The 55836-nt window shown below is 62.9% G+C and carries 57 protein-coding genes (1 of these 57 only partly in view); 39 read left to right on the plus strand and 18 right to left on the minus strand.

Going from position 1 to position 55836, the window contains the following annotated elements:
• Positions 1–994: porin (locus C9427_RS26390; protein WP_245437182.1), on the plus strand; the 994-nt coding region annotated here is incomplete at its 5' end.
• 241 nt (positions 995–1235) lie between these two features.
• Positions 1236–2309, plus strand: coding sequence for a tyrosine-type recombinase/integrase (locus tag C9427_RS26395; protein WP_107652005.1), 1074 nt, complete (start codon positions 1236–1238; stop codon positions 2307–2309).
• Positions 2310–2371: 62 nt separating this feature from the next.
• Here the strand turns inward: C9427_RS26395 and C9427_RS26400 are convergent, their stop codons facing one another.
• Together C9427_RS26400 and C9427_RS26405 are read right to left on the minus strand one after the other, a co-directional pair.
• Positions 2372–3256 carry an alpha/beta fold hydrolase gene (locus C9427_RS26400; protein WP_107652006.1) on the minus strand — a complete coding sequence of 295 codons (885 nt, stop codon included), beginning with the start codon at positions 3254–3256 and terminating at the stop codon, positions 2372–2374.
• 219 nt (positions 3257–3475) lie between these two features.
• Positions 3476–5506, minus strand: a complete 2031-nt coding sequence (locus C9427_RS26405) for a lytic transglycosylase domain-containing protein (protein WP_107652163.1) — start codon at positions 5504–5506, stop codon at positions 3476–3478.
• A gap of 298 nt (positions 5507–5804) precedes the next feature.
• On the opposite strand from C9427_RS26405, the gene dapA reads away from it, so the two are divergent.
• The 3 genes from dapA to C9427_RS26420 are packed head-to-tail and all read left to right on the plus strand — an operon-like array spanning position 5805 to position 7940.
• Complete coding sequence (gene dapA, locus C9427_RS26410) at positions 5805–6686, plus strand: 4-hydroxy-tetrahydrodipicolinate synthase (protein ID WP_107652007.1); 882 nt, start codon at positions 5805–5807, stop codon at positions 6684–6686.
• A 25-nt stretch (positions 6687–6711) separates the two neighbouring features.
• A complete protein-coding gene (smpB, locus tag C9427_RS26415; protein WP_006202221.1) occupies positions 6712–7191 on the plus strand; it encodes an SsrA-binding protein SmpB in 480 nt (159 codons plus the stop codon).
• A 2-nt stretch (positions 7192–7193) separates the two neighbouring features.
• Positions 7194–7940, plus strand: coding sequence for a glycoside hydrolase family 25 protein (locus tag C9427_RS26420; RefSeq protein ID WP_107652008.1), 747 nt, complete (start codon positions 7194–7196; stop codon positions 7938–7940).
• Between the two features lie 67 nt (positions 7941–8007).
• Here the strand turns inward: C9427_RS26420 and C9427_RS26425 are convergent, their stop codons facing one another.
• Positions 8008–8370, minus strand: coding sequence for a winged helix-turn-helix transcriptional regulator (locus tag C9427_RS26425; RefSeq protein WP_107652009.1), 363 nt, complete (start codon positions 8368–8370; stop codon positions 8008–8010).
• Positions 8371–8480: 110 nt separating this feature from the next.
• Between C9427_RS26425 and C9427_RS26430 the strand changes: the two genes are divergently transcribed.
• A complete protein-coding gene (locus C9427_RS26430) occupies positions 8481–9494 on the plus strand; it encodes a zinc-binding alcohol dehydrogenase family protein (protein WP_107652010.1) in 1014 nt (337 codons plus the stop codon).
• Positions 9495–9506: 12 nt separating this feature from the next.
• Here the strand turns inward: C9427_RS26430 and C9427_RS26435 are convergent, their stop codons facing one another.
• Both C9427_RS26435 and C9427_RS26440 read right to left on the minus strand, forming a co-directional pair.
• Positions 9507–10190, minus strand: coding sequence for a uracil-DNA glycosylase (locus C9427_RS26435; RefSeq protein ID WP_167434491.1), 684 nt, complete (start codon positions 10188–10190; stop codon positions 9507–9509).
• Positions 10187–10768: a LabA-like NYN domain-containing protein gene (locus C9427_RS26440; protein WP_006331197.1), complete on the minus strand. Its 582-nt coding sequence runs from the start codon at positions 10766–10768 to the stop codon at positions 10187–10189. The genes C9427_RS26435 and C9427_RS26440 overlap by 4 nt, the downstream gene beginning before the upstream one ends.
• A gap of 316 nt (positions 10769–11084) precedes the next feature.
• Here C9427_RS26440 and rpoZ point away from each other — a divergent pair, with 316 nt between their 5' ends.
• The 10 genes from rpoZ (at position 11085) to C9427_RS26490 (ending at position 19570) form a co-directional block, all read left to right on the plus strand.
• On the plus strand, positions 11085–11486 hold the full coding sequence (gene rpoZ, locus C9427_RS26445) for a DNA-directed RNA polymerase subunit omega (protein WP_107652012.1): 402 nt from the start codon (positions 11085–11087) through the stop codon (positions 11484–11486).
• Between the two features lie 111 nt (positions 11487–11597).
• Entirely contained in the window at positions 11598–13826 is a 2229-nt protein-coding gene (locus tag C9427_RS26450; protein ID WP_107652013.1) for a RelA/SpoT family protein, read from the plus strand.
• An 87-nt stretch (positions 13827–13913) separates the two neighbouring features.
• Entirely contained in the window at positions 13914–14492 is a 579-nt protein-coding gene (gene pyrE / locus C9427_RS26455; RefSeq protein WP_107652164.1) for an orotate phosphoribosyltransferase, read from the plus strand.
• An 81-nt stretch (positions 14493–14573) separates the two neighbouring features.
• Positions 14574–14954: a VOC family protein gene (locus C9427_RS26460; RefSeq protein WP_107652165.1), complete on the plus strand. Its 381-nt coding sequence runs from the start codon at positions 14574–14576 to the stop codon at positions 14952–14954.
• A gap of 261 nt (positions 14955–15215) precedes the next feature.
• On the plus strand, positions 15216–15788 hold the full coding sequence (locus C9427_RS26465; RefSeq protein ID WP_107652014.1) for a DUF2062 domain-containing protein: 573 nt from the start codon (positions 15216–15218) through the stop codon (positions 15786–15788).
• Positions 15785–16198: a holo-ACP synthase gene (acpS, locus tag C9427_RS26470; protein WP_107652015.1), complete on the plus strand. Its 414-nt coding sequence runs from the start codon at positions 15785–15787 to the stop codon at positions 16196–16198. The genes C9427_RS26465 and acpS overlap by 4 nt, the downstream gene beginning before the upstream one ends.
• A 77-nt stretch (positions 16199–16275) precedes the next feature.
• The gene (lepB, locus tag C9427_RS26475) at positions 16276–17025 is read left to right on the plus strand and encodes a signal peptidase I (RefSeq protein WP_107652016.1); all 750 of its coding nucleotides are present in this window, start codon (positions 16276–16278) and stop codon (positions 17023–17025) included.
• Positions 17025–17741 carry a ribonuclease III gene (gene rnc / locus C9427_RS26480; protein WP_107652017.1) on the plus strand — a complete coding sequence of 239 codons (717 nt, stop codon included), beginning with the start codon at positions 17025–17027 and terminating at the stop codon, positions 17739–17741. Before lepB ends, rnc begins: the two co-directional genes overlap by 1 nt.
• On the plus strand, positions 17738–18670 hold the full coding sequence (gene era, locus C9427_RS26485) for a GTPase Era (RefSeq protein WP_107652018.1): 933 nt from the start codon (positions 17738–17740) through the stop codon (positions 18668–18670). The genes rnc and era overlap by 4 nt, the downstream gene beginning before the upstream one ends.
• 6 nt (positions 18671–18676) lie before the next feature.
• The gene (locus tag C9427_RS26490; protein WP_107652019.1) at positions 18677–19570 is read left to right on the plus strand and encodes an aminoglycoside phosphotransferase family protein; all 894 of its coding nucleotides are present in this window, start codon (positions 18677–18679) and stop codon (positions 19568–19570) included.
• A gap of 17 nt (positions 19571–19587) precedes the next feature.
• On the opposite strand, the gene C9427_RS26495 is transcribed toward C9427_RS26490, so the two are convergent.
• Both C9427_RS26495 and C9427_RS26500 read right to left on the minus strand, forming a co-directional pair.
• Complete coding sequence (locus tag C9427_RS26495; protein ID WP_107652020.1) at positions 19588–21093, minus strand: winged helix-turn-helix domain-containing tetratricopeptide repeat protein; 1506 nt, start codon at positions 21091–21093, stop codon at positions 19588–19590.
• Positions 21094–21231: 138 nt separating this feature from the next.
• Positions 21232–22035, minus strand: a complete 804-nt coding sequence (locus C9427_RS26500) for a CPBP family intramembrane glutamic endopeptidase (RefSeq protein ID WP_107652021.1) — start codon at positions 22033–22035, stop codon at positions 21232–21234.
• 349 nt (positions 22036–22384) lie between these two features.
• Here C9427_RS26500 and C9427_RS26505 point away from each other — a divergent pair, with 349 nt between their 5' ends.
• The 10 genes from C9427_RS26505 (at position 22385) to C9427_RS26550 (ending at position 33419) form a co-directional block, all read left to right on the plus strand.
• Entirely contained in the window at positions 22385–23092 is a 708-nt protein-coding gene (locus C9427_RS26505) for an antitoxin Xre/MbcA/ParS-like domain-containing protein (protein WP_107652022.1), read from the plus strand.
• Between the two features lie 350 nt (positions 23093–23442).
• Complete coding sequence (locus tag C9427_RS26510; protein WP_107652023.1) at positions 23443–24612, plus strand: porin; 1170 nt, start codon at positions 23443–23445, stop codon at positions 24610–24612.
• Positions 24613–24745: 133 nt separating this feature from the next.
• Entirely contained in the window at positions 24746–25522 is a 777-nt protein-coding gene (recO, locus tag C9427_RS26515; RefSeq protein WP_107652024.1) for a DNA repair protein RecO, read from the plus strand.
• Positions 25519–26037: a PaaI family thioesterase gene (locus tag C9427_RS26520; protein WP_107652025.1), complete on the plus strand. Its 519-nt coding sequence runs from the start codon at positions 25519–25521 to the stop codon at positions 26035–26037. Before recO ends, C9427_RS26520 begins: the two co-directional genes overlap by 4 nt.
• A gap of 67 nt (positions 26038–26104) precedes the next feature.
• Positions 26105–28846: a DUF2339 domain-containing protein gene (locus C9427_RS26525; protein WP_107652026.1), complete on the plus strand. Its 2742-nt coding sequence runs from the start codon at positions 26105–26107 to the stop codon at positions 28844–28846.
• Positions 28847–29092: 246 nt separating this feature from the next.
• Positions 29093–29611 carry an RNA polymerase sigma factor gene (locus tag C9427_RS26530; RefSeq protein WP_097576597.1) on the plus strand — a complete coding sequence of 173 codons (519 nt, stop codon included), beginning with the start codon at positions 29093–29095 and terminating at the stop codon, positions 29609–29611.
• Entirely contained in the window at positions 29608–30399 is a 792-nt protein-coding gene (locus C9427_RS26535) for an anti-sigma factor family protein (RefSeq protein ID WP_107652027.1), read from the plus strand. The genes C9427_RS26530 and C9427_RS26535 overlap by 4 nt, the downstream gene beginning before the upstream one ends.
• 159 nt (positions 30400–30558) lie before the next feature.
• Complete coding sequence (locus tag C9427_RS26540) at positions 30559–31656, plus strand: peptidase C39 family protein (protein ID WP_107652028.1); 1098 nt, start codon at positions 30559–30561, stop codon at positions 31654–31656.
• 5 nt (positions 31657–31661) lie between these two features.
• Positions 31662–33125 (plus strand): RimK family protein, encoded by a 1464-nt coding sequence (locus tag C9427_RS26545; protein ID WP_107652029.1) that lies wholly within the window; start codon positions 31662–31664, stop codon positions 33123–33125.
• Positions 33126–33146: 21 nt separating this feature from the next.
• A complete protein-coding gene (locus C9427_RS26550) occupies positions 33147–33419 on the plus strand; it encodes a DUF3303 domain-containing protein (protein WP_107652030.1) in 273 nt (90 codons plus the stop codon).
• Between the two features lie 14 nt (positions 33420–33433).
• Here the strand turns inward: C9427_RS26550 and C9427_RS26555 are convergent, their stop codons facing one another.
• Positions 33434–34381, minus strand: a complete 948-nt coding sequence (locus C9427_RS26555) for a LysR substrate-binding domain-containing protein (RefSeq protein WP_107652031.1) — start codon at positions 34379–34381, stop codon at positions 33434–33436.
• Between the two features lie 113 nt (positions 34382–34494).
• Here C9427_RS26555 and C9427_RS26560 point away from each other — a divergent pair, with 113 nt between their 5' ends.
• Positions 34495–35385, plus strand: a complete 891-nt coding sequence (locus C9427_RS26560; RefSeq protein WP_107652032.1) for a fatty acid desaturase family protein — start codon at positions 34495–34497, stop codon at positions 35383–35385.
• Positions 35386–35426: 41 nt separating this feature from the next.
• Here the strand turns inward: C9427_RS26560 and C9427_RS26565 are convergent, their stop codons facing one another.
• The 3 genes from C9427_RS26565 to ygfZ form a co-directional block, all read right to left on the minus strand.
• Positions 35427–37562: a putative bifunctional diguanylate cyclase/phosphodiesterase gene (locus C9427_RS26565; RefSeq protein WP_107652033.1), complete on the minus strand. Its 2136-nt coding sequence runs from the start codon at positions 37560–37562 to the stop codon at positions 35427–35429.
• Between the two features lie 66 nt (positions 37563–37628).
• Positions 37629–38267: an HD domain-containing protein gene (locus C9427_RS26570; protein WP_107652034.1), complete on the minus strand. Its 639-nt coding sequence runs from the start codon at positions 38265–38267 to the stop codon at positions 37629–37631.
• On the minus strand, positions 38267–39145 hold the full coding sequence (gene ygfZ / locus C9427_RS26575) for a CAF17-like 4Fe-4S cluster assembly/insertion protein YgfZ (RefSeq protein WP_107652035.1): 879 nt from the start codon (positions 39143–39145) through the stop codon (positions 38267–38269). Before ygfZ ends, C9427_RS26570 begins: the two co-directional genes overlap by 1 nt.
• An 82-nt stretch (positions 39146–39227) precedes the next feature.
• Between ygfZ and C9427_RS26580 the strand changes: the two genes are divergently transcribed.
• Positions 39228–40559, plus strand: coding sequence for a dihydroorotase (locus C9427_RS26580; protein WP_107652036.1), 1332 nt, complete (start codon positions 39228–39230; stop codon positions 40557–40559).
• Between the two features lie 10 nt (positions 40560–40569).
• Here the strand turns inward: C9427_RS26580 and C9427_RS26585 are convergent, their stop codons facing one another.
• From C9427_RS26585 to C9427_RS26600, 4 genes are all read right to left on the minus strand, one after another.
• Positions 40570–41373, minus strand: a complete 804-nt coding sequence (locus C9427_RS26585) for a hypothetical protein (RefSeq protein ID WP_167434492.1) — start codon at positions 41371–41373, stop codon at positions 40570–40572.
• A 42-nt stretch (positions 41374–41415) separates the two neighbouring features.
• Complete coding sequence (locus C9427_RS26590) at positions 41416–41673, minus strand: hypothetical protein (protein ID WP_107652038.1); 258 nt, start codon at positions 41671–41673, stop codon at positions 41416–41418.
• A gap of 363 nt (positions 41674–42036) precedes the next feature.
• Positions 42037–42414 carry a TIGR02301 family protein gene (locus C9427_RS26595; RefSeq protein ID WP_107652039.1) on the minus strand — a complete coding sequence of 126 codons (378 nt, stop codon included), beginning with the start codon at positions 42412–42414 and terminating at the stop codon, positions 42037–42039.
• Positions 42415–42464: 50 nt separating this feature from the next.
• Positions 42465–42881 carry an NUDIX hydrolase gene (locus tag C9427_RS26600; protein WP_107652040.1) on the minus strand — a complete coding sequence of 139 codons (417 nt, stop codon included), beginning with the start codon at positions 42879–42881 and terminating at the stop codon, positions 42465–42467.
• Positions 42882–42998: 117 nt separating this feature from the next.
• On the opposite strand from C9427_RS26600, the gene C9427_RS26605 reads away from it, so the two are divergent.
• On the plus strand, positions 42999–43760 hold the full coding sequence (locus C9427_RS26605) for an SOS response-associated peptidase (protein ID WP_107652041.1): 762 nt from the start codon (positions 42999–43001) through the stop codon (positions 43758–43760).
• Positions 43761–43825: 65 nt separating this feature from the next.
• Here C9427_RS26605 and C9427_RS26610 read toward each other — a convergent pair whose 3' ends face one another.
• Positions 43826–43981, minus strand: coding sequence for a hypothetical protein (locus C9427_RS26610; RefSeq protein WP_107652166.1), 156 nt, complete (start codon positions 43979–43981; stop codon positions 43826–43828).
• Between the two features lie 392 nt (positions 43982–44373).
• On the opposite strand from C9427_RS26610, the gene cysS reads away from it, so the two are divergent.
• The 7 genes from cysS (at position 44374) to rarD (ending at position 50743) form a co-directional block, all read left to right on the plus strand.
• Complete coding sequence (gene cysS, locus C9427_RS26615; RefSeq protein ID WP_107652042.1) at positions 44374–45810, plus strand: cysteine--tRNA ligase; 1437 nt, start codon at positions 44374–44376, stop codon at positions 45808–45810.
• Complete coding sequence (locus C9427_RS26620) at positions 45807–46193, plus strand: VOC family protein (RefSeq protein ID WP_107652043.1); 387 nt, start codon at positions 45807–45809, stop codon at positions 46191–46193. Before cysS ends, C9427_RS26620 begins: the two co-directional genes overlap by 4 nt.
• A gap of 6 nt (positions 46194–46199) precedes the next feature.
• The gene (locus C9427_RS26625; protein ID WP_097577034.1) at positions 46200–46691 is read left to right on the plus strand and encodes a GFA family protein; all 492 of its coding nucleotides are present in this window, start codon (positions 46200–46202) and stop codon (positions 46689–46691) included.
• A complete protein-coding gene (locus tag C9427_RS26630) occupies positions 46688–47164 on the plus strand; it encodes a GFA family protein (RefSeq protein ID WP_107652044.1) in 477 nt (158 codons plus the stop codon). Before C9427_RS26625 ends, C9427_RS26630 begins: the two co-directional genes overlap by 4 nt.
• Positions 47161–48132: a prolyl aminopeptidase gene (gene pip, locus C9427_RS26635; RefSeq protein ID WP_107652045.1), complete on the plus strand. Its 972-nt coding sequence runs from the start codon at positions 47161–47163 to the stop codon at positions 48130–48132. The genes C9427_RS26630 and pip overlap by 4 nt, the downstream gene beginning before the upstream one ends.
• On the plus strand, positions 48129–49751 hold the full coding sequence (cimA, locus tag C9427_RS26640; RefSeq protein WP_208636423.1) for a citramalate synthase: 1623 nt from the start codon (positions 48129–48131) through the stop codon (positions 49749–49751). Before pip ends, cimA begins: the two co-directional genes overlap by 4 nt.
• 83 nt (positions 49752–49834) lie before the next feature.
• A complete protein-coding gene (gene rarD, locus C9427_RS26645; protein ID WP_107652047.1) occupies positions 49835–50743 on the plus strand; it encodes an EamA family transporter RarD in 909 nt (302 codons plus the stop codon).
• Between the two features lie 10 nt (positions 50744–50753).
• Here rarD and C9427_RS26650 read toward each other — a convergent pair whose 3' ends face one another.
• Together C9427_RS26650 and C9427_RS26655 are read right to left on the minus strand one after the other, a co-directional pair.
• Entirely contained in the window at positions 50754–51755 is a 1002-nt protein-coding gene (locus C9427_RS26650) for a transporter (RefSeq protein WP_107652048.1), read from the minus strand.
• Positions 51756–51944: 189 nt separating this feature from the next.
• On the minus strand, positions 51945–52556 hold the full coding sequence (locus C9427_RS26655) for an LOG family protein (RefSeq protein ID WP_107652049.1): 612 nt from the start codon (positions 52554–52556) through the stop codon (positions 51945–51947).
• 132 nt (positions 52557–52688) lie between these two features.
• Here C9427_RS26655 and C9427_RS26660 point away from each other — a divergent pair, with 132 nt between their 5' ends.
• From C9427_RS26660 to C9427_RS26670, 3 genes are all read left to right on the plus strand, one after another.
• Positions 52689–54185, plus strand: a complete 1497-nt coding sequence (locus C9427_RS26660; protein ID WP_107652050.1) for a LysM peptidoglycan-binding domain-containing protein — start codon at positions 52689–52691, stop codon at positions 54183–54185.
• A 64-nt stretch (positions 54186–54249) separates the two neighbouring features.
• Entirely contained in the window at positions 54250–54582 is a 333-nt protein-coding gene (locus C9427_RS26665; RefSeq protein ID WP_107652051.1) for an ArsR/SmtB family transcription factor, read from the plus strand.
• A 15-nt stretch (positions 54583–54597) separates the two neighbouring features.
• A protein-coding gene (locus C9427_RS26670) for an ABCB family ABC transporter ATP-binding protein/permease (protein WP_107652052.1) crosses the window boundary here: on the plus strand, positions 54598–55836 show its 5' portion. Its footprint extends 651 nt past the window's final position; 1239 of the gene's 1890 nt are visible here — the first part of the coding sequence; the start codon lies at positions 54598–54600; its stop codon lies beyond the right edge, outside the window.

Below are 55836 nucleotides of genomic sequence, written 5' to 3' on the forward strand. Positions count from 1 at the left end.
CGGCGACGTGGGTTCGTTCGACGGTGCGACGTCCGCCGATGTTGAGGACGGCGGCAGCAACGACACCTACTTCAAGCATGCCCGCCTCTCGCTGAAGACCTGGACCGGCCAGGAAACCGAGCTCGGCACCTTGAAGACCTACACCGAGACCCGCTTCAACTTCCAGAACAACAACCGTGATGCGGGCTTCTACGGTGATGTCAATCCTGCCGGCAACGGCACCGTTTCGCTGAACTTCGCCTGGATCCAGCTCGGTGGTCTCCGCGTTGGTAAGGACGAATCGGCCTTCGATACGTTCATCGGCTACGCCGGCAACGTCATCAACGATACGCTGGTTCCTTACGGTGGTTTCGACACCAACGTCGTCCAGTACTACTTCGACGCCGGCAACGGCTTCTCGGCTGTTGTCTCTCTCGAAGAAGGCTCGGGCGGCGGCGTGGTAGATCCTATCACCGGCGCAGGCGTCTACGGCGTCGGCACGATCGACAGCTACGTTCCGCATATCGTCGGCGGCGTGAAGTGGACGCAGGGTTGGGGCGCCATCACCGGTGTCATCGCCTATGACAGCAACTATGAAGAAGTGTCCGGCAAGGTTCGTTTGGACGTGACTGTCAACGATGCAATTTCGCTGTTCATCATGGGCGGCTACGGCACCGATGACAACCTGACGGACCCGACCTATGCGTTCCCGGCCGGCGGTCGCGGCTTCTACAAGCCGTGGGATGGCAACTGGGCGTTTTGGGGTGGTGGCACCTACAAGTTCAACGAGAAGACCTCGTTCAACACCCAGATCTCTTATGACGAAGGTGAAAACCTCGGCATCGCGGCGAACATCGCCTACGATGTTGTCCCCGGCCTCACGATCACGGCCGAAGTCGACTACGTCAATGCAGGCAGCATCGACAGTACCGATGGCCTGAACCACAACTGGACCGGTATTACTGATGGCGACGACGCCATCGGCGGCATGCTCCGCTTCCAGCGCTCGTTCTAAGGGCTGGCTTTAATACAGGTGAATACCAGCCCGGGCGCTTCAACGCCCGGGCTGTTTTTGTCTCGTGACTGGACCAAGGCAAACAGAAGGAACAGGGGGTAACGGTGGCTGAATAGGTCCGTGGGATGATTTCGTGGGATCCGTCGATGGGCGGATGAAATCACGACTGCGTGATCAAAACTCTTGAAAGGGCGCTTCCAAGCGGATAGGTGTGAATCCCATCCACTCGGGGGTGTGGCGAATGATGACGACCGAAGCGATTCAAGAGGAAGAACCCTCTGATCATTTTTCGATGTTTTCTTCTCAAATCTCCAAGATAAAATACAGTTACAACAAGATACGGGAAGTAAAGTCGTACAGGGTCGGAGAGCTGTTTTCAGCATACCGGGACATACTTTGGGATGACGGGCGGCATAAATACAATGTCAGCTCGTTTATCGGCGAAATCGATGAGATTCTCCTCGGGGAGCGTTTCAGCGCTTTTGACCAGGGCACCCTGGACAATCTAATCGGCACCTTGCGCCAGCGCGGCAACAGCAACGCAACCATCAACCGAAAGATGGCTGCCCTCAGCAAACTGCTGCGCAAGGCTCATAAGATGGGAGATATCCACAGCCTGCCCGAGTTCCGCCGCCAGAAGGAGCGGGCGGGACGGATTCGTTTCCTGGAAAGGGACGAAGAGGCCAGGCTGTTCGCCGCCATCAAGAGCCGCAGCGAGGATGCCTACCGGCTCTCCGTTTTTCTCGTCGACACCGGCTGCCGTCTCGGCGAGGCACTCGGCTTGATCTGGAACGATATCCAGGAGCATCGCGTCAGTTTCTGGATCACCAAATCCGGCCGCAGCCGCACCATTCCGATGACTGAACGGGTGAAAGAGGTGATCAAACTGCCGCCCACCGAGGGCCGTCGGCCCAAGGGTCCGTTCACCAAGCTCAGCCAGGCGCAGTTTCGCGCCATCTGGAACGATGCCAAAGCCGAGGTTGGTCTTGGCGCCGACGATCAGGTGGTGCCGCACATCTTGCGTCACACCTGCGCCTCGCGTCTTGTCCAGGGCGGCATCGACATCCGGCGCGTGCAGATGTGGCTCGGCCACCAGACACTTTCGATGACCATGCGTTACGCGCATCTTGCCACCAACGATCTCGATGGTTGCGTCACCGTGCTGGAAACGCCTCGCAGCGGGGCGGCGGCTGGGAGTGCTGAAGGCTCTGTGTTTTCGTCCCCATTGATGACGGCGCCTTCCGCATCGCCGAGCAAGCAGAAGGCGGAGCCGGCGGCCGCAAAGGCACCGAGGAAAAGCTCGAAAGCCAAGTAATCCCTGGCCATTTTCTATACTGCTGTAACCACCCCAAGGCCGATCAGGTCTTGGGGTTTACTTCAACTGAACTTGAGCTCCGCTCGATCGAGAAAAGTCGCGATGGCGCCGGGCAGGCCGCCGGTCTCGAGGAAAGGCGCGTGGCCCTGGCCTTCGACCGTGATCGTCTCGATATCGCGATGCCGCTTTCGCATCTGTTCGAGCGTCTCGACCGAAAGCAGCTTTGAATTGGCGCCGCGTATGGCAAGCAGCGGTATCGCCGCCAGCGCTTCGAATTGCGGCCACAGGTCGGGAAGCGGCTGGGTGAGGTCGAGACCTGCCAGCGCCTCGATCAGTCGAGGGTCGAAATCCGGCATCAGCCCTTCCTCCGTCTCGCGGTAGAGCGCCGACACCATCCGCTCCCAATCCGCAGCGGTCAGGGCAGGAAAATCGCTGCCATGCGCATCGCGCTGGGCATTGATCGCCTCGGCACGGGTTTTCGGCTTCGGCAAGGGGTCGAGATAGGACCGGATATGAGCAAGGCCTTCAGCCTCGACCACCGGACCGATGTCGTTGAGAACAATGGCTTTCAGCACGGAAGGCTTCATCGCGCCGAGCACATGGATGATCAGCCCGCCGCGCGACGTGCCGATAAAGGCCGCTTCCTCGATCCCCAGCGTCGTCAGCCCGGCGAGGATATCGCCGGCTTCGATGCCGACATTGTAGTGGCTGACATCGGGGTCGTAGGCCGACTGTCCGCGGCCGCGATAGTCGAAAGCGACAACCTTTCTCGCCGCCCGCCCCGACAGATGCAGCGCCAGTTCGTGGAAATCGCGGCAGTTGCGGGTCAGGCCCGGCAGGCAGACGACCGGCCAATGGCCGGAATTTGCTTCGCCGTAGATGCGGGCGTGAAGTTTCAGCCCGTCCGATGCGGCGTAGAAGAAATCGGGAAAGCCTTCGCTTGTCATGGTATTCCTTGCCTCGTCCGGGTCGTTTCCGACAGCTACAGGTGAGGACGAGACAAGCTTCCCCTTCTCCCCTTGTGGGAGAAGGTGGCCGAGCGAAGCTCGGTCGGATGAGGGGCGTTCCAGCTTGGCAACGACAGCGATCCGTCCAGCACCCCTCGACCGTCTCGGCGCTGCGCGCCGATCCACCTTCTCCCACAAGGGGAGAAGGAAAGGAATGCTTCACCCCCGCCCGTTCACCATATCTCCCACAATATCGTACTTGCCGGAAATACGCATCTTGTAGACCTCGTAATTCTCCATCACGCGCTGGACGTAACTTCTTGTTTCCGTGTAGGGAATCCGTTCGATCCAGTCGACGACGGCATCCACGTCCTTGCCGCGCGGGTCGCCGTACTTTGCCACCCACTGGGCGGCGCGGTTGGGACCGGCATTATAGCCGGCGAAGGTCAGCACATAGGAGCCGTTGAAGCGGCCGAGCTGTTCGCCGAGGAAGGCGGCGCCCAGCGTCGCATTGTAGCCGGCATCGGTGGTCAGCCGCGCCTGAGAGAAGGCCATGCCGGCCTTCTTCGCCAATTGCCTGGCGGTCCCCGGCATGAGCTGCAAGAGCCCGCGCGCGCCGGCGCTGGACACCGCGCCGATGTTGAATTCGCTTTCCTGGCGGGCGATGGCATAGGCCAGCGCCTTGCCGGAGCCGGAAATGTTGGCGGTATCGGGAATGACGCCGAGCGGATGCGACAGCGCGCCGACGTCGATGCCGCGCGCCCCGGCGATCTTGCCGACTTTCAGCGCCAGGAAATGATTGCCCTGCTTTTCCGCCATCACGGCGAGCAGCGCCAGTTCTCCCGGACTGGTCAATTGCCCGGCAAGGTCGCGGTAAAGCGTATCGGCATAGCGCTCGTAGCCTGCCTCCTGCAGCCGCTTGATGGCGCTGACGGCCTCACGGCCGGCGAAATTGCGGCGGTCTACGGCGCTGGGCGAGGGATAGGCGATGTTGAGGGCCTGCCGGCCGACACGCTCGCCGGCGAGCTGGCCGTAGAAGGTGGTGCCGTATGTGGCGGCGCGGGCGAAATAATCCTTGGCGCTGCCGGGGCCGCCGGCTTCGGCGGCGCGGCCGAGCCAGTAATAGGCGCGCGACAGCGACATCGGCCCCTGGGCGAGATCCGCGATCCGCGCAAAATGCTTGGCGGCGGTGTCGGGGTCGTTGAGGCCGCGCAGCGCATACCAGCCGGCATGGAACTCAGCTTCCGCCGCGTTTGTGGCGCTTTCGGCGGCGTGTGACGCGACGATCTTGTAAGCGGTCTTCATGTCGCCCTGGTCGACCAGCTCGCGCGACAGCACCCGGCGCTCGACCCACCACGCGTCCGGGTCGACCAGCGCGTCGCGGTCAGCGGGCGCCCGCATCACAACCGCGGCGGCGTCGGAAAACTTCTCCTGCTTGCGCAGATATTCGGCCTCGGCAAAGAGATAGCCGGCAGCGCGCTGCGCCGTCGGCACCGCCTTCAGCAGCTTGGCGGCGTTCTTGTCGCCCCTGGATACCGCCGCCCAGGCGTCGGCCAGCGGCTGGGTGCCCGACAGGGGCGCGACCCGCAGCGCCGAATTGACCCGGTCGGCATAAAACATGCGCTCCATGCGGAAACGATGGTCGGCAGCCGGGATGAGCTTGCCGAACTCCCTGATGATATTGGCTTCGTCCCTGGCTTCGAGCTTTTCAGTGCGCCAGAACGGCGAGAGCACCGAGAGCGCGGCCTTGGCGTTGCCCAGCGCCACGTAGGAGCGAACCAGGATCACCACGCCCTCTGGTGTCCGCGGCTGGCTGCCGCCAAAGGCCTGGACCACGACTTGAGGGGCGGGGTTCTCGCGGTAGAGCGCGCGCTCGCTGTTTTCGCGCAAGGCCATCGTGCCTGGCCAGGTCGGCAGCATCCTGGCGGCATCGGCAATGTCGCCGCTCGGCACCTGATCGCCACCATAGAGCGCGATCGCCCAGGCAAGGATATGCCGGTCGAGCGAATTGGCCGGCAGGCTCTCGCGCACCTGGCGCGCGCGGGCAATGTCGTTGGCCGCCAGTGCATCGAGGCCGCTCTTCAACCTGGCGATACCGGCCGATGGCAAGGAATCTGGCCTGTGTTGCAGGTTCGGCATCGGGATGGCCGACGTGACCTGCACATCGACGTTGCTGCCGACGGCCACGCCCGGCACCAGCATGGCAGCGACGCCAAGCAGAGCGAAAAGGTGAGGCCGTCCGGTCGGCATGGTTTGCGTCATTCCTGTCCTTGCACGGACCAAAAGGCACAGATGTTCTGAAGCCTAGTCGCCCGTGGTGAAGAGCACGTAAACAAAAGCTTATCGAGGTCGTTCAAATTGCGCTTGCTGGTTCTTGTTTATGCATGTCGTTATCCCCAAAATCGGTTTCCACTTTTGGGGTGACATGCATTGACGCCATGCTTGCCGCGCAACAATGTCGAGACTATGGTGCGCCGCTTCGCTTTCGGCTAGAAGGCGCGCGACAATAAATACCAAGAACCAGAAAAGTCCCAAGGAGTTGGACGACATGCTGAGAGGCTCGCTCACCGCGCTCGTGACACCGTTCGAAAAGAGCGGCCGTTTCGACGAGAAAGCCTTCCGTGCGTTCATCGAATGGCAACTCGGCGAGGGCACCACGGGCCTCGTCCCGGTTGGCACGACAGGCGAGTCGCCGACGCTGTCGCATGATGAGCATCGCCAAGTCGTCAAGGTCTGCATCGAGGTGGCCAAGGGCCGTGTTCCCGTCGTTGCAGGCGCCGGCTCCAACAACACCGAAGAGGCGGTCGGTCTGGTCCAGTATGCCGAGAAGGCCGGCGCCGACGCAGTACTCGTCGTCACGCCCTATTACAACAGGCCGACACAGCGCGGTCTCTATGCGCATTTCGCCGCCGTCGCGAAGGCGACGAAGCTACCGATCATCATCTACAACATCCCGCCGCGTTCTGTGGTCGACATGACGCCCGAGACGATGGGCCGGCTGGCCCACGACTTCAAGAATATCGTCGGCGTCAAGGACGCCACCGGCAAGGTCGAGCGGGTTTCCGAACAGCGCGCCACCTGCGGCAAGGATTTCATCCAGCTTTCGGGCGAGGATGCCTCGGCGCTCGGCTTCAATGCGCATGGCGGCGTCGGCTGCATCTCGGTGACGTCGAACGTCGCGCCCAGGCTCTGCGCCGAATTCCAGGAGGCGACGCTTTCCGGCGACAGCGCCAAGGCGCTGGACTTGCAGGACCGCCTGCTGCCGCTGCACAAGGCGATCTTCCTGGAACCCGGTGTGTCGGGCGCGAAATACGCGCTGTCGAAGCTAGGCAAGGTCGAGAATGTGCTGCGTTTGCCGCTGATGACGGTCGAGTCCTCGACCGCCGAGAAGATCGATGCGGCGATGAAGCACGCCGGCTTGATTAACTAGGGATGAGGCGCCACCTCTCCGTATCATGAATCAAGTCAGAAAAGCCGATCCCAACAACAAGACCGTTGCGGAAAACCGCAAGGCGCGGTTTTCCTATGAGGTGCTCGACACGATCGAGGCCGGCCTGGTGCTGACCGGCACCGAGGTCAAGTCGCTGCGCCAAGGGCAAGCCAACATCCAGGACAGCTACGCCTCGGTCGAAGGCGGCGAGATCTGGCTGATCAACTCCTATCTGCCCGAATATCTGCAGGCCAACCGCTTCAACCACGAGCCGCGTCGACGCCGCAAGCTGCTGCTCAACAAGCGCGAGATGGCGAAACTGTCGCAGAGTGTCGACCGCGAAGGCATGACGCTGGTGCCGCTGAAAATCTATTTCAACGACCAGGGCCGCGCCAAACTCTTGCTCGCCGTCGGCCGCGGCAAGAAGCTGCACGACAAGCGCGAGACCGAGAAACAGCGTGACTGGTCGCGTGAGAAGGGCCGGCTTCTAAAAGAGCGTGGCTAAGCTTGAAGAGCCGGATCCTCCTCTGGGGCACGGCTGGCCTGGTTTTTGCCGGTCTCGTCGCGGCCGGCGGCCTTTTCTATTTCCATACGTTCTCGCCGGACCGTGACAGATTTCCGGTCAGGGGCATCGACGTTTCCCACCATCAGGGCAAGATCGACTGGCAGCGTGTTGCCGCCGACGATGTCGCCTTCGCCGTCATCAAGGCGACCGAAGGCGGCGACCATGTCGACGATGCCTTCGCCACCAATCTGAGTGAGGCCCGCGCCGCCGGTCTTGCCGTCGGCGCCTATCATTTCTTCACCTTTTGCAGGCCGGGTGCCGATCAGGCGAGGAATTTCATCTCCATTGTGCCGCGCGATCAACCTCTGCTGCCGCCGGTGGTGGATGTCGAATTCGGCGGTAATTGCCCGCAGCGGCCGTCGCCTGAGCAGTTGCAGGCCGAGCTCTCGGCATTTCTCGGCCCGGTCGAGGCAGCGTTCGGCAAGACGGCGATCGTCTATGTGACGGACGAGGCCGCCAGGATCTATGCCGAACAGATCGCCGCCCGCCCGCACTGGCGTCGTTCGCTGGCGCTGCGGCCAAGCCACGACAACTGGATCTATTGGCAGTACCACGACAAAGGCCGCGTCGACGGCATCGTCGGCGACGTCGACCTGAATGTCCTGCAGGGCGGACCGGAGAAATTGGCCGAGCTTTTTGCCGCGACGCCTTCCGACTCTATTCCTGCAGAAACGCCGCGATCTCCTTGAACAGGTTGAGGAACATCTCTGCTGTCGAAACGCCGATTGTAGCGCGAGGGTGACTGGAATCCTGCGCTCACGCCGCGGCTTGTGACGCCTGCGGGCCGAGCATCACATTCGCATCGCCCCAGGCCTTGAGCGCTGTGATTACCGGCTCCAGGCTCCTGCCGCGCGGCGTCAGGCTGTATTCCACCTTCGGCGGCACCTCGGCATAGACTTTGCGGGCGATGAGCCTATCGGCTTCCAACTCGCGAAGCTGGTTGGTCAGCATGCGCTGTGTGCAGTTCGGAATGCGTCGGCGTATCTCGTTGAAGCGCAGCGTGCCTTCGAACAGATGGTAGAGCACGACGCCTTTCCACTTCCCGTCGATGTAGCGGAGCGTGCCCTCCACGGTGCAGCCGGGGCTGCAGTCGAATCGCTCATGGCGAATGCGCGGCATGACGGTATCCTTTTCAACACTATGTGCATTATATGTGCATTCTTGCGCTTGACGCGCATAATCCGCATCTCTGCCCTAGACATCGCTCAACAGCAATCGCGGAGATCAGAATGCGCGCCGTCGGCTATCAAATCCCAGCCCCCATCACCGATGAGTCGTCCCTCGTCGATATCGACTTGCCCAAGCCAGAGCCGAAAGGCCGTCAACTGCTGGTCGAGGTGAAGGCGATCTCGGTCAATCCGGTCGACACCAAGATCCGGAAAAGCGCCAAACCCGAAGCCGGAAGCTGGCGCGTGCTTGGTTGGGACGCTGCCGGCCGGGTGGTCGCCACGGGTCCGGATGCCAACCTGTTCAAACCCGGAGACGACGTCTTCTATTCCGGTGCGCTGGCGCCGCAAGGCACCAATGCCGAGTTCCACCTCGTCGATGAGCGCCTTGTCGGCCGCAAGCCCGGCTCGCTCGACTATGCGCCAGCGGCGGCGCTGCCGCTGACGGCAATTACCGCCTTTGAGGCGCTGTTCGATCGCCTTGACGTGAAGAAGCCGGTCGTAGGCGCCGCGAATGCCATCGTGATCATCGGCGGTGCAGGCGGTGTCGGTTCAATTGCGGTCCAGCTTGCGCGCCAGCTGACCGACCTGACCGTGATCGCCACCGCATCGAGGCCTGAAACGCGTGACTGGGTGCTTGGGCTTGGCGCCCATCACGTCGTCAATCATTCCAGGCCGCTCGCTGCAGAAGTCGCAGCCCTCGGCACCGGCGCACCGGCCTTCGTGTTCTCTACGACCAACACTGACAAACACCTGGCCGAAATCGCCGAATTGATCGCACCGCAGGGCCGTTTCGGGTTGATCGACGACCCCCAGACGCTCGACATCAATCCGTTCAAGCGCAAGAGCGTTTCGGTCCATTGGGAACTGATGTTCACCCGCTCGCTGTTCGAGACGCAGGATATGGCCGCGCAGGGCGAGCATCTGAACGAATTGGCACGGCTTGTCGACGCCGGCACTATCCGCACCACATTGAGCGAGACGTTCGGTCGTATCAATGCCGCCAATCTGAAGCGCGCCCATGCGCTGATCGAGACCGGCAAGGCCAAGGGCAAGATCGTGCTGGAAGGCTTCTGACAGCGTTCGACTCTACGCCTGCAGAAACGCCGCTATCTCCCTGAACACATTGACGAACATCGCTTCGGTCAAAACACCGGTATTGGTGTTGTAGCGTGAGCAGTGATAGCTGGAAAATAGCGCAATGCCGCCGATTTGCTGCTGTCCGCCGTGCTTGAAGGGATGGGCGGCGACACGCCCGCCCAGCGCCCGCACGGTCGACTGGTGGGCGATCGAGCCCAGCGCCAGCACGGCGCGCAGATTGGGAAACCGCGCAATCGTCGGCACCAGAAACGTCCGGCAGGTGGCGATCTCGGCGCCCACCGGCTTGTTCTCCGGCGGCACGCAGCGCACCGCATTGGTGATCGCCGTCTGGACAAGCTCCAGCCCGTCGTCGGGTCGCGCCTTGAATTCGCCGCGCGCCAGACCGTGCGCGATCAGCGTGCCGTAGAGCAGGTCGCCGGCATAGTCGCCGGTGAAGGGACGCCCGGTTCGGTTGGCGCCGCGCAGGCCGGGCGCCAGCCCGACGATCAACAGCCGCACCGCATCCTCGCCCCCGGGCGGCAGGAAAGTCGGCACCGGCGCGTTGAACCAGGATGGTTCGCGTCGCCGCCATTCGGCAATGAAATCGTGCAGCCGCGGGCAAAGCGGGCAATTGCGGTCGGGTTCTGGGGAGGCGACCAAGGAAGCGGGGGCAGTCAAGGCTGCCGCCGTCAAAAGTCGTCCTCGTCGACCTCGGCCGGCTCGGGCCGGCGCACCGGCCTTTCGGACGGATCGCGGCCCACATCGTTCTTCAGCGTCATCAGATCGATGAAATGGTCGGCCTGGCGGCGCAGATCGTCGGAGATCATCGGCGGCTGCGAGGCCATGGTCGAGACGATCGACACCTTGCGGCCGCGCCGCTGCAGCGCCTCGACCAGCGTGCGGAAATCGCCATCGCCGGAAAAGATGACATAGTGGTCGACGACATCGGCGAGCTCCAGTGCATCGACCGTCAGTTCGATGTCCATATTGCCCTTGATCTTGCGGCGGCCGGTCGAGTCGGTGAATTCCTTGGCCGGCTTGGTCACCACCTTGAAGCCATTATAGTCGAGCCAGTCGATCAGCGGCCGGATCGAGGAATATTCCTGATCCTCGACCAGCGCCGTGTAATAGTAGGCGCGCAGCAGGTAGCCGCGCTTCTGGAAGCTCGACAAAAGCTTGCGGTAATCGATGTCGAAGCCGAGCGCGCGAGACGTGGCGTAGAGATTGGCGCCGTCGATGAAAAGGGCGATTTTCTCACGAGGATCGAACATGGAAATATCCTTTTTCGAAATAAACGGTCGTCTAAATGCGTGAGTGACTATCGGTCCGCCCTTAATAAACCGGCTGACCTCTCATCGTTCGAGATAACGCCAGTTTTGCGGCAATCCAAGGGTGCGGTGCTGTACTGCAAGCAATTGTGATCGGACGCCGGATCGTCGCTGGCTGTCGGCGCCCCGAATCACGGTGTTGAATCCCGGCATTGGCCCGGCCCGGCCCCATATTGCCATGAAGCTTGTATTTTGGCGGCGTTCGGGTTATGGACCGCGCCTGTTTTCCATCAAATCCATCGCATGAAAGGGGCAATCCATGGCCCGCGTAACCGTTGAAGATTGCATCGACAAGGTCGACAACCGCTTCGAGCTGGTGCTGCTCGCCGGTCATCGTGCCCGTCAGATCAGCCAGGGCGCGCCGATCACCGTTCCTCGCGACAACGACAAGAACCCGGTCATCGCGCTGCGCGAGATCGCAGACGAGACGCTGTCGCCCGACGATCTCAAGGAAGATCTGATCCACTCGCTGCAGAAGCATGTCGAGGTCGATGAGCCGGAAGCCGACGGCGAGGCGATCGCCGACCAGACCGGCACCGCCGTTGCAGCAGCCGACGCCGACGACGCCGAGGACAACATCGCTTTCGACCGCATGACCGAGGAAGACCTGCTGGCCGGCATCGAAGGCCTGGTGCCGCCGGAAAAAAGCGACGACTATTGAGCCTTGGCATAGCTGCCGACACTTTCGTATCGGCAGTTTCGTGGCTATCTATGACATGCGCCGCATTCCTGTGCGGCGCATGATTCATTTCAGCACCGCGAGATCCCGCCCATGATGCGTCAGTATGAGCTTGTCGAGCGCGTCCAGCGCTACAAGCCTGACGTCAACGAGGCGTTGCTCAACAAGGCCTATGTCTATGCCATGCAGAAGCATGGCCACCAGAAGCGCGCCTCCGGCGATCCCTATTTCTCGCATCCGCTCGAAGTCGCCGCCATCCTCACCGAAATGCACATGGACGAGGCGACCATTGCGGTTGCCCTGCTGCACGATACGATCGAGGACACCACGGCGACGCGGGCCGAGATCGATGAGCTCTTCGGCCCGGAAATGGGCAAGCTGGTCGAGGGCCTGACCAAGCTGAAGAAGCTCGATCTCGTCTCCAAGAAGGCCGAGCAGGCGGAAAACCTGCGCAAGCTCCTGCTGGCGATCTCGGAAGATGTGCGCGTGCTTCTGGTCAAGCTTGCCGACCGTTTGCACAATATGCGTACCCTCGACCATGTGCCGGAGGCCAAGCGCCTGCGCATCGCCGAGGAGACGATGGATATCTATGCGCCGCTGGCCGGGCGCATGGGCATGCAAGGCATGCGCGAGGAGCTGGAGGAGATTGCCTTCCGTTACATCAATGCGGAAGCCTATCGCGCCGTCACGGCCCGGCTGGCAGAGATATTCGAGCGCAACAAGGGGGTGCTCTCCGAGATCGAGAAGTCGCTCTCCACGCTGTTCGACAAATATGCGATCAAGGCCGAGGTCAAGAGCCGCCAGAAAAAGCCGTGGTCGGTGTTCCGCAAGATGGAGGCCAAGGCGCTGTCTTTCGAGCAGCTCTCCGACATCTTCGGCTTCCGCGTCGTCGTCGAGACGGTCGAAGATTGCTATCGGGCGCTCGGCGCCATTCACATCACCTGGTCGATGGTGCCCGGCCGCTTCAAGGATTACATCTCGACGCCGAAGCAGAACGACTATCGTTCGATCCACACCACCATCGTCGGGCCGTCGCGCCAGCGTGTCGAGTTGCAGATCCGTACCCAGCAGATGAACAAGATCGCCGAATACGGCGTTGCCGCGCATTCGATCTACAAGGATACCGGCGGCAAGGTGAACGGAACCGTCCATGCGATCTCGAAGGAGACCAACGCCTATGCCTGGCTGCGGCGCACCATCGAGCAGCTTGCCGAAGGCGACAATCCCGAGGATTTCCTCGAAAACACCAAGCTGGAGCTTTTCCAGGACCAGGTGTTCTGCTTCACCCCCAAGGGCATGCTGATCGCGCTGCCGCGAGGCGCCACGCCGATCGACTTCGCCTACGCCGTGCACACCGATGTCGGCGACACCTGCGTCGGCGCCAAGGTCAATGGCCGCATCATGCCGCTGATGACCGAACTGAAGAACGGCGACGAGGTCGAGATCATCCGCTCCAAGGCGCAGGTACCGCCTGCGGCCTGGGAATCGGTCGTCGTCACCGGCAAGGCGCGCTCGGCGATCCGCCGTGCCACCAAGAACGCTATCCGCAAGCAGTATTCGGGTCTCGGAATCCGCATTCTCGAACGTGCCTTCGAAAGGTCCGGCAAGACCTTCACCAAGGAAAGCTTGAAGTCGGTGCTGCACCGGCTGGCGCGCAAGGACATCGAGGATGTGTTGGCCTCGGTCGGCCGTGGCGAGCTTGCCTCCACCGATGTCATGAAGGCGGTATTCCCGGACTTCAAGGACGAACGCGTGACGCTGGCAGCACCCAAGCAGCGCGAGGAGGGCTGGTCGAAGATCCGCAACGCCGCCGGCATGTTGTTCCAGATCCCCGGCCGCGCCGCACGCAAGGACAAGAACCAGCCGCGCGACGGCGCCGTGCCGATTCGCGGTGTGCGCGGCGACCTGCCGGTGCGCTTCGCGCCGGAAGGTGCCGTGCCCGGCGACCGCATCGTCGGCATCATCCAGCCGGGAACCGGCATCACCATCTACCCGATCCAGTCGCCGGCGCTGCAGGCTTTCGACGACCAGCCCGAGCGCTGGATCGATGTGCGCTGGGACATAGACGAGCGCACCAAGGAGCGGTTTCCCGCACGCGTCTCGGTCACCGCCATCAATGCGCCGGGTTCGCTGGCCGACATCGCCCAGGTCGTTGCCTCGAATGACGCCAACATCCATACCTTGTCGATGGTGCGCACGGCGCCCGATTTCACCGAAATGCTGATCGATCTCGAAGTCTGGGATTTAAAACACCTGAACCGGCTGCTGTCGCAGCTCAAGGAAAATTCGAGCGTCAGCGATGCTCGGCGCGTGAATGGCTAGACCATGATCCCGAACCGAAGGTCCGCGCAGCGAAAAGTGGGAACCGGTTTTCGGACAAAAATCATGGTCAATAAAAAAGAGGCGCAGATGAACACCGATGAAGTTCTGGGCATTTTCCGCGAAGCCGGCGCCGTTCTCGAAGGGCATTTCATCCTGACGTCGGGGTTGCGGAGCCCGGTCTTCCTGCAGAAGGCCCGCGTCTTCATGCATGCCGACAAGACCGAGCGCCTGTGCAAGGCGCTGGCCGAAAAGATCCGCGCCGCCGTGCCAGGTCCGATCGACTATGTCGTCGGTCCGGCGATCGGCGGGCTGATCCCGGCCTATGAAACCTCGCGCCATCTTGGCGCGCCGGCAATCTGGGTCGAGCGGGAAGGGGGCGAGTTCAGGCTCCGCCGCTTCGAGATCGCCAAGGGGTCGCGCGTCGTCATCGTCGAGGACATCGTCACCACCGGCCTGTCGATCCGCGAGACCATCGACTGCCTGCGTGCGCTCGGCGCCGAGGTCGTTGCCGCCGCCTGCATCATCGACCGCTCGGCCGGCAAGACCGATGTCGGTGTGCCGCTGATCGCGCTCGCCGAATATGAGGTTCCAGCCTATCCGGCCGACAGGCTGCCCCCCGAACTCGCCGCCATACCGGCCATCAAGCCCGGCAGCCGCAATATCTGATGCCGCCATGCATGAAAACAAGCACTTGAGCGCGTCGCTTGAATCTCTTCGGGAGCGGTGCGCGCCGACCGCGGCGCCGTCGTGATCGCCGGGATCGACCATTTCGTGCTGACGGTCTGTTCGGTGGACGACGCCTGTGACTTCTACCAGCGTGTGCTTGGCATGAAGCGCCACGACGAGCCGAACCGGCCGACGGCGCTGCTGTTTGGATTGCAAAAGATCAATCTGCATGAGGTCGGGCGCACCTTCGAGCCGAAGGCCAAGGCGTCGACGCCGGGTTCAGGCGATTTCTGCCTGGTCGCCGCAAGGCCGCTTGCCGAAATCTGCGCCAGCCTCGCCGCCAACAACGTTGCCATTGAAGTCGGGCCGGTCGAGCGAATCGGTGCCCGTGGTCCGATGATGTCGGTCTATTTCCGCGACCCGGACGGCAATCTGGTCGAGGTCAGCGACTACGGATTTTGATCGCTACGGATTGCCTCTGATTTCCACGGCGCCTGTGCCTCCTCAAATCCGCCGCGATTGTACCATCCTCGAAGCGGCGAAACACCGGCGCAGACAACGCCGGTACAGACAAGGGGCTACATGCAACTTCGGTTGTTCGGCGGACGCTGTATCGCTATATCAAAGTCGTTGTTGCCTTTCGATGACCGCAAAGCGCAAGATGTGGACGTCGAGCCCTTGGCCCGCGATGGTCGAGCGTAGTGAACCGGGAACTGGAACAGAGTGCTTTTTCGACGCCGCAAGCCTGATGGTGTTTTCGATCGCGTGCGTACCTATCTGTGGCCGCGCCGCTCGTTTTCGCGCTCGCTGCGGTATTTTTCCAAGCGCATCCTGCGGCTGAAAGCCACTCCGCATGCCGTGGCGGCCGGCGTCGCGGCGGGCGTTTTCGCCTCGTTCTTTCCGCTCGGCTTTCACTTCATCATCGCCTTTGCAGTCTCATGGGTGATAGCAGGCAATCTGGTGGCGGCGGCACTCGGTACCGCACTTGGCAATCCGCTGACCTTCCCGCTGTTGTGGGGCGCTTCCTGGGAGACCGGCAAGCTGATCCTGCACGAGCGCCTGCCGGCGCATGGGCCGCCCGCGCATCTCGGCGACATGCTGCACAACCTTGCCTTTTCGCAATTGTGGGGACCGATACTGAAGCCGATGACGATCGGCGCGGTGCCGCTTGGCCTGATCTTCGGGCTTATATTCTACGGCATCACGCGCTGGGGCATGGCCACCTTCCGCGAGCAGCGGCGCAAGCGCCTGGCCGACAGAGCCGGCAGGACCGGGCGGGAAGTTCCCGCGGAATGATCATCGGCATCGGCAGCGACCTGATCGATATCAGACGCATCGAAAAATCGCTGGAACGCCATGGCCAGCGCTTCATCCAGCGCATCTACACCGCGGTTGAACAGGCCCGTTCCGAAAACCGCGGCGCCCGCGCTGCCTCCTATGCCAAGCGCTTCGCCGCCAAGGAGGCCTGCGCCAAGGCGCTGGGCAGCGGCATCGCGCAAGGCGTGTTCTGGCGCGACATGGGCGTCGTCAACCTGGCCAGTGGCAAGCCGACCATGGCGCTGACCGGCGGGGCTGCCGATCGGCTGGCCAAAATCCTGCCTGCGGGGCACACAGCGGCAATCCACCTCACCATCACCGACGAATTTCCGCTTGCTCAAGCCTTTGTGATCATCGAGGCGTTGCCGGTCGAACAAGCGCCACATTGATTGCATCTGACCACCGGCATGACGTTGCCCAGCGCGCGCCGAGACTCTATACCAACCAACGCACAATCGAGGACGACATGAGCGTGGCTGAAAAATCCCAGAAGAAATCCGGCGGGCTTGGCGAAACCGTCAGCGTCATCGTCCAGGCGCTTTTGCTCGCGCTTGTCATCCGCACGCTCCTGTTCCAGCCGTTCTCGATCCCCTCCGGGTCGATGCGGCCGACCTTGCTCGAGGGGGACTATCTCTTCGTCACCAAATGGTCCTACGGCTTTTCCCGGTATTCGCTGCCGTTCGGGCCGAACATCTTTTCTGGCCGCATCTGGGGCGCCGAGCCGAAGCGCGGCGACGTGGTGGTGTTCAAGTTCCCGCCGGACCCTTCCATCGACTACATCAAGCGCGTCGTCGGCCTGCCGGGCGACAAGATCCAGGTCAAGGACGGCCAGCTCTTCATCAATGGCGTCGGCGTGCCGCGCCAGAAGGTCGGCCAGATCGACAATCGCGACATCACCGAGGAGAACGGACCGGTCGACGTCTATCGCGAGACCCTGCCGAACGGCGTCAGCTATGACACGCTCGACCTGACGCCGAATTCGATCGGCGACAACACCCGTGTATTTGACGTGCCGCCCGGTCACTATTTCATGATGGGCGACAACCGCGACAACTCCGCCGACAGCCGCTTCACTGTCGGTTTCGTGCCGGACGAGAATTTGGTCGGCCGCGCCAACCTCATCTTCTTCTCGATCGCCGGCGGCGCCAGCCCGCTCGAAATCTGGAAGTGGCCGTCGCAGATGCGGGCGTCGCGCCTGTTCCACTTCGTCAACTGATGGCTTTGAAACGCCCGACTGGCGAAACATTGGCTGGTGTTGTCGAGGCCAGGACAGGGCATGCATTCAGGGACATGCGGCTGCTCGAGACTGCGCTGACCCATTCCAGCGCGGTCAAGGCGGTCAGGAACAATGAGCGTCTCGAGTTTCTCGGCGATCGGGTGCTTGGCCTCATCGTCGCCGATATGCTTTTCCAGCAGTTTCCCGACGCTCCTGAAGGAGAAATCGCACCGCGCTTCAACGCACTGGTCGATTCGCGCACATGCTCCGACATCGGCATTGAAATGGAGCTGGAAGATCTGGTTCGCGCCGACGCTGCCTTGAAGTCGCGGTCGCGGGGCTCGGGCGGCAATTATCTCGCCGATGCGGTCGAAGCCCTGATTGCGGCGATTTACGTCGATGGCGGCATCGATGCTGCTCGACGTTTCGTCATGCGTTACTGGGAGCCGCGCTCCAGCATGGTGGTCGTCAAGCCACCCAATCCCAAATCCGAATTGCAGGAATGGGTTGCCAAGACCAGCGATGCCCGTCCTGAATACGTGATCCAAAACCGCGAAGGGCCGGACCACCAGCCCGTTTTCACGGTTTCGGTGCGGGTTGACGGTTTTGCGCCGTCAAGTGGCACAGGCGGGTCGCGCAGGGCTGCCGAAGAGGCGGCGGCGTCGGCCTTCCTGCTTCGCGAAGGCGTCTGGTCTAACCAAGGGGGTGCGGCATGACCGCCACTGAAGACGCCGCCCCGCCTGCGGAAGCCGCCGCTACCCGTTCGGGTTTCGTCGCGCTGATCGGCGCGCCCAATGCCGGAAAATCGACGCTGGTCAATCAACTGGTTGGCGCCAAGGTGTCGATTGTCACCCACAAGGTGCAAACCACCCGCGCGATCGTGCGCGGCATCGCCACGCATGAGAACGCGCAAATCGTTTTTGTCGACACGCCCGGCATCTTCAAGCCGAAGCGGCGGCTGGACACGGCAATGGTGACCACAGCCTGGGGCGGCGCCAAGGATGCCGATGTCGTGCTGCTGCTGATCGACGCGGAACGCGGCATCAGGGGCGATGCCGAGGCCATCCTCGAACGGCTGAAGGACGTCCGCCAGCCAATGGTGCTGATCCTCAACAAGGTCGACCGGGTCAGACCCGAAGCGCTTTTGGCCCTGTCCGCGGCAGCGAATGAAAAAGTGCCCTTCAAGCGCACCTTCATGGTTTCGGCGCTGACCGGCTCGGGCTGCAAGGATTTGCTAGACTATCTCGCACAAGCCCTGCCGGCCGGCCCCTGGTATTATCCGGAGGACCAGATCTCAGATCTTCCGATGCGCCAGCTCGCGGCCGAGATCACCCGCGAGAAGCTGTATCTCAGGCTGCACCAGGAACTGCCCTATTCCTCGCATGTCGAAACCGAGAAATGGGAAGAAAAGAAGGACGGCTCGGTCCGCATCGAGCAGGTCATCTATGTCGAGCGCGACAGCCAGAAGAAGATCGTGCTCGGCCACAAGGGCGAGACGATCCGCGCCATAGGTCAGGCGGCGCGCATGGAGATAGCAGGCATCCTCGAGCAGAAGGTGCACCTCTTCCTGTTCGTCAAGGTGCGCGAGAACTGGGGCGACGACCCCGAGCGTTATCGCGAGATGGGGCTAGAGTTTCCGCATTAGGGTTCTATGGACGGCAAGCTGAATATCGATACAGCTCTCGTCAGCCGACTGGTCGCCACGCAATTCCCCCGGTGGAAGCACCTTGCGGTCAGGCCGGTTGAACCAGGCGGCTGGGACAACAGGACCTTTCACCTCGGCGACGAGATGCTCGTGCGGCTGCCGAGCGCTGCCGCCTATTCCCTGCAAGTCGAAAAGGAGCATCGCTGGTTGCCGAGGCTGGCACCGCTGCTGCCGCTGCCGATCCCGGTGCCCCTGGCGATGGGGATCCCGGCCGAGAGCTATCCCTGGCATTGGTCGATCTATCGCTGGATCGAAGGCGACACGGCGAAGCGCGAACGCATCGCCAGCCTGTCGCAATTCGCGGCCAGCCTGGCCGAGTTCCTGGTCGCCTTGCAACGGATCGATCCCACCGGCGGGCCGCCGCCCGGGCAACACAACTTTTTTCGCGGCGGACCGCTCAGCGTCTACGATGGCGAAACCAAAGAAGCCATTGCCGCCCTCGACGGCAGGATCGACGCCGAGGCTGCGAACGCGGTGTGGGAGGCAGCACTTGCCGCGCCGTGGCATGGCGCTCCCGTCTGGTTTCATGGCGACGTCAATTGGGGGAATCTGCTGGTGAGGCACGGCCGGCTGAGCGCCGTGATCGATTTCGGAACGTCGGGCGTCGGTGATCCCTCATGCGATCTGGCGATTGCGTGGACGCTGTTCGAAGGCAAGAGCCGGGAGACGTTCCGTGCCGGCGTTCCAGCCGATGAAGCCATGTGGGCGCGCGGCCGTGGCTGGACGCTGTGGAAGGCGCTGATCACGCTCGCCGGACACATCGACGTCAATCCGGTCGAAACTGAAAAGTCCCGACATGTGATCGACGAGGTGCTTGCCGACCACACGCGCGGGACGTGATGCCGTCGCAAATTGGCCTATCCACGCTGTCCGAGTGCAAGCAGCACGCCGCTGACAAGGTGCTCCACGTCGGACGGATTTTCAAACGGAACGCCTGTCCTCGCATAGTCGATCGGCGAGAAACCGGATCCGTCGGCGTTGATGAGCGCGGCATGGCGCCTCGCCGCCTCCATCTTGCCAAGCTGCGCGTAGCAGGCGGCAAGTCGTGTCCTGATCCACGGTGTTGGCCGTGTTGCCAGTTCCAGCGCCTCGGCAGCTGGCAGGTATTCGCCAAGCATATAGAGCGCGAGCGCGCGGTCGTATTGATACCAGTGCGGATGCAGCGGGTTGATGCGAATGGCGCGCGCCAGCCAGGCGAGGCCATCGAGCGGGCGGCCGCGCATCGTCAGCAGATGTCCCATCTGCTCGATACAATCGGCATCATTTGGATTGAGTTCGAGCGCGATCCGCAAATGATGCTCGGCTGCCTTATGGTCGCGCATGTTGAGCCGCACCAGCGACTGGATGCGGTGCGCAGTCGCCTGGTCGGGCGACAGTGCAATGCCGCGGTCTGCAAGATCGCGGGCTTTCTCAAGATCGGCCTCGCAGGTGGGCCCGAACTCGCTGTGCAGCACACGCGATAGTGCCAGATAGGTATAGGCGAGGCCGTAGGCCGGATCCTTGACGATCGCTGCCTCGAAGAACGCCGCCGCTCCTTTCAGGTCGCTTTGCGCCGGGTCGCGCAACAAGGCGACGCCGCGCAGCACCAACTCATAGGCGGCAAGGCTGGTAACCGGCCGACGCGAGGCGTGCTGCAGGCCGGCATTGTTCACCCGCACCACCAGCCGACCGACGATCTCCTCGACAATATCCTGTTGGATGGCGAGCAGCCCGGCGCCCTCGACCTGGTATCGATCGCCCCAGAGCTGGGTCGCACTGGTGGCATCGACGAGGTTGACTGCAACGACGAAGCCATTTGCCTGCCGTCGCACCGACCCCTCGACGAGATAGTCGGCGCCGATGCGCGAGCGGATCGCCGGCCACTCCGCGGGCGAGTGGGAGGCAAACGAAAAGCTCGAATTGCGCGCCAGGACCGTTATCGTGCCAAAGCGTGCCAGGCCATTGATAATGTCTTCAGCAAAGCCATCGACGATCGCTTCGTCAGCAGGACCGGTGCCGTCGTTACGAAATCTGAGCACCGCCACGATCGGCTGCGCACCGGCTTCGGGCACCGCTTCCGTCTCGGGCACCAGCATGTAGCCGCGCTTCGACACTGTTCGCACCAAGTCCTCGCCCAGCACTTTGCGGATTTCGCGGATCGACTGCGTCAGCGAATCCTCGGTGACGAAGACGCCGGGCCACACCGTGTCCATCAATTCCGACTTCGGCACCACGCGGCCGACGTTGCGGGCGAGATGCGTCAGCAATGCATAAGCCTTCGGCCGCAGGAAGGCCGGCTGATCGGCCCGGCTGAGCATGCCCTTGCCCAGGTCGAGCGTGAAACCGCCGAATTGAAATACCTGATCGGTGATCGAGGCCGTCATCAAAAGGCCCACTCCGTGGAAGCCATGCCGACATTGGGCTATGGCTGACGGGCTGGGTCAAGACCTCCGTTGTTTTGGTACGCCGATGAAACCGCAGCACCCGATTACGAGCGCCGCGATCATTTGCAAATCGGTGGGCTAGACCGCACTGGCGACGGCAACCTCGGCTCGCGGTCTGCGGGCGAAACTTTCGCTGCCGTAGAAAGCGACGATGGCAATTGCGATCGCCGCCCAGATCGCAACCCCGATCCATTGCTGCTGCACATAGTCGCCGCCGGTGAACACCTTGCCGAGGAAGCGCACGCTGTTCTGATGCGTGACGTGCATCAGTATGGCGAGAAGCACGCTGCCGGTGTTCTGATAAAGCCAGGTGAACACCACCGCCGCCAAAACGACGTTGATCGTGCCATAGAGGCTGAGGTCGCCGACCAGACCAAGTGGGAAGTGCCAGATCGCCCAGATCACGCCGAGGATCAGGCTTCCGGCGAGCGCTGAGTGACCAGCCAGCAGACGTGGCGTCGCAAAACCGCGCCAGCCGGGCTCCTCGCCAAGCGGACCGCTGAAAACCGCATACAGCGCAACGATCGGCAGTATCTGCGAGAAGGCAGGAATATTGCCCCAGGCGGGTGCTGCCGCGCCAAACTGCGGATTGATCAGGATCGAGGCCAGTTGCGCCCCGAACGGTAGGCCGAACGCCACCAGATACCAAAACGGATGGACCCGCCATTTCACCATCGAAGCGAGGATCGCCTTGACCGAGGCCCAGCCACCGGAAAGTGCTGCGACGATGAAGCCGGCAACCATCGGCCCGAAGGTGAACCAGGGAATGCTGTCGCCATTCGACAAATAGAATGGAATGAAGGCCAGCCAGGTGAGGGCCAGCGCAAGCGAAAAGAAGGCGGTCAGCTGGTGCCTTCGCACCAGGTTCAGGAAGGAAGTCATGTCCAGTCCTCACAGTGGGCAGACTGGGTCTGAGAGGTCGCCGAACTGCCCGATCGGCCGACATGCGTCTGAGTACGAGCCATCGGGACCACTCCGGCAGGCCGTCCGTCGACCACGTCGGTCAACCCGTTTTTATTGGCACCTGCACGGCGCAAAATCCCGAGCGCTTTCTGAGAAATTTCCGATGTTTCTCGGAGAGGGCTGTATTCGACCGGTTAGGAGTTACGCCAGTGCTGCCGTCGGGTGACGCTGTTCGTCGTGTCTCCGTCATACACCCTGCCTATAGGCTGTACGAAAGACCCGCTTCCGGGCTGACACGGAACAAGCGGGCATGCAGCCAGATTAGGACATGACCAAGCCTTGGAATTGCACGGACCCGACCCATCAGACCGGGGTTACCCATCAGACGGGGTTCGCACGCGCCGTCGCTGTTGAGGTCGAGCAGGCGCTGCTGCGGCGAGACAAGATCAAGAATGGTGATGCGGTCGTTGCCGGCCAGATTGCCGGCGCCGTCGCCGCTGCGATCGTCCTGCTTGCGCCGGGGGATCTGCAGGCTATCGACACCACGCTGGAAAGATTGCCCGGCATTGTACTGCAATTCGTGCGCGCGCTGGCGGCCGAAGCCACTAGCCGCGAGCCGGTCGCGTCAGCGTCTGGCGCCGTACAGGTCCGAAGCCGGTTGGCCGGAAACGACGACATCGATCTGATGCGCGTAGAGGACTGGGCGGGGCGGGTCGCTGGACCGACATTTCTGGAAGAAAATTTTGGCATATCGCGATCGACGCTGCACCGCTGGCAGCGCAGCGGCAAGGTCGTCGCTTTGCGCACCGGCGGGCGCAAACATGTGTTCCCCCTGGCGCAGTTCGTCGATGGCAGGCCGGCGCCCGGCATCGGCGAGGTGTTGTCGTCGATGCCGAATCCGCGGCGCGCCTGGTCGTGGCTGATCAGCCCTGCCGCCGGGCTCGACGGTCGCATTCCCATTGAGATGCTGAAACAGGATCTGGTTGCGGATGTTGTCCTTGCGGCGCAGGGCACATTGACGGCGAAATTTGAATAATTTCCAGGAATTAGTAATTTTCTTACAAAAGATAGCGCTTAAAGAAAATACTCACGAATAGATTATGTTTATCCGCCTAACTTTATAACAATTATTTAACGATGTGCCAATGGTATCATTTGTATCATTGGTTCACATCATGAGTGATATTTGTGCAACATGGATTTAATCTTCTGTTTTGCCAGGGATTATTCCCAGAATCGCCATTGAACACGGAAGATCCATGGGTATGTTCGCCGCCGAAAAGGGAAAGCGGTGCGGGCCTTTTTCGACGTGGATGAGGTGGGTGATGTCACCGCTCCGCCACGCAATCCGAAGCCATTTTTAACTTTGACTGGAGAGGTCAGAAAATGAATATCAAGAGCCTTCTTCTCGGCTCAGCCGCGGCGTTGATCGCGGTCTCCGGCGCTCGCGCTGCCGACGCTGTGGTCGTCGCCGAACCGGAACCAGCCGAATACGTCAAGATCTGCGACGTCTACGGCGCCGGCTACTTCTATATCCCGGGCACCGAGACCTGCCTGCGCATCGGCGGCTATGTCCGCTACGACATCGGCGTCGGCGATGCCGGTTCGCTCGATGGTGTCAACCATGTCCCGGACCACATGGACGATGGGACGCATTCGACCTACTACAAGAACACCCGCTTCACGCTGAAGACCTGGACCGGTCAGGAGACTGAGCTCGGTACCCTTAAGACCTACACCGAGACCCGCTTCAACTACGGCAACAGCAGCGGCGACTATCTTAATCAAAACGCCTCCAGTGCGGACGACTGGCAGGGCCGTAACAAGTCTCTCTCGCTGCGTTATGCCTGGATTCAGCTCGGTGGCCTGCGCGTCGGCAAGGACGATACGGCTTTCGATACGTTCATCGGCTACGCCGGCAGCGTCATCCAGGATACGCTGGTTCCGTATGGCGGGCAGGAGAGCAACGTCGTTCAGTACTACTTCGACGCGGGCAATGGCTTCTCGGCCGTGGTCTCTCTCGAAGAAGGCGCCGGCAGGGTCGGCACCATCGACAGCTATGTTCCGCATGTCGTCGGCGGCTTGAAGTACAAGGGCGACTGGGGTGCGATCACCGGCGTCGTCGCCTACGACAGCAACTACGAGGAAGTGGCCGGCAAGGTTCGTTTGGACGTGAAGGCCACCGACGAACTGTCGCTGTTCATCATGGGCGGTTACGGCACGGACGACAACCTCAACGACAATGCGGGCAACGCCATCGATGCCAGCGGTCGCGGCTTCTACAAGCAGTGGGGCGGCAACTGGGCAGTGTGGGGTGGCGGCACCTACAAGTTCAACGAAAAGACTTCGTTCAACACCCAAATCTCCTATGACGACTGGAAGAACCTCGGCATCGCCGCTAACGTTGCCTACACCGTTGTGCCCGGCTTTACGATCACGGCAGAAGTCGATTACCTCAATGCGGGAAAGTTCGGCGACGCCGATTTCAACAACTGGACCAAGGCCACCAAGAAGAGCAACATCGGCGGCATTCTCCGCTTCCAGCGCTCGTTCTAACGGACGGCTGACCTTACCAGGCCGCCCGCAGCGTATCGCTGCGGGCGGCTTTCATGCACGGTCCGGCGCCGCTTGGGCGGGCATCGAAACCCATACCTTGATTTCGCCATCCAACCGGTGACAAGCTCCGTTCATGGAATGGCGCGATGAGGGAATCATCCTCGGCACCCGCAAGCATGGCGAAACCAGCGCCATCCTCGAGGTGATGACGCGTGCGCATGGCCGCCACCTCGGCCTCGTGCGCGGTGGCCGTTCGCGCAAGCAGCAGCCCGTTCTCCAGCCTGGCAACCGCGTCGACCTGTTGTGGCGGGCGCGGCTCGACGAGCACCTCGGCACCTTCCAGGCCGAGGCGATCGAGATGAACGCCGCCCGGCTGATGGACAGCGCCGTCGCCGTCTATGGGCTGCAAACCATGGCCGCGCATCTGCGCCTGCTGCCCGAGCGCGACGCTCATGGCGGCCTCTACGAGACACTCGCCGTGATGATCGTGCACCTCGACGATGCCGATGCCGCCGGCGAATTGGTGGCGCGCTTCGAGCTGCTCATTCTCGACGAACTCGGCTTCGGCCTCGATCTCAGCCAGTGCGCGGCGACCGGCGCCAGGCAGGACCTTGCCTATGTCTCACCGAAATCCGGGCGCGCCGTGTCGCGCCAGGCCGGCGCGCCTTGGCGCGACAAGATGCTGCCGCTGCCCGCCTTCCTGCAGCGCGGCTCCGGCCTGCGCGCCGATCCGGCGGCGATCGAGGATGCTTTCCGGCTGACCGGCTTCTTCTTTTCTCGCCATGTCTACGAACCGCGTGGCATCGAGCCGCCCGGCGCCCGCGCCGGCTTCCTTGCGGCGCTGCGCAAACACCACGCGCCCGGCAAGCCCGTCGCTGCAGAAGCCGTTGCCGGAGAGATTACCCGATGAGCGAAGTGGAACTCTATCCCGGCCGGGTCTCGCCGCTCGGCCTCGGCACCATTCCGCACGCCGACATCCTGGAATACACCGGACTTGAGCTGCTCCAGCGCATCATCGACAACAAATACCCGGCGCCGCCGATTTCCTTCCAGCTTAGCTTCGACCTTGCCGAGGTGTCTGAAGGCCGCGCGGTGTTCCGCGGCATGCCGAACGAGCGCTATCTGAACCCGCTCGGCAGCGTGCATGGCGGCTGGGCCGCCGTGCTCCTGGATTCGGCACTCGGCTGCGCGGTGCAGACACTGCTCGACAAGGGTGAGGCCTATACGACGGCGGAGTTCAAGGTGAATCTGACGCGGCCGATCACGCCCAGGACCGGCGAAGTGGTCTGCGAGGGCAAGGTGGTGCACAAGGGGCGCACGCTGGCGGTTTCGGAAGCGACGCTCAAGGATGCCAACGGCAAGCTGCTGGCTTTCGGCACCGAAACATGCTCGATCTTTCCGGCGGCCAATCTGGCGGCCCGTTGAATTTGCCCGGCCGTTTGGCGGCCGTATTTGAGTGTCAGTGAAATTGGCCTGGTTTGGGGGAACCGCCATGTTCGAAAGCCTGATCGGCCTTGTCGCCATCATCGCGCTGTTTGTCATCATTGCGCGCCAGCAGAGCCGCATCGGCCTGATCGAGCGCGAGCTTGGCGCGCTGCGCAGCCTCGTGCTTTCGGGCGCGCCTGTGGCTCCGCCGCAGCACAAGCCGGTGGAACCGGCCGCAAACGACAGCAAGCCGGCGAACGCAGCGGCAGCAACGGTGGCCGATACTGCGTCGTCACCGAAGGACAAGGCTGCGCCAAAGCGATTGGCGAAGGCTAAGATCGGCGAGATCGAATCCGGACCCTGGACCACGGGCAAAACGGCGCCGGCCGGGTCCGCGCCGGCAGAGCCGGCCGCCGCGACGGCGAAGGCGGCTCAAAAACCCGACATCGAAACGGCGCTCGGCACCCGCTGGGCGGTCTGGGTTGGCGGCATCGCGCTGGCACTGGGTGGCCTGTTCCTGATCCGCTACACCATCGAGGCCGGCATCTTCGGCCCAGGCGTGCGGCTAAGCATGGCCGCATTGCTCGGGCTGGTGCTGGTCGGCGGCGGCGAGTTCATCCGCCGCACTGGCTTCAGGCTGCCGGTGCAGGGCGCTGCCGGCGCATATATTCCAGCAATCCTGACGGCGGCCGGCGCTTTCATCCTGTTCGGCACGGTCTATGCCGCGCATGGCATCTACGGCTTCATCGGCCCGGCACTGGCCTTCACGCTGCTCGGCGCCATCGGCGTGGCGACCATTGCCGCGGCTCTCGTCCACGGCCAGGCGCTGGCCGGCATAGGCCTGCTCGGCGCGATGGTAACGCCGATGCTGATTGCCTCCGAGGCGCCCAATCCCTGGGCGCTGTTCGGCTATCTCGCGATCGTGCTTGCCGCCACCGGCGTCATCGCTCGCATGCGCGACTGGACTTTCCTGATGGCGGCCGCCTTTGTCGGCACCGGTATCTGGGTCGTCCTCTTCATGACCGATGCGCCGGGCGCCAACCTGCCGGTCATCCTGTTCATCGACGCCGTCACCCTGGCCGTGCTTGCCTTCGTTTGGCTCGGCCGTCGCGGTGGCGAAACGGAACCTGACAGGGGCTTCGACTGGCCCTCGATCGCCCCTGGTTTCTTCGTCGGTCTCTCGGCCTTGGCGTTGTTCGTCGACCCGGCCTACGCTGCCGCCAGTGGAGCCCTGGCTGGAGCAGCACTGATCGCGGCCCTGGTGGCGGTGGCGCTCTACAGGCCTCGGGCGCTGGCGCTCCTGCACGCCGCCGGGCTGGTGACGGTTCTGGTCTATCTCGGCATCATTCCGCCGACCTCAGTTGCTGCCGATTTTTCAGGCGGCGCTGTCGGCGTCGACGGCCAGCCGGCGCTGATATCCGACCCGCTGATGCTCAGGATCGGCATAGGTCTCGGGCTTGTTTTCATCGGCGCGGGCTTCTGGGCCGCGCGCAGGTTCGCGGTAACCGCCTGGGTGCGATCCGCTTCATGGGCGGCATGGGGCGTCGTTGCACCGCTGGTCATTCTGCTGGCGCTCTGGTTCACCTTCGGCAATCTCGACCGCGATCTTGTCTATGCGGCGGCCGCGGCCCTTCTGGTCGCGGGCTTCGCCTCCGGCGGCGAGTGGATCGCGCGAGGCGAGGAACCGCCGCTACAGGGTGGCGCGGCTGTCTCCTTCGCGCTCGGTGGTGCGGCGGTCGCCGGTCTGCTGATGCTGCATATGGCTTTCGGGTCCGGCTTGACCACCATTCTTCTGGGCGCCGCGGCCGTCGTGCCGGCGCTGGCCACGCGCTGGCGCGCCTATCCGGTGCTCGGCTGGATTTCGGTCGGTGCGGTCATCGCCGTGCTCGCTCGCATCGCTTTCGATCCGACAATCGTCGGCGCCCAATTCCTGTCGACGACGCCGGTGTTCAACTGGCTGCTGCCGGGATATGGCGTGCCGGCGCTCGCCTTCGGCTTCGCCGCCTGGCAGCTCGCCCGCACTACCGATGGCCGGCCACGCCTCGCCATGGAGGCGGCGGCGGCGCTGTTTGCGCTGCTGACCATCGCCATGCTGGTGCGTCACGCCATGCATGGCGGCGTCATCGACACCGGTATGGTCACGCTCGCCGAGCAGGCGATCTATACGCTGATCGCCCTCGGCGCCGGCGCCATCCTGGTCGCCATCGACATGCGCTCGCCAAGCTCGGTGCTGCGCTACGGCTCGATTGTCGCGGGCGTGGTCTCGGTCGCCTTCATCGTCATCCAGCATTTTCTCGCGCTGAACCCACTGTTCACGGACGAATCGACCGGTCGGATCCCGGTATTCGACCTCCTGTTCCTGGCCTATCTCCTGCCGGCGGTCGCTGCCGGGGGGCTCGCGCTCTACATCAGAGACAAGCGGCCGAAATGGTATGCCGCGATGCTGGCGGTGGTGGCGGCAGTGCTCGCCTTCGCCTATGCGACGCTGTCGGTCAGGCGGCTGTTCAAGGGCGAGTTCATCGGCCTGTGGAGCGGTCTCGGCCAGCTCGAAACCTACACCTATTCGGCGCTCTGGCTGGTCATCGGCGTGGCGCTGCTCACCGCTGGCGTCCGGCTGAAATCGCAGGCGCTGCGCATCGCATCCGCGGCGCTGATCTCGATTGCCGTGCTGAAAGTCTTCGTCTTCGACATGTCGGAGCTGGAAGGCGTGCTGCGAGCGCTGTCCTTCATCGGCCTCGGCGCCGTGCTGATCGGCATCGGCCTGTTCTACCAGCGGCTGCTGACAAGGGCGGCGAAGGAGACGACCTAATGCATGTCGCCCATAAAGTGCGGTTACGACATGCATGGAGACGAAAACCTAAAGCGTGGACGCTACGCGCCTTAGGACAAGCAACCACAATTGGATTTCAATCTAACCGGGAATAAACCGCTACCGGCCAGCGTTATTTTGTTGCTTGGGTGACCGGGGCGGCAGGCCGCTTCGCTCTGGCCGCTTGCGCCGCGCCGCGAAGGCGCATTCAATCGGGAAGACAGGGCGACCTCAGAATCAGCGGTCATGGACGAAAAGAAGGCAGCGATCCTTGGCGAAATACCGCGGCTGCGTCGCTACGCGCGCTCCCTGCTGCGTGACCGCGATTCCGCCGATGATCTCGTTCAGGACTGCCTGGAACGGGCGCTTGTGCGGCTCGACAACTGGCAGACTGGAGAAAGCCCCAGAAGGTGGCTGTTTACGATCATGCATCATTTGTTCATCGACCAGATGCGCAAGGTCAACCGGCGCGGTGAGGCCGCCATGCTGCCGCTGGAAGCGAGCGAAGCGCAGGCAGCACCTGCCGAACAGGTGGCGGGCATCGCCTCGCGCGAGATCATCGACGCGCTGCAGGCGATCAGCCCCGACCGGCGTGCGGCACTGGTCATGGTCGCCATCGAAGGCTTTTCTTATGCCGAGGCCGCCAACATCCTCGGCGTTCCCGCCGGCACATTGATGTCGCGCATCGCGCGCGGGCGTGAGGAATTGCGCGGATTGCTGGAGGACACCGCGCGCCGCCGCTCGATAAGGATCGTCGAGAAATGAGCCGGCACGATTTTTCCGAACGCGACATCCACATGGCTCTTGATGGCGAGTTGCCGGGCGACGAGCGCACGGCGTATGACGCCTGGCTCGACGCCAATCCCGAAATGAAGGTGAAGAGCGCCCGCTATGTCGCCGACCGTGCCGCGCTCCATGCCGCGTTCGCCGGTGTGCTCGATGAGCCGGTGCCGGCGCGGTTGCAGAAAATCGTCTTCGGCGAGACGCCGGCAAGGACGGCGGGAGGGCGCTCGCGCTGGTGGCTTGCAGCCGCCGCGGCGGCGGTGCTGGCCGTTGGCGGTGTCGGTGGTTATGTCGCCGGTATCGACCGTCTGGGCCTGGAAGATCCCGTCAACGACGAACTCGCCGAGCAGGCGATCGCGGCCCATGTCATCTATGCCGCCGAAAAACGGCACGCGGTGGAAGTGCCGGCCAGCGACAAGGATCATTTGCAGACCTGGCTGTCCAACCGGGTCGGCCTGAAATTGGTCGCACCGAATCTGGCGGCGGAAGGGTTCCAACTCGTCGGCGGCCGGCTGCTGCCTGCCGGCCATGGCAAGGCTGCGATGCTGCTCTACGAGGACGACAAGGGCGAGCGCATTTCCCTCTTCGTCACTTCCGAATCGGCCGAAAAAGCCAAGGGCACCTACGGATCGGCAGAAAACGGCCCCGAGGCTGTCTACTGGCTGGACAAGGGATATGCCTGCGCCGTCGTCGGCTCGCTGCCGCGCGCGCAACTGACCTCGGTGGCCAAGAGCGCCTACAGCCAGCTTCTGGCGGGCCTTGCCGGCTGACAGCGCCATTTCTCGAAGCCGGCGCGGCCGCCGGAATTGTCACAATTCGGCCCGAATCGAGGTGCGATAGCGCTTGACGAATGCTGGTGTTTCCGCCGGTGTGACCGATGTTTCGACCAGGGCCGTTTCCACAACCCAATCGAGGTTTTCTGAGCCCGCATGCCTGCCGAGATTCGCAAGGCCCGCGCGTCCGACGTCGATGACCTCGCCGCCATCGAGAAAGCTGTTTTCTCGAGCGACCGTATTTCCCGCCGCTCCTTTCGCCAGTTGATCGAACGCGAGACCGCCAGCATGCTTGTCGCCGAAAGCGATGGCCGCATCGCCGGCTATGCGGTCGTGCTGTTTCGCAAGGGCAGCGGCGTCGCGCGGCTCTATTCCATTGCCGTCGGTTCCTTCTTCGGTGGGTTCGGCATTGGCCGCATGCTGCTGGAGCGGGCCGAGGAGGCCGCCTTCGAGCATGACCGCATGATGCTGCGCCTCGAAGTGCGCGAGGACAACAGCCGGGCGATCCGCATCTACGAGCAGAGCGGTTACCGCAAGATCGGCCGTGAACCCGGCTATTACGAGGACGGCGCCACTGCGCTTCGCTATGAGAAGACCTTGCGCGGCGACATTCCGGTCGCCACCAGGGTGCCGTTCTATCAGCAGACCTGCGAATTCACCTGCGGCCCGTGCTGCCTGATGATGGCGATGGCCAATTTCGATCCCGGCTTCGTGCCTGATCCGGTCATGGAAATCCGCCTGTGGCGCGAAGCGACCACCGTTTTCATGATGTCGGGGCCGGGCGGCTGCGAACCGTTCGGCCTCGCCGTCGCCGGCCATGAAGCCGGGCTCTCGGCGGAGATCTACGTGTCCTTCTATGGCGCGCTGTTCCTGCAGTCGGTGCGCAGCCAGGACAAACGTCGGGTCATGGAACTGGCGCAGGTCGACTTTCGCCGGCGCGCGGAACTTTACGGCATCCCGGTGAATTACCGTCCATTCGCCATCGACGATATCCGCGCCGCCATCGCCGAAGGCAAACTGGTGCTGGTCCTGATCAGCGGCTTCCTGATGTTCGGTAAGAAAGTGCCGCATTGGGTGCTGGCCATCGGCGACGATGGCGACCATATCCTGATCCATGATCCCTGGGTCGAGGACGAGAGGCAGGAGACCATCCTTGATGCCGCCAACATTCCCGTGCCTTACGGCATCTTCATGAACATGGCGCAGTTCGGCCGCGACGGACTGCGTGCCGCCATCACGCTAGGAAAGCGCTGAAGACAATGACCTGGGTCATCCTCACCGGCCGGCAGAACGATCTCGACCAGGTGGCGACGCCGCACAAGATCATCACCAACCGCGACTATCTTGCGCATCCGGCGCTGTTTCGCGGCCAGCGGCCGAAGGTCATCAACCTGTCGAACAATTACGGCTATCAGAGCCGTGGCTATTATGCCTCGCTGCTCGCCGGCTCACGCGGCCACAAGGTCATCCCGACGGTCGAGACGATGATCGACCTGTCGGAGCGCAAGCTCTACGAGCATGCGCTGCCCGAACTCGAGCTCGCGCTCAACAAATGCCGCAAGGATCTCGGCGGCGCCTTTCCGCAGAAGGTCTGCATCTTCTTCGGCATCGGCCCGTCGAAAGTATGGGATCGATTCGCCAAGCTCCTGTTCGACTGGTTCCGGGCGCCGGCGCTGGAGGTCCACATCAAGGACAGCGCTGAATGGGCGGCGATCCGCAAGATCGGCTTCCATCCGCTGATCCGGATGACCGACGAGGAAAAAGAGCACTTCCTGCGGTGCCTCGAGACCTACACCAACCGCGAGTGGCGCGATACCAAGGGCCGCACGCCGGCGCGCTACACCTTCGCCACGCTGGTCGATCCGCATGAGGAACTGCCGCCGTCGGAGATTTCGTCGCTTCGCTATTGGGCCAAGATCGCCGAGAAAATGGGCGTCGAAATCGAGCCAATCACCAAGAAGGATCTGGCCAAGCTCGCCAATTACGACGCGCTGTTCATCCGCGAGACCACCTCGATTTCCAACCACACCTACCGCTTCGCCCGCCGCGCCCAGCAGGAAGGCATGCCGGTCATCGACGACCCGCTGTCGATGATCCGCTGCACCAACAAGGTCTATCTCAACGAGCTGATGACCTACAACAAGGTGCCGGTGCCGCCGACGGTGATGATCGCCGGCATTTCGGATCTCGAATTGGCGGCGCAGACGCTGGGTTTCCCGCTGGTGCTGAAGATCCCGGACTCGTCATTTTCGCGCGGTGTGAAGAAATGCGAGACCTTCGAGGAACTGAAGACGCTGGCCACCGAATGGCTGGAGGATTCCGACCTTTTGATCGCACAAAAATTCATTCCGACCGAGTATGATTGGCGTGTTGGCGTGCTTGGCGGCCAGCCCTTGTTTGCCGTGCATTATCTGATGGCCAAGAAGCACTGGCAGATCGTCAACCACAAGGCCAACGGCAAGCCCGACCAGGGCGGCATCAAGACCTTCACGCTGAAGGAGGCGCCGGCCCATGTCGTCGAGACGGCCGTGCGGGCGGCGCGTTGCATTGGTGATGGCCTCTATGGCGTCGACCTCAAGGAGACCAGGGACGGCGTCTTCGTCATCGAGGTCAACGACAATCCCAACCTCGACCATGGCTGGGAGGATTCCGGCGAAAAGGACGAGGTCTGGGTGCGGCTGACGCAGTGGTTCCTGGAGCGGCTCGACCGGCCGGGGCGATAATCATCCGAATAGGGGGCAGCGATGCTGTTTTTCGTGACCGAGGATTTTCACGGCTGTGACCGCAAGGAGATCTACCGCCGCCTCCGCGACCAGGGCCGCCTGAAGCCGGACGCGCTTCTCGTGCACCACAGCTGGATCGCGGCGGATATGAGCCGCTGCTTCCTGCTGGTGGAGGCCGACGACGTCACGCTATTGCAGCGCTGGGTCATCGAATGGGCGGATCTGGTCGAATTCGAAATCGTTCCCGTGGCGACGAACAAGGACATGGTGGAAGCGTTGAGCGGACATCTCTGAGCGAACAACCGCCGTCACCGGCCCTCGGATCGCCGAGTGATCAACGCCGGCGAACCCACCGAGCGCAGGCATTCCTCGATCAGCCATTCCTTGAACGCCGCAACCACATCGCGCCTCAAGCTTCGTTGCGGGATCGTCAGGCAATAGGGCTGGCGCAGCTCCAGCGCCTGTGCGACGGGCCTGACCAGCCTGCCGTCTTCCACCGCCTCGGCGCAGAAGACGCCCTGCGCCAGCGCCACGCCAAGGCCTGAGATGGCCAGATCGAGCGCCGCCCGCGACGAATTCGCCGACAGACCGTGCTGGCTGGCGCGGCCAGGCTCGATGCCGGCCGTCTCGAACCAGCCGCGCCAGGATGGAAAGGAGGCGCCTGTCGGCCCCCAGTCGGTGTGGATCAACGGCAAGCGGGCAAGCGCAGCGGCGCCTTCGGGATCGCCGATCTCCCTTGCCAGGCCAGCTGCGCAAACAGGATAGACGGCGTCTCTCACGATGTCTTCCGTCGCCTGGTCGCGATAGTGGGCGCGCCCATAGGAAAGACGTATGTCGATCATGTCGCGGTCGAACGATACCGGATCGTCTTCGCCTCTCAGCGATATGTCGACCGCGCCATGGCTGGCGACAAAGCTCTTCAGCCGCGTCGAAAGCCAGCCCATCGCCATCGATGGCGGCACCGAGACGACAAGCCGCGATCGAAACTCCGCGCCGCTGAGCTCGCGCGACACGCTGCCGATCTCCTCGAAGGCCGTCGTCAGCCGAGGCAGCATTTCCCGGCCGGCATCGGTCAGCACGGCACGGCGGTTGACCCGGTGAAACAGCTTGCGGCCCATCTGGTCCTCGATGGTCCGGATCAATTGGCTGACCGCGGCCGCGGAAATTGAAAGCTCCTCGGCCGCGCCGGCAAAGCTGCCAAGCCGCGCTGCCGCCTCGAAAGCCTGCAGTCCGCGCAAGGATGGAAGTGCAACCATACCCCCCCAATAGGTAAGTTAAGCTTATCTATCTGGCAGGAATCCTCGTTTTGCGAAAGCTATTTCCTCGATTAGGGTACTTTCGATTGGCAAGCATGAGAAACGGAACACCAATGGACCATCGCGACGTGATCGCGTCGCTGACGCAGCAACAGCGCGATCAGCTGACCGCCAAGTCAGATCGCCTCGGGCTGCTGCAGCTTGCCGCTCATTGGGGCGCGATCGTCGTCATCGGCGCGCTGATCATCGCCAAGGTGCCATACTGGCCGCTGCTGATGCTGCCGCAAGGCATTCTCATCGTTTTCCTGTTCACGCTTCTGCACGAGACGGTCCATCGCACGGCTTTCGAAACACAGCGGCTGAACGATGTCGTGGCGCGCGTCTGCAGCCTGGCGATCGCGCTGCCGGCAGACTGGTTCCGCTATTTCCATTTCGCCCATCACCGCTTCACCCAGGATCCGGAAAACGACCCGGAACTCGCCTTCCCGAAGCCCGAAACCTGGCGGCAGTATATCGTCCACGTTTCCGGGATTCCGGTGTGGTGGGGCCACTTCAAGACGCTCTACACCAACGCGACCGGCGGCTGCCGGGACAGCTACGTGCCGTCAAAAGGCCTGCCCAAGGTGCGCGCCGAGGCCCGCGCCATGATTGCCTTCTATGCCGTGGTGCTGGTGCTGGCCCTCTGGTTTCGGGCAACCACGCTGCTCTATGTCTGGATCGTGCCGGCGCTGCTCGGGCAGCCATTCCTGCGCCTCTATCTGCTGGCCGAACATGGCCGTTGTCCGCTTGTCGCCAACATGCTGGAAAACACCCGGACCACGCTGACCAACTGGTTTGTCCGCAGGCTCGCCTGGAACATGCCCTTCCACGCCGAGCATCATGCCTATCCGGGTGTGCCTTTCCATCAACTGCCGGCGTTTCATGCCCTGATCGAGCGTCATCTCAAGGAGATCGAAGCTGGTTACGTGCGCTTCCACGAAAAATACATCGAAACATTGCGCTGATGGCTGAGGCCGAGCCGCTGACTGGCTCGGCCCTGTCGTGCTCAGCCTGATTGCCTGCTCGCCGCGCGGGCCTCCAGCAGGCGAGCGATATCCGCCGCCTTCGATGGCACGCCGATCAGATAGCCTTGGGCCTCGACACAGCCCTCCTTGCGCAGGAACTCCAGTTGAGCTTCGGTTTCGACACCCTCGGCGGTGACGGTGATGCCAAGCTGCGCGCCGAGCCCGATGACCGTGCGCACGATCGCCGCGGTATCGCGGTTGTCGATGTCACGGATGAAGGAGCGGTCGATCTTGATCTTGTCGACCGGGAAGCGGCGAAGATAGCCGAGCGACGAATAGCCTATGCCGAAATCGTCCAGCGCGATGTGGATGCCAAGCTCGCGCAACTGCCTGAGCGTCTTCAGCACCGTATCGCTTTCGTCCATCAGCACCGTTTCGGTGATTTCCAGTTCCAGCCGGTTGGCCGGCACACCGGAAAATGCCAGTGCGGAGATGACGCTGCGGGCAAAGGTGCCGCTTTTGATTTGCACAGCCGAGACATTGACCGCGATGCGCAGCCCATGCGGCCAACCCGCCGCCACCGTGCAGGCTTTCCTCAGCGCCCATTCGCCAAGCGGCACGATCAGCCCGATTTCTTCGGCGACGGGAATGAAATTGTCCGGCGCAACCCGGCCGCGTGCCGGCGAATGCCAACGCATCAATGCCTCGGCGCCTACGATTTCGCCGGAAGCGATGTTCATGATGGGTTGGAAATCCAGCTCGAATTCCCGCCGCGGCAACGCTGCCTCGAGGTCAGTTTCCAGTGCCCGCCGCGCCCGCACCATCGCATCCATGCCGGGCTCGAAGAAGCGGTAAACGTTGCGCCCTTCGCTTTTTGCCCGGTAGAGGGCCATGTCGGCGTTTTTCAGGAGCGTGTCGGCGTCTGTGCCGTCGTCGGGGAAAAGCGCGATGCCGAGGCTGATGCCGACATGCATGTCGCGGCCCTTGTCGCGAAACGGTTTTCCAATCATGTCGACGATGCGTTTTGCCAATATTTCCGCATCGGCAGCGCCCTTGGGATTGAACTGGATGATGACGAATTCGTCGCCGCCGAAACGGGCGACGACGTCGGTCTCGTTGCGCAGGCAGCGCTGCAGCCGTTCGGCCACGCATTTCAGCAGCCAGTCGCCCACCGGGTGCCCCCACGTGTCGTTGACGGCCTTGAAGCGGTCGAGGTCGAGCGACAGTATCGCCAGATTCGCAGCCTCGCCTAAGGCTTGGTCGAGCCGGTCGCGGAACATCGAGCGATTGGGCAGGTTGGTCAGCGTATCGTGAAGCGCAAGATGGGTCATGCGCTCTTCGGTGCGTCGGCGTTCGGTGATGTCGTCGAAGGTTGCCACCCAGCCGCCGCCGCTCATCGGTCGCTGCACGATCGACAGAGTCCTGCCATCGGCAAGATGGCGCTGGATCGACCGCATTTTTCCAGCTTGAAGGCTGGCCATGGTGTTCGAGATTTCGCTATCGATGTCGATCCCCGCACAGATGCCCAGGCCCAAGAGTTGCTCGATCAGGTCATGGTGGCTCATGCCAAGCGGAAAGTCGGCCGGCGTTACCTTGTAGAGTTCCAGAAAGCGTTCGTTGCGCACGATCAGCTTGCCGTTCGCGTCGTACATCAACAGGCCTTGCGACATGTTGGCGAGTGCAGCGTCGAAGCGGCGGTGCTGTTCCTTCAGCTCCCGTTCGGCGCGTCGTTGCTCGGTGATGTCCTCGTAGATCGACACCCAGCCGCCCGAGGCCAGCGGTCTGTGCGAAATGTCGACGATGCGTCCGTCCGACAGCGTTTCCTCGTAGGTCGAGGGTTTCGCCTGGTCGATATAGGGCTTACGGATGGCGTAGAGTTCCTGGGCGGTCTGCGAGGCGACGCCGATGTCGACGCTGTGCTGGAGGATGTCGAAAAACCGGATGCCTGGTCGCACGATTTCGGCGTCGAGGCAGAAGATGCTGACATAGTTGCCGTTACAGATAATCATCCGCTCGTCGGCGTCGAACATGCACAGCCCATGCGACATGTTCTCGACGGCTGCCGAAAAGCGTTCGTTCTGCTCGCGCGGTTCGTCTTCGATGCGCCGCTTCGGGCCGAAGCCTCCAGCGCCGCGCCTGCGTGCGGGCGAACCAGCCTTGGCATGAGCGACGGGCATGTATGGGCCTGCGGGACCGAGATCGGACACGGTACTGTGCTAGCCGCCGGTTAATTTAGCGTTCTTTTACTTCGCTGAGTGCACCGTAATCGCTGCCCGACGTTTCGTTTCAATCGCCGCATACCGCTTGAGGAAGGCGTCTTGCGCCCAGGTCACCGAACGCGGCATGAAATCGAAGCGCTCTGCATTGAAGCCGCGCGGCCGGCCGAAATACTCGGTCGCCTCCGCCGTCGAGAAGCCGGCCAACAATGTCGCCTCGTAGTAGGCGGCGATCTGGTCGGCGCGCTTGATCTCCTTGCGCAGGCCGCCGCCGAGTTCAGCCGGCAGCGAAAAGCGCTGGTGGATGGCGCGCTGAAGCCGAAGCTCGCAATCCTTGTAGCTGCCGCCCATCACCGATTTGAATGGTGAGATCATGTCGCCGATGACATATTCCGGCGCGTCGTGCAGCAAGGCGGCCAGCCGCGCATCAGCCGAGGCGTCCGGCGCCAGTTCGGAAAACAGCGCCTCGACCAGCAGCGAATGCTGGGCGACCGAAAACGCGTGATCGCCGCTGGTCTGGCCGTTCCAGCGGGCGACGCGGGCAAGCCCGTGCGCGATGTCGGAAATCTCGATGTCGAGCGGCGAGGGGTCGAGCAGGTCGAGCCGCCGGCCAGACAACATGCGCTGCCAGGCGCGCGGCGGGGCGCCTGCGCGATCGGCCGCCATCAGGCTTCCTCCGCGCCGACGGCTTCCTCCGCGCCGACGGCTTCCTGCGGAAAAGTGAATTTCGCCCAGGCCGGAATGGTGAGCGACACAGTGACATCACCCGCCATGACAGACTGGCCGGCGTCGAGCGCCGCCTTGACCCGGTCGATGCGGGCAATTGCAAGACCTGTCGTCCCGGCGGTAGAGCCGAGCATACCGACGGGCCGTCCGCCGACCGTCAGCTCGGTGCCTGACGCGGGCAGCGGCCGCTCTGCCCTGGCGATCAGCACACGCCGCCTGGCGGTGCCGCGATGCTGCATGCGCGAAACCACTTCCTGGCCGACATAGCAGCCCTTTTTGAAACCGACGCCGCCGGTCTCGTCGAGCAGCACGTCATGCGGGAAGGCATCGCCAAGCTGGTAGTCGCTGCCGCTTTCGGCGATGCCATGGGCGATGCGCAAGGCCTGCCATGCGGCGGGGTCGCCCCCTTCGGCCATGTCACCATATCGGCGCTCGACCTCCACATCGCGAAAGCGGGTATCGGCAACCCTGGTTGAATCAGATTGTGAAGCGGTTGAATCATTGCCCCACGCAACAACGACAAGCCCTTGGTCGGCTTTGGCAATCTCGACCTTGGCGCGCAGTTTGTAGAGCATCAGCCGGCGCATGAAGTCGTCGGCGACATCGGCGCGGCATTCGAGGTGGAAGGCACTCCCGCCGGCGCGCGAAATCAGGAAATCGAACAGGATCTTGCCTTGCGGCGTCAAAAGCGCGCCTGGCTTTGCCTGGCCGGAAGCAAGCGTGTCGAGGTCGGTCGTCAGGATGTTCTGCAAAAAATGCTCGGCGTCCGAGCCTGACACCGAAATGAGCGCATGGTCGCTAAGCAGGGCAAAGGGCATGGGTTAGACAAAACCTGATCTTGCAAAACGGTCGGCCTTTACGTAAGCCGCTGACACTCCCCCCGCAAGAGACCGGATCGGCATGGCCACGACCTACGACCTCATCCTGACAGGCGGCAACGTGGTCAACCATGACGGCGAAGGTCTTCGCGATGTCGGTGTCAAGCAGGGTCGCATCTCGGCGATAGGCGATCTCGGCCAGGCCTCGGCCGGCGAGACGATCGACTGCCGCGGCCTGCATATCCTGCCCGGTGTCGTCGACAGCCAGGTGCATTTCCGCGAGCCGGGGCTGGAGCACAAGGAAGATCTCGAGACCGGCTCCCGCGCGGCGGTGCTCGGCGGCGTCACCGCCGTGTTCGAAATGCCCAACACCAATCCGCTGACCACCAGCGAGGCCGCCCTTGCCGACAAGGTGCGGCGCGCTTCCGGGCGCATGCATTGCGACTTTGCCTTCTGGGTCGGCGGCACCCGCGACAATGCCGGCGATGCCGGTGAACTGGAGCGGCTGCCCGGCGCCGCCGGCATAAAAGTGTTCATGGGCTCGTCCACCGGCGACCTGCTGGTCGAGGACGACGAGGGCGTCGCCGCGATCCTCAGGAATACGCGTCGCCGCGCCGCCTTCCACTCCGAGGACGAGTTCCGGCTGCGCGAGCGGCTTGGCGAACGCATCGAGGGCGATCCGTCCTCGCATCCGGTCTGGCGCGACGAGATCGCCGCACTGCGCTGCACCGAGCGGCTGGTTCGGATCGCCCGCAAGGCGCGCGCCCGCATTCACGTGCTGCACATCTCGACCGCTGAGGAGATCGCCTTCCTCGAACGGCACAAGGATGTCGCCACCTGTGAGGCGACGCCGCATCATCTGACACTCGCAGCCGACGATTATGCGCGGCTCGGTACGCTGATCCAGATGAACCCGCCGGTGCGCGCCGCACGCCACCGCGACGGCATATGGCACGGCATTCAGCAAGGCATCGTCGATGTGCTCGGTTCCGACCATGCGCCGCATACGCTGGCCGAGAAGGCAAAGTCCTATCCGGCCTCACCGTCGGGCATGACCGGCGTGCAGACGCTGGTGCCGATCATGCTGGATCACGTCAATGCCGGCCGGCTGACCCTGCAGCGCTTCGTCGATCTTTCCAGCCATGGTCCGCACCGCATCTTCGGCATGGCCAGGAAAGGCCGTATCGCCGCCGGCTACGATGCCGATTTCACCATTGTCGACCTGAAGCGCCGCGAGACCATCACCAATGCGCAGGCCGGCTCCAAGGCCGGCTGGACGCCCTATGACGGCAAGGAGGTGACCGGTTGGCCGGTCGGCACCATCGTTCGCGGTCGGCGGATCATGTGGGAAGGCGAGATCGTCACGTCCGGACAGGGCAGGGCGGTGGAGTTTTCCGAAGCCTTGGTCGTTTGAGCGGACGCGCTCAATCCCCGGCGACGAAGAACGTCCACTCTCCGGCGGGCGTAATGCCGACGCGGTAGAAGATGTAGGCGCCGAACTGCTTCATGTCGTTATAGTCGCCGGCGGTGACGATCTTGAACAGCTCGACCCGTTGCCGGGCGTCGAGCTTGTCCAGCGGAAGGGCGAAGAAATACGGCCAGACATAGAGCTCCTGCGGCGTGCCGACGTCGACATGGACGAAGCCGGCATTGAGCACCTCTTCCATGATGGCGAGGATCTCCTGGCCTTCCGTGTCGCCCGCAAGACCTTTGAGGAAGGCGATCGGGTCGCCGTCGATCTCGCTCAGCGACAATTGGGTCATCGCATCGCCCGTGCCGATCAACGGCCGGAGTTTTTCGATGTCGCCGCTCTTGCAGGCCTCGACCATCAAATCATGCATGCGCCTGACTGGCTCCGGCAGCTTGCCGAGGTCGTAGACGACTTCGGGCAAGGGAGCGTCGGGATCGGCATGGGGGCTGGCCATGCCGCCATCATTCGCCGGCCCCTCCGGTTCTTTTTGTCCCGGCTCGTCGGACGGTGCCGGCTGACTGGTCGCGGGCGGCGTGGTGCCAGGTTGGTCGGGCATCGGCACCGCGTTTCCTGGCGGCGACATGTCATCATTGGCGGGCGGCGTGACCGGCGCGGGAAGGTCCTCGCGCTTGATTTCACTCAGTGCATGGGCGGGGCTGATCGTCAGGCATAAGGTAATCGGAATCGCAACGCTGCAAACGGCGAGCCAGATGCTAAGGACCAAGCCACACGGCTTGCCTGACATCGAAAAAATCACTGCCTGCTTCTCCCTGGTTCCCGCGCCCGCCCGGGATGCCGGTTAGTGCCGCAGCTTTTCCGGTTCGAAGGCCCCGGCTATCACTTTTTCACGCATGCGGTCGAGCAGGGCAAGGGCGGAAGTCTCGCCGTTGGCGCGCAGCATCTCGCCAAACGCAGTCTCCAGCGCTGCCTCGGCGATGATTTCCGGCTCGATTCCGGCCGAAAGCCCTTCCGCCCAGGCCTCGCTGTGGCTTTCCACGGCGGTCAGGCGCTTTTCTTCCCTGACCAGCGCGTCGATGTCGTTGACGGCATGTTCCATTGCGATGTTCACCCTTTTCAAGCGGCGATCCGATAGACACGGATCAGGCTTGGGCTGTCCCTTTTTCACGCGGATCTAATAAGCCATTGTAAATACGACATTTCCTGGGTCGTCTTCGACAAGGCTCGTCGCGTCTAGCAAACCTGCGTTCTATCCGATTCAAAACTTAGCCGATTAGACCGGCGAGCGGGATGAAAACCTTCAGTTTGAGTTAATTCCACATCTACGCCGTAACGTTTCGTTAATGCTGTTGCAGAAGTGCAACATGAGGATTGCACCAAGATGCTCCCGGAAACAAGGAGGGAGGATCAAATGCCGACGTGGCGAACGGCGCCGAGACGGAGGGCGGCCGAAAAATCGGCGTCAGTTGCCGTAGCGCGAGGCGATGTCGCGCGACAGCGTTTCGCCTTCCTTCATGTAACGGCTGATGGCTTCCGTCGCCGAAGCGGTACATTGCGTGTAGGTGCCGCCGAAGGAACGATAGCCGCGGTTGAAACTGGCGATGAAGCGGGCGCGCCGCTGGGGGTCGGGGTTTTCCGAAGCCATCAGCTTCTCCATCTCGACGCGCCACTGGTCGCCTTTCTCGCCGCACAGATTGCGCAGGAAATGCAGCGAGCCAAGCACCTCCGCCAGCCGCATCAATCCGGGCTCGAACGAGGCTTCGGCACTGGACGCCGGCGGCACGCCGACAGCCATGCTGGCGGCGAGGCAAGCTGCGAGGAACAGCGAGGCGCGGGTCATAAGTCTATGTGGCCAAACATTTTGTCGCCCGCAAGGCGGATTCTTGGGGGCTATTCCCCTGTCTTTCCGAGCAACTCCTCCGCCACCTCAAACACCGAGCCGGCGAGTGGCAGCGTTGTCATTTCGCCGAGCGTATAGAAGGCTGCGGTCTCGGCGTCGTCGCTGGCCATCGCCTCGCCATCGGCATAGGCCGCGCCGAACACCGTCAACCGGTAGTCGACCGGATGGTTCTCGTCGCTGCCGTCGATGTCGATTTCGCGCAGCGACCGATAGCCGTCCGCGCGCAGGCCGGTCTCCTCCAGCAGTTCGCGGGCTGCTGCCTCCTCCAGCGTCTCGCCGGCCTCGACCTTGCCGCCTGGAAAGGCGTAGAGGCCTTGTGAGGGCGGCCTGGCTCGCTTGACCAGCAGTACCGTGTTCCCACGCACGACGGCGACCGAGACTGCCGGAATGATCCTGCGTGTTTCCATGAGTTCCCGCTTGATAGACAGCCCGTTGTGGACCGGCCGTCGGTGAACAGCTTTAGCGGTTGCGAAAGGCGGGTTCCATCGCCACTTTCACATGTCACCAATTCGAAAGCTGAATTCATGTGCGGACGCTTTGCCCTGACCGCCACACCGGACCAGACCGCTGCCTTCCTCGGGCTGGCGGAACTGGAGGACTTTCCGGCCCGCTACAATATCGCGCCGACGCAGCCGGTGCTGATGGCGCTCGCCGGTCCACCGCTTGCGCCGGGTTCGAACCTGCCTGACAGGCAAGCGATGCTGGTGCGCTGGGGACTGATTCCGGCCTGGGTGAAAGACACCAGGGAGTTTCCGCTGCTCTTCAATGCGCGCTCGGAAGGAGCCGTCGAAAAGGCCTCGTTCCGCGCCGCCATGCGCCACCGCCGCGCTCTGGTGCCGGCCTCCGGCTTCTACGAATGGCGGCAAACTGGTGGCAAGAGGGGGCAGCCCTATTGGATCAGGCCCAGGCATGGCGGGCTGGTCGCCTTCGCCGGGTTGATCGAGACCTATGCCGAGCCGGGCGGTTCTGAAATGGACACCGGCGCCATCCTGACCGTCCATGCCAATACCGACATCGCTCACATCCATGACCGGATGCCGGTGGTGATCCACCCGCGGGATTTCGCCCGCTGGCTCGATTGCCGCGCGCTCGAGCCGCGCGACGTCATCGACCTGTTGCGGCCGGCGCAACTTGATTTCTTCGAAGCCATCCCGGTTTCCGACCTTGTCAACAAGGTTGCCAACACCGGGCCGGAGATTCAGGTGAGGGGTGTCGTCGGGCCGGAGCCCGAGAAGGTCAGGCGCCAGAAGCCCGGCGCGGACGACAGCCAGATGACCTTGTTCTAGCTGCTATTTTCCTGGCGCCTTTCGGCGCCGTCATTGCCTGCGCGTGGCGTCGGTTGGACGTCGCATCAGGCAGCGCGCGGCGACGTGATCTTCTGTGCCGGGTTTTTCTTCTTCGCGGTGTGGAGAAGGGCGGCGACGATCGCGGCCGGTCCGATCGCCCGGTACTGGCTGGCCAGCGTCGGTTGCTTGGCGCGGTTGGTGTCTTGCTTGGTTCGAGGCATTGTCTTCTCTTCCCTGGTAACGTCTTCGTGTCTGCGTTTGCTGGTCGAATCCGACCAAATCGTGACGTTTGGCGATCTAGCCGGCGAATGTTTCATGACTGTGCCGACATGTTTAATAAAATGTTTCAGTGCATCATTACCTGTGATCCACCGACGCTTTTGCTTGCTGTTGCGACTTGACGGCAACACCGGGTGAGGCGATAAAGCCGCCCATGAAAACGTCTTTCGCCATTTGTGGCATTTGCATTATTGGCTAGCCTCGCGCTGGTCCGGACGTTTTCGCCTCATCTTTCCCTAGAGTGGACAAACGCCCCGGCCAGCAGGCTGGAGTCGGTTTGCGTGTGAGCGCAAGCCTGGTTCCATCCAGAAACTAACGGACCGGGAAGGCACGAATGTCTGACGCATCGAAGGGCCTGCGCCTCTACAACACGCTGACGCGGACGAAGGAGGATTTTGTCCCGATCGATCCGCGCAATGTGCGCATGTATGTTTGCGGTCCGACGGTCTACGATTTTGCCCATATCGGCAATGCGCGGCCGGTGATCGTCTTCGATGTGCTGTTCCGTCTGTTGCGCCAACTTTACGGCGAAAAGCACGTCACGTATGTGCGCAACATCACGGATGTCGACGACAAGATCAACGACCGCGCCCTGCGCGATTTCGGCGCCGAGATCACTTCCGGAAAGCTGTCGTTGAACGAGGCGATCCGAAGGGTCACCGAAAAGACCGCCGATCAGTTCCACAAGGACGTGGCGATGCTCGGCTGCCTCGAGCCGACGGTCGAGCCGCGCGCCACCGAATTCGTCGCACCCAGGCCCGACGGCAAGGCCGACATGATCTCCTTGATTCAACGCTTGATCGAACGCGGCCATGCCTATGTTGCGGCAGGCGAAGTTCTGTTCGACACCGCCTCGATGCCGGACTACGGGCAGTTGTCGAAGCGCAATCTCGATGAACAGCAGGCCGGCGCCCGGGTCGCCGTCGACGCGCACAAGAAGAACCCGCAGGATTTCGTGCTGTGGAAACTGTCATCGCCGGAGGAGCCGGGCTGGGACAGCCCGTGGGGCAGGGGCAGGCCGGGCTGGCACATCGAGTGCTCGGCGATGTCGGCCGCCTATCTCGGCGAGGTCTTCGACATCCATGGCGGCGGGCTCGATTTGATCTTCCCGCACCACGAGAACGAGATTGCCCAGTCGCGCTGCGCCCACGGCACCGAAACGATGGCCAAGGTGTGGATGCACAACGGCTTCCTGCAGGTCGAGGGGCAGAAGATGTCCAAGAGCCTGGGCAATTTCTATTCGATCAACGAGCTCCTGGAGACCGACATTTTTGGCGGCCGCAAATGGCCGGGCGAGGTGCTCAGGCTGGCGATGCTGATGACGCACTACCGCGAGCCGATCGACTTTTCCGTGCGGAAACTGGAAGAGGCGGAAAACACCCTGCGCAAATGGAAACGCGCCGCGGATCTGGCGCCGGCGGCAGCACAACAATTGCCGGCGGCCGTGGTGGACGCCCTGTCGGACGATCTTGCCACCTATGCCGCCTTCCAGGTGCTGACGCAGCTTGCTGGTGAAGCGGCGGAGGGCAACGATGCCGCCACTTCGCTGAAGGCGTCGCTTCTGTTCCTCGGCTTCGATGTCGGCGCGGCCAAGGTCGATGAAGGCGAGATCGCCAAGGCCATCGCCAGGCGCCTGGAACTGATCGCCGCGAAAAACTGGACCGAGGCCGACCGCATCCGCGACGAGCTTCTGGCGCAAGGTGTCCAGTTGAAGGACGGCAAGGATCCGATCACCGGCGGACGGATCACCACTTGGGAGGTAAAAAGATGATCGACCATCTTGGCATCACTGTTTCCGATTTCGACGCGTCGAAGGCGTTCTACGACAAGGCATTGAGACCGCTCGGCGCGTCGCTGCTCTACATGGTGCCCACGGAATATACCGGCGGCGCCAAGGTTGGCGGCTATGGCCGCGACCGGCCGGTCTTCTGGCTGAGTGCCGGCAAGGACAAGCCCCGGGACCATCAGCATGTCGCCTTCACCGCGCGCAGCCGCGCCGAGGTCGACGCCTTCCACGCCGCGGCAATCGCCGCCGGCGGCAAGGACAATGGCGGGCCGGGCCTGCGCCCGCACTACCATGCGAACTATTACGGCGCCTTCGTCTTCGATCCAGACGGCAACAATGTCGAGGCGGTCTGCCATGCTCCGGAGTGACCTGCAATGAGCCTCGACAACCGGCCGGTCTATACCGGTGGCTGCCAGTGCGGCGCGGTGCGCTTCCGCGTCGAAGGCGCACTGGGTGATGCCTCCGTCTGCCATTGCCGCATGTGCCAGAAGGCGAGCGGCAATTTCTACCTGCCGCTGGTGTCCGTGCGTGGCGCCAAGCTCGACTGGACGCGTGGCGAACCGAAACGCTTTCGCTCTTCCAGCGCCGCGCTACGCGGCTTCTGCGCGGAGTGCGGCACGCCACTGACCTTCGAGGCGCCCGACGGTGTCGCGCTTGCCATCGCCGCCTTCGACGATCCGGCCGGCATCGTGCCGACCATCCAGTGGGGCACCGAAGCAAAACTCGCCTATGTCGATCACATCCACGAATTGCCGGGCGAAGACACCATGGCTGATATCTCGTCGGCGCCCTATCTCGCCGAACTCGTCTCCTACCAGCATCCCGACCACGACACTGAACAATGGCCGCCAGAGGAAAGATCATGACCGAGAAAGTTAGAACCGGCGGCTGCCAGTGCGGCGCCGTGCGTTTCCGCATCAAGGGAGCGCTCGGCCGCCCGTCCATCTGCCATTGCCGTATGTGCCAGAAGCAGTTTGGCTCGTTCTTCGGCGCGCTGGTGACGGTGCCCAAGGACGGTGTCGAATGGACCCATGAGGAGCCGAGCTATTTCCAGTCGTCGGTCAATATCGATCGCGGCTTCTGCGCCCGCTGCGGCACGCCGTTGACCTACCGGCAGCCGGGCGGGCTTGAGATCGCCATCGGCGCTTTTGACGACCGCTCCGACCTCGCACCGCGGATCCAGGTCAATTACCCCGCCAGGCTGCCCTGGGTCGAGACCATCTTCGATGCGCCGGTCCATGACGATCCGGATTATTACGCGAGACAGGAGCAGATCATCTCCTTCCAGCATCCCGATCACGAGACGGCCAACTGGCCGCAGCAGGGCCTGAAACTATGAGCCCACAAGGCGTAGACAACGAATTGCGTACCCTCTATCCCGAGATCGAGGCCTTTCAGTCCGGCATGCTCGATGTCGGCGACGGCCATCAGGTCTATTGGGAGCGCTCAGGCACCAAAGGCGCCAAGCCGGCGGTGTTCCTGCATGGCGGTCCGGGCGGCACCATCTCGCCAAAGCACCGGCGGCTGTTCGATCCGAAGCTTTACGACGTCGTCCTGTTCGATCAGCGCGGCTGCGGCAAGTCGACCCCCAACGCCTCGCTCGAGGCCAACACCACCTGGCACCTGGTCGCCGACATCGAGCGCCTGCGTCAGATGTGCGGCTTCGACAAATGGCTGGTGTTCGGTGGCTCGTGGGGCTCGACGCTGGCATTGGCTTATGCCGAGACGCACCCTGAAAGGGTCAGCGAACTGGTCGTGCGCGGCATCTACACGCTGACGCGCGCGGAGCTCGAATGGTATTATCAGTTCGGCGTCTCCGAGATGTTCCCCGACAAATGGGAGCGCTTCCTGGCGCCGATCCCGGTAGCCGAGCGTGGCGACATGATGGCCGCCTACCGCAAGCGGCTGGTCGGCTGCGACCGCAAGGCGCAGATCGAGGCTGCCCGCGCATGGAGCCTGTGGGAAGGCGAGACGATCACGCTGCTGCCCGACCCCGAAACCAGCGGCCCGTTCGGTGAGGACGACTACGCCGTCGCCTTCGCCCGCATCGAGAACCATTATTTCGTCCATGCCGGCTGGCTGGAGGAAGGGCAATTGCTGCGCGACGCGCACAAGCTGAGCGATATCCCGGGCACCATCGTCCACGGCCGCTACGACATGCCGTGCCCGGCGCGCTATGCCTGGGCGCTGCACAAGGCGTGGTCAAAGGCGGACTTCCATTTGATCGAGGGCGCCGGTCATGCCTATTCCGAGCCCGGGATTCTCGACCGGCTGATCCGGGCGACGGACAAGTTTGCGGGGAAATGACCATGGCTCGCGAGCGTCTCTATCTCTTCGACACAACCCTTCGCGATGGCCAGCAGACGCCTGGCATCGACTTTTCGGTCGAGGACAAGATCGCCATCGCCAAGCTGCTCGATGCGTTCGGCATCGACTATGTCGAGGGCGGCTATCCCGGCGCCAACCCGACCGACACCGCCTTCTTTCAGAAGAAGCGCACGGCCAGCGCCAAATTCGTCGCCTTCGGCATGACCAAGCGGGCAGGGGTGTCGGCCTCCAACGATCCCGGCCTCGCCGCACTCATCCAGTCGCAGTCGGACGCCATCTGCTTCGTCGCCAAGAGCTGGGACTATCATGTCCGTGTCGCGCTCGGCTGCACCAACGAGGAAAACCTTGACTCCATCAAGGCTTCGGTCGAAGCGGCGGTTGCCGCCGGCAAGGAAGCCATGGTCGACTGCGAGCATTTCTTCGACGGCTTCAAGGCCAATGCCTCCTACGCGCTGGCCTGCGCAAAGACCGCCTTCGAGGCCGGCGCGCGCTGGGTGGTGCTATGCGACACCAATGGCGGCACGCAGCCCTCGGAAGTCCGCGCCATCATCAAGAACGTCATCGCGGCGGGCATTCCGGGTGATCATCTCGGCATCCATGCCCATGACGACACCGGCCAGGCGGTGGCGAATTCGCTTGCTGCCGTCGAAGCGGGCGTCCGCCAGATCCAGGGTACGCTGAACGGCATCGGCGAGCGCTGCGGTAATGCCAATTTGATCTCGATCGTGCCGACGCTGGCGTTGAAGCCGGCTTTCGCCGACCGCTTCGAAACCGGCATTTCGGCCGAGGCGCTGACCGGCATATCGCGCCTGTCGCGCGCATTCGACGAATTGCTGAACCGCGCGCCGGAAGCACAGGCGCCTTATGTCGGCGCCTCTGCCTTCGCCACCAAGGCCGGCATCCATGCCTCGGCGCTGGCCAAGGAGCCGGCGACCTATGAGCATGTGCCCCCGGAAACTGTCGGCAACCGGCGCCGCGTCATGGTCTCGGACCAGGGCGGCAAGGCCAATTTCCTCGCCGAGCTGAAGCGGCGTGGCATCGACGTGCCGAAGGACGACCACCGGCTCGATGCGCTGATATCAGTGGTCAAGGAACGCGAGGCCGAGGGCTACGCCTATGAAGGCGCCGACGCGTCTTTCGAGCTTTTGGCGCGCAAGATGCTGCATGGCCTACCGGAGTTCTTTAGCGTCACCTCATTCCGCTGCATGGTCGAGCGCCGCTTCGACGCCAATGGCAATCTGAAGACGGTCTCCGAGGCGATCGTCAAGGTGCTGGTCGAGGGCGAGGAGAAGATGTCGGTGGCCGAAGGGCACGGCCCCGTCAACGCGCTCGACATCGCGCTGCGCAAGGATCTCGGCAAATACCAGAACGAGATCGCCGACCTCGAACTCGCCGACTTCAAGGTGCGTATCCTGAATGGCGGCACCGAGGCGATCACCCGCGTGCTGGTCGAATCGCACGACTCGACGGGTGCCCGCTGGTGGACGGTCGGCGTCTCCGAAAACATCATAGACGCATCCTTCCAGGCTTTGATGGATTCGATCGTCTACAAGCTGATGAAGAACCGCGAGATGGCCGGGCTGGTGGCGGCGGAGTAGTCTTGAACCATCAGCGAAAGTCCATTGATCCATCAGCAATTTGCGATGGTCTTGGCAAGACGGCTGGCGCATAGCGTTGGGCCATGGCCACGCAAGGACTTCAACTGGACGCAGCCTCCAACGCCCGTCGCGGCTTCCTCCTGGCGCTGGGCGCCTATCTCCTGTGGGGGCTGCTGCCCTTCTATATGAAGGCGGTCGCGCATCTGCCGCTGGCCGAAGTCATCGCGCACCGCATCGTCTGGTCGGTGCCGATCGCCGCCGCCGTTCTGGTCTGGGCCGGCCGCACCGCGGACTTCAAGGCCGCAATCCGCTCGCCGCGCACCATCGCAATGGCCGCGCTGACGGCGGCGCTGATCTCGGTCAACTGGGGCATCTATGTCTGGGCGATCGCCGTCGACCGCACCGTGGAGACCGCGCTGGGCTACTATATCAACCCGCTGGTCAGCGTCGTCGTCGGCGCGCTGCTGCTCAGCGAACAGCTTGGCCGGCTTCAGGTTGCCGCTGTGGTGCTGGCGGCCGTCGCGGTCGCGGTGCTGACCGTCGATGCCGGCAAGCTGCCCTGGGTGTCGCTGGCGCTGGCGTTTTCTTTCGCTGCCTACGGCTTCTTCCGCAAAACGCTGCCGATCGGCCCAAGTCAGGGTTTTCTACTCGAAGTGCTGCTCTTGTCGGTGCCGGCGCTTGCCTACATCGTCTTCCTGATCGCCAACGGACAGGACCATTTTGTAGCGGGCGATGCGGCCGACACAGCGCTGCTCATCGGCTGCGGCCCGGTCACCGCGGTGCCGCTGCTGTTGTTCGCGTTCGGCGCCAGGCTGCTGCGCCTCTCTACCATCGGCATCATGCAATATATCGCGCCGACCATTGTGTTTCTGATCGCCGTGCTGATTTTCGGCGAACCCTTCGGCAGCACCCAGGCCATTGCCTTCGGCCTCATCTGGACGGCGCTGGCGATCTACTCCTGGTCGATGTTCACCTCGGCGAGAAAGGCTTGAACGCGACGCTTTAAACGTTGCGGCCCAACCGCGTGACGACGAAGAAAACGATAGCCGCCACCGCGAAGGAAAACAGGGTGACGATCCAGAAGCCGGAAGGCGTTTCCAGGAACGGCAGGCCGCCGACATTCATGCCGAACAGACCGGAGATGATGGTCATCGGCAGCAGCACCGCCGTCATCACCGAGAGCACGTAAAGCAAGCGGTTCGACTCCGTCGTCAGCTTGGCCATCAATTCGTCCTGCAACAGCCGGGCGCGCGCCTGCAATTGTTCGCCGTCGTGGTAGAGCGTATGCGCCCGGTGCGACAGCCGCGCCGCCATGTCGTTGATTGTGTCCGGCAGGTCGTTGCGATGCGAATGGTCGAGATGGCGAAACAGATTGCTCAGCGTCGCCATCTGCCGGTGGATCACCACCAGATGCCGGCGAGCGTCTACAAGCGCCTGCCGCTCATTGTGCCATGCGTCGCAGACGATACGATCCTCGATGCCATCGAGCGTGTCGCCGAGGCGGGTGAGTTCCGCCACCATGCCGTCGAACGACTGGCCAACGACGGCCTCGATCAGCTCGGCCGGCGAGCGGAACTTGCGCGATCCGTTCTCGATGGCCTTGCGGATATTGTCGACCGACTGCAGCGGTTGCTTGCGGGCGCCGACCAGCATTGTGTCGTTGAGGGCGAAGCGGAAATGGCCAAGTCCGCGCGCTTCCGCCGAATAGTCGTGGCGCAGGTCCGGCAGGTCGCCATAGAGCCAATCATCCTCGAGGTCGATGTGGCAGCCATGGCTGGTGGACAGGAAGGCTTCGCGCACCGGCGGCGGCAAAGCCTGATCGGCGGCGATCTCGTGGCGGGCGCGCATGTCGGAGAGCTGGTAGCTGCGCCAGGTCCAGTACGCTTGCGCGGCGTCCTTGGTGCGCACGCCTTCGGCGGTGAAGTGATAGATGAAGAACAGCCCGTGCTCGTCGGGCAGGTAAGGGGACAGGTCGGTGCCTTCCGCATTGAGAGCGATGTTCATCGTCGCTTCGCCAGTTTCTTGAACGCGGCATCGCGCGAGTGGCTGCCGGCCCTGAATCCTAGCATGGCCGCTGCAGGTTTTGTGTGACGGTTTCTTGACAGCCGGTCACAGCAGTGGGGCAGTAGGGCAGTAGGAGGAGGCTTTCTTTGCAATTCACGTACTGCCTTACTGCCCTACTCCCTTACTCCCCTACATCTTGTCGATCACCGACTGCACGCCCTCGGTTGGCGCATCGACCGAGGACCCCGCCACCATGATGGCTGCGACAATGGCTTCAGGGTCGTCGACCACCAGCGGCTTGACCCGCTGGGCGGTGTGGATGAAGCCTTCGGCCGACATGTGATCGAGCAGCGAAAGCATCGGATCCCAAAACCCCTTTATGTTGGCGAAGACGATCGGCTTGCGGTGGTGGCCCAGTTGGCCCCAGGTCATGATCTCGACGATCTCCTCGACCGTGCCGATGCCGCCCGGCAGCGCCACAAAGGCGTCGGATTTCTCGAACATCCTGTGCTTGCGCTCGTGCATGTTGTCGGTGATCACCAGTTCATCGAGCTTGTCGAGGGCGCTCTCGGTTGCTTCCCTGTTGATCAGGAAGCGCGGAATGATGCCAGTCACCTTGCCACCGGCCTTGAGCGCGCCATCGGCGACGGCGCCCATGATGCCTTTGGTGCCGCCGCCATAGATCAGACGCAGGCCGGACCTGGCAATCGAGCGGCCAAGCAAGTGCCCGGCCTTGGCGTAGGTTTCATCGCGGCCCGGAGACGAACCGCAATAGACGCAGACGGATCGAATCGTGTTCATACCGATGATTGGTGATAGGGACGGCAGGTGTGGTCAAGCCCGGGGCGAACCTTTTTCTTGCGGGGCCCTTTTTCTTGTAGGGTTTGCTAAAACAGGCTAGACCGGCGTTAGGTGGCTAAGGGGCAGGGAACTATGGCAATTAACCCATTAAAGGCGCTTTTATTCGCGGCAGGTGGCTCGGTAGCCGCGGCGGGAACCGCCTATGTGTCGGGCGCGCTCGACCCGTATCTCAATCGTGCGCCGCCGGCCGAAGTGGCGACGCTGACGCCCCCAACGGCCACCGACGCGAAGACACCGGCCGCACCCGCGCCGGACAGCAACGCAATGGCGCCCGCTGCGCCGGCTTCGGATGCGGCTGCTCCGGCTGCTCCAGCAGCACCTGCTGCACCCGCCGCGACCGGCCCGATCGCGCCGACCTTCGACATCGTTCGGGTCGAAAGCAACGGCTCGATCGTCATCGCCGGCAATGCGGTGCCCAACGCCAAGGTCGAGGTCCTCAATGGTTCGACAGTTCTCGGCTCGACGGTCGCAGGTTCGGATGGCGCCTTTGCCATCGTTCTCGACAATCCGCTGAAGCCTGGCGACTATACGATCACGTTGCGCTCGACTGGCACTGTGGTGATCAACTCGGCACAGACCGCTGTTGTCTCGATTCCCCAGAATCCGGCGGGCCAGGTGCTGGCCATGGTCGAGGAACCGGGCAAGCCATCCGAGCTGCTCACGGTTCCCGCGCCCGAGACAAAGCCGCAAACACCGCCCGCCGGCGAGCAGGCGGCCGCTCCGGCGATGGAAGCGCCCGCCGCGACGCAACCGGCGCCCGACGCGCCTGCTGTAGTGGAAGCCGCACCCGCGCCGGCTCCGGCAACACCTCCAGCACCTGCCACGCCGGGGGCGGAACCCAAGATCGTCGTCGAGGCAGTCGAGATCGACGGCAAGAAGATTTTCGTCGCCGGCATCGGCGATCCAGGCCGCAAGGTTCGCGCCTATGCCAACGACATTCTGCTTGGCGACGCGAAAACCTCGCCGGATGGCCATTTCCTGGTCGAGGCGACGCGCGACATTCCGGTCGGCACCTACACCATCCATGTCGATGCGCTCGATGCCGACGGGGTCAAGGTGGTGGCCCGCGCCGCCGTGCCGTTCGAGCGCGAGCCGGGTGAGGCGGTTGCCGCCGTGGCGCCCGCCGAGGCCAAGCCAACCGAGGTCAAACCAGCCCAGCCGGCGGTCGCCGGCGCCGAGGCACCGGCGGCATCCGCAACAGAGCCTTCCACGCCGCCCGCCGTTGCTGCCACCAATCCGGCTGCACCTGCGCCCGAGGCGCCTGCCGACATTGCCACGGCGACGCCACCAACTGAAGTTCCCGAGACGGTGGCGCCCAAGCTCGAGCATGCCGACAGCGCCGTCATCATCCGCCGCCACGATACGCTGTGGCGGATTTCGCGGCGGGTCTACGGCCAGGGCATGCGCTATTCGACCATCTACCTCGCCAACCAGGATCAGATCGCCGATCCCGACCGCATCTGGCCGGGGCAGGTGTTCAAGGTTCCGGAAAAGTCGAAGGAAGGCGAACCCGCCAACCTCAAGGCAATGGGCGACCAGATGACGACGGCTCCGGCGAAGACAGAGTAGAAATCTTTTTTCTCCTTTCCAAGGTCTTGAAGAAACTTCATTCATCGTCTATCGCCGATAGACGATGAATACTCTCCTGATTGAGCCCCGGAACACCTGCGGCTTCGCCGACAGCCAGGCCGTTGCCGCCAAGCTCGCTGCACTTTCGCATCCGGCCCGCATCGAGATCCTCAAACATCTGTCGGCCAGCCACTCCTGCTGCTGCCGGGAGGTGGTCGACCATCTCGACCTGGCGCAGTCCACCGTCTCCCAGCACCTGAAGATACTGGTCGATGCCGGTCTGGTCCGCTACGAGCCCGACCGCCAGCGTTCACGCTACCAGGTCGACCGCGATGCGCTCGCCGGTCTTTCCGTGTCGCTGGCCGCGCTCGTCAACTCCTGCTGCTCCGGCTGCTGAGAACAGGACAAGAAAATGGCCGAAAAAACCGTCTCCGCCGACTCCGGCTCGACCCTCGATACATTGCGCAATCTGTGGCCGTACATGTATCCGGCCGATCGCCCGGATCTGCGCTGGCGCGTAACCTGGGCGACCTTGCTGCTTGTCGTCGCCAAACTCGTGCTCGTCGCCGGGCCGTACTTCTTCAAATGGGCAACCAATGCGCTGGCGGGGCAGGGCGCGGCCCTGCCGCCGTTGTTGCCAGCTTTCCTTTTGGCGCCGGTCGCTCTCGTGATCGCCTACAATTTTCTGCGTCTCGTCCAACTCGGCTTCAACCAGTTGCGCGACGCGCTGTTTGCCCGCGTCGGGCAGTATGCGGTGCGCCAGCTCGCTTTCCGCACCTTCGTCCACATGCATGAACTGTCGCTGCGCTTCCATCTCGAGCGCCGCACCGGCGGCCTTTCGCGCATCATCGAGCGCGGCACCAAGGGCATCGAGACGATCGTTCGCTTCATCATGCTCAACACGGCGCCGACCATTCTCGAATTCGCGCTCACAGCCGGCATCTTCGCCTTCACCTATGGCTGGAAATATGTCGCCGTCGTTGCCGTGACCGTATGGATCTACGTCTGGTTCACGGTGAAGGCGAGCGATTGGCGCATCACCATCCGCCGCGACATGAACGACAGCGACACCGACGCCAACACCAAGGCGATCGATTCGCTGCTCAATTTCGAAACGGTCAAATATTTCGGCAACGAGGCGATGGAGGCCGAGCGCTTCGACCGCTCGATGGCGCGCTATGAGAGCGCCGCGACCAGGATCTGGACCTCGCTCGGCTGGTTGAACTTCGGCCAGGGCGTTATCTTCGGCCTCGGCACGGTCGTCGTCATGTGCATGTCGGCACTGGAGGTGCAGGCCGGCACGCAGACGGTCGGCGACTTCGTCTTCATCAATGCCATGCTGATGCAGCTTTCGGTGCCGCTCAACTTCATCGGCTTCATCTATCGCGAAATCCGGCAAGGGCTGACTGACATCGAGCAGATGTTCGACCTGCTCGATGTCCGCCAGGAGATCGTCGACAAACCAGACGCCAGGCCGCTTGCCGTCTCGGCCGGCAAGATCGAATTCCGCGACGTGCATTTCTCCTATGACCCCAACCGCAAGATCCTGAAAGGCGTCAGCTTCGAGGTGCCGGCCGGCAAGACGGTCGCCATCGTCGGGCCATCGGGTGCTGGCAAGTCGACCATTTCGCGGCTGCTGTTCCGCTTCTAT

Origin of the sequence: Mesorhizobium helmanticense (assembly GCF_003034915.1) — a bacterium.
In the GTDB taxonomy this organism is placed as follows: domain Bacteria; phylum Pseudomonadota; class Alphaproteobacteria; order Rhizobiales; family Rhizobiaceae; genus Mesorhizobium; species Mesorhizobium helmanticense.

Excerpts from the sequence above, each read along its gene's own strand:
- C9427_RS26395 (WP_107652005.1), top strand. The coding sequence starts at position 1,236 with ATGATGACGACCGAAGCGATTCAAGAGGAAGAACCCTCTGATCATTTT.
- C9427_RS26400 (WP_107652006.1), bottom strand. The coding sequence starts at position 3,256 with ATGACAAGCGAAGGCTTTCCCGATTTCTTCTACGCCGCATCGGACGGG.
- C9427_RS26405 (WP_107652163.1), bottom strand. The coding sequence starts at position 5,506 with ATGCCGACCGGACGGCCTCACCTTTTCGCTCTGCTTGGCGTCGCTGCC.
- dapA (WP_107652007.1), top strand. The coding sequence starts at position 5,805 with ATGCTGAGAGGCTCGCTCACCGCGCTCGTGACACCGTTCGAAAAGAGC.
- smpB (WP_006202221.1), top strand. The coding sequence starts at position 6,712 with ATGAATCAAGTCAGAAAAGCCGATCCCAACAACAAGACCGTTGCGGAA.
- C9427_RS26425 (WP_107652009.1), bottom strand. The coding sequence starts at position 8,370 with ATGCCGCGCATTCGCCATGAGCGATTCGACTGCAGCCCCGGCTGCACC.
- C9427_RS26430 (WP_107652010.1), top strand. The coding sequence starts at position 8,481 with ATGCGCGCCGTCGGCTATCAAATCCCAGCCCCCATCACCGATGAGTCG.
- C9427_RS26440 (WP_006331197.1), bottom strand. The coding sequence starts at position 10,768 with ATGTTCGATCCTCGTGAGAAAATCGCCCTTTTCATCGACGGCGCCAAT.
- rpoZ (WP_107652012.1), top strand. The coding sequence starts at position 11,085 with ATGGCCCGCGTAACCGTTGAAGATTGCATCGACAAGGTCGACAACCGC.
- C9427_RS26450 (WP_107652013.1), top strand. The coding sequence starts at position 11,598 with ATGATGCGTCAGTATGAGCTTGTCGAGCGCGTCCAGCGCTACAAGCCT.
- pyrE (WP_107652164.1), top strand. The coding sequence starts at position 13,914 with ATGAACACCGATGAAGTTCTGGGCATTTTCCGCGAAGCCGGCGCCGTT.
- acpS (WP_107652015.1), top strand. The coding sequence starts at position 15,785 with ATGATCATCGGCATCGGCAGCGACCTGATCGATATCAGACGCATCGAA.
- lepB (WP_107652016.1), top strand. The coding sequence starts at position 16,276 with ATGAGCGTGGCTGAAAAATCCCAGAAGAAATCCGGCGGGCTTGGCGAA.
- rnc (WP_107652017.1), top strand. The coding sequence starts at position 17,025 with ATGGCTTTGAAACGCCCGACTGGCGAAACATTGGCTGGTGTTGTCGAG.
- era (WP_107652018.1), top strand. The coding sequence starts at position 17,738 with ATGACCGCCACTGAAGACGCCGCCCCGCCTGCGGAAGCCGCCGCTACC.
- C9427_RS26490 (WP_107652019.1), top strand. The coding sequence starts at position 18,677 with ATGGACGGCAAGCTGAATATCGATACAGCTCTCGTCAGCCGACTGGTC.
- C9427_RS26495 (WP_107652020.1), bottom strand. The coding sequence starts at position 21,093 with ATGACGGCCTCGATCACCGATCAGGTATTTCAATTCGGCGGTTTCACG.
- C9427_RS26500 (WP_107652021.1), bottom strand. The coding sequence starts at position 22,035 with ATGACTTCCTTCCTGAACCTGGTGCGAAGGCACCAGCTGACCGCCTTC.
- C9427_RS26505 (WP_107652022.1), top strand. The coding sequence starts at position 22,385 with ATGACCAAGCCTTGGAATTGCACGGACCCGACCCATCAGACCGGGGTT.
- C9427_RS26510 (WP_107652023.1), top strand. The coding sequence starts at position 23,443 with ATGAATATCAAGAGCCTTCTTCTCGGCTCAGCCGCGGCGTTGATCGCG.
- recO (WP_107652024.1), top strand. The coding sequence starts at position 24,746 with ATGGAATGGCGCGATGAGGGAATCATCCTCGGCACCCGCAAGCATGGC.
- C9427_RS26520 (WP_107652025.1), top strand. The coding sequence starts at position 25,519 with ATGAGCGAAGTGGAACTCTATCCCGGCCGGGTCTCGCCGCTCGGCCTC.
- C9427_RS26525 (WP_107652026.1), top strand. The coding sequence starts at position 26,105 with ATGTTCGAAAGCCTGATCGGCCTTGTCGCCATCATCGCGCTGTTTGTC.
- C9427_RS26530 (WP_097576597.1), top strand. The coding sequence starts at position 29,093 with ATGGACGAAAAGAAGGCAGCGATCCTTGGCGAAATACCGCGGCTGCGT.
- C9427_RS26535 (WP_107652027.1), top strand. The coding sequence starts at position 29,608 with ATGAGCCGGCACGATTTTTCCGAACGCGACATCCACATGGCTCTTGAT.
- C9427_RS26540 (WP_107652028.1), top strand. The coding sequence starts at position 30,559 with ATGCCTGCCGAGATTCGCAAGGCCCGCGCGTCCGACGTCGATGACCTC.
- C9427_RS26545 (WP_107652029.1), top strand. The coding sequence starts at position 31,662 with ATGACCTGGGTCATCCTCACCGGCCGGCAGAACGATCTCGACCAGGTG.
- C9427_RS26550 (WP_107652030.1), top strand. The coding sequence starts at position 33,147 with ATGCTGTTTTTCGTGACCGAGGATTTTCACGGCTGTGACCGCAAGGAG.
- C9427_RS26555 (WP_107652031.1), bottom strand. The coding sequence starts at position 34,381 with ATGGTTGCACTTCCATCCTTGCGCGGACTGCAGGCTTTCGAGGCGGCA.
- C9427_RS26560 (WP_107652032.1), top strand. The coding sequence starts at position 34,495 with ATGGACCATCGCGACGTGATCGCGTCGCTGACGCAGCAACAGCGCGAT.
- C9427_RS26565 (WP_107652033.1), bottom strand. The coding sequence starts at position 37,562 with ATGCCCGTCGCTCATGCCAAGGCTGGTTCGCCCGCACGCAGGCGCGGC.
- C9427_RS26570 (WP_107652034.1), bottom strand. The coding sequence starts at position 38,267 with ATGGCGGCCGATCGCGCAGGCGCCCCGCCGCGCGCCTGGCAGCGCATG.
- ygfZ (WP_107652035.1), bottom strand. The coding sequence starts at position 39,145 with ATGCCCTTTGCCCTGCTTAGCGACCATGCGCTCATTTCGGTGTCAGGC.
- C9427_RS26580 (WP_107652036.1), top strand. The coding sequence starts at position 39,228 with ATGGCCACGACCTACGACCTCATCCTGACAGGCGGCAACGTGGTCAAC.
- C9427_RS26590 (WP_107652038.1), bottom strand. The coding sequence starts at position 41,673 with ATGGAACATGCCGTCAACGACATCGACGCGCTGGTCAGGGAAGAAAAG.
- C9427_RS26595 (WP_107652039.1), bottom strand. The coding sequence starts at position 42,414 with ATGACCCGCGCCTCGCTGTTCCTCGCAGCTTGCCTCGCCGCCAGCATG.
- C9427_RS26600 (WP_107652040.1), bottom strand. The coding sequence starts at position 42,881 with ATGGAAACACGCAGGATCATTCCGGCAGTCTCGGTCGCCGTCGTGCGT.
- C9427_RS26605 (WP_107652041.1), top strand. The coding sequence starts at position 42,999 with ATGTGCGGACGCTTTGCCCTGACCGCCACACCGGACCAGACCGCTGCC.
- C9427_RS26610 (WP_107652166.1), bottom strand. The coding sequence starts at position 43,981 with ATGCCTCGAACCAAGCAAGACACCAACCGCGCCAAGCAACCGACGCTG.
- cysS (WP_107652042.1), top strand. The coding sequence starts at position 44,374 with ATGTCTGACGCATCGAAGGGCCTGCGCCTCTACAACACGCTGACGCGG.
- C9427_RS26620 (WP_107652043.1), top strand. The coding sequence starts at position 45,807 with ATGATCGACCATCTTGGCATCACTGTTTCCGATTTCGACGCGTCGAAG.
- C9427_RS26625 (WP_097577034.1), top strand. The coding sequence starts at position 46,200 with ATGAGCCTCGACAACCGGCCGGTCTATACCGGTGGCTGCCAGTGCGGC.
- C9427_RS26630 (WP_107652044.1), top strand. The coding sequence starts at position 46,688 with ATGACCGAGAAAGTTAGAACCGGCGGCTGCCAGTGCGGCGCCGTGCGT.
- pip (WP_107652045.1), top strand. The coding sequence starts at position 47,161 with ATGAGCCCACAAGGCGTAGACAACGAATTGCGTACCCTCTATCCCGAG.
- cimA (WP_208636423.1), top strand. The coding sequence starts at position 48,129 with ATGACCATGGCTCGCGAGCGTCTCTATCTCTTCGACACAACCCTTCGC.
- rarD (WP_107652047.1), top strand. The coding sequence starts at position 49,835 with ATGGCCACGCAAGGACTTCAACTGGACGCAGCCTCCAACGCCCGTCGC.
- C9427_RS26650 (WP_107652048.1), bottom strand. The coding sequence starts at position 51,755 with ATGAACATCGCTCTCAATGCGGAAGGCACCGACCTGTCCCCTTACCTG.
- C9427_RS26655 (WP_107652049.1), bottom strand. The coding sequence starts at position 52,556 with ATGAACACGATTCGATCCGTCTGCGTCTATTGCGGTTCGTCTCCGGGC.
- C9427_RS26660 (WP_107652050.1), top strand. The coding sequence starts at position 52,689 with ATGGCAATTAACCCATTAAAGGCGCTTTTATTCGCGGCAGGTGGCTCG.
- C9427_RS26665 (WP_107652051.1), top strand. The coding sequence starts at position 54,250 with ATGAATACTCTCCTGATTGAGCCCCGGAACACCTGCGGCTTCGCCGAC.